Origin of the sequence: Desertivibrio insolitus (assembly GCF_017355965.1) — a bacterium.
Taxonomy (GTDB): Bacteria; Actinomycetota; Actinomycetes; order Actinomycetales; family Microbacteriaceae; genus JAFIQW01.
This window is the reverse complement of the sequence record NZ_JAFIQW010000003.1, coordinates 339,073-394,100: the sequence shown is the minus strand read 5'-3', so window position 1 is coordinate 394,100 and position 55,028 is coordinate 339,073. Positions and strand designations below refer to the sequence as shown.

Sequence of the window (55,028 nt, the reverse complement as noted above, 5' to 3'; positions counted from 1 at the left end):
GTCTCGATCACGTCCGCAGGCTATCGAGCGCTGCTGGTGGGCAGTCTGACGATCACCTGCACCGGCTCGTGGTCCGACGGCGCGATGCCGCCCGGTCGCACGGCAACGATCGCGGCGCGCTCCACCTCGACGTCCGGGGTCGCGAGGATCCAATCGATGCGCGATCCCTCGCGCGGCGCGCGGTAGTGCGAGAACGTCGACCACTCCGGCGTCGAGGCGTCCCACGTGTCGACCAGCCCGGCGGTCAGCAGCCGGTAGGCGCGAGAGCGGGGCGACGCGTTCATGTCGCCCATCACCAGGGTGGGCAGTGGCGAGGCGAACGGATGCCGCGTGCCGAGCGCCACCGCGCGCAGCAGCCGGGCGGACCGGGCCCGCGACCACGGCGACAGCGGGTCGAGATGCGTGTTGACCACTCGGAAGCGCGCACCTGTGACGAGGTCCGCGAACTCGGCGACGACGAAGACGCGGGGCCAGGGCGCACCCCAGGACCGCGACCCGGGGGCATCCGGCGTGCGGCTGAGGGCGAACTGCTGCCAGCGCTCGAGCCGCAGGCGAGCGGGGTCGTGGAACACCGCGCAGTGCTCTCCCCCGCCGTCGGCGTCCCGGCCTCGCCCGACCCACTCGTGGCCGAGGCTTCCGGCGACCCAGTCGACCTGCTGCGGCAGCGCCTCCTGCACGCCGAGCACGTGCGGCCGCGCCTGCTGCAGCACCTCGCGCAGCGGTCCGCGGCGGCGCTCCCAGGAGTCGGGGCTGCCCGGCGGCGTGACGGGCAGCAGCCGCCGCACGTTCCACGTCATCACCGACAGCCCGGGCGCATCGACGGGCCCGAGCAGCGCGGCATCCGTCATAGTGCCGAGCCTAGGAACGAGAGCCGCGCCACTCCTGAGCGCCGAGGCGGTACAGCAGGTGCCGGCGCAGCGGATGACTCGGCGCGACGAGCGGGTGGTCGAAGTCGTCGGCGGGGTCGCGGTGCATGCCGATGCGCTGCATCACCCGCTGCGAGCGCTCGTTGAGCAGGGCCGTCATCGACACGATCTCGTCGAGCCCGAACCGTTCGAAGCCGGCGGCGAGAGCGGCGGTGGCCGCCTCGCTTGCGTACCCCTGCCCCCACGCCGCGCGGGCGAGGCGCCAGCCCACCTCGGGCGCCGGGGTGAAGTGCGCCTCGAAGAGGGCGAGCTTGAGCCCCACGAAGCCCAGGAACTCGCCGCTGCCGCGGTGCTCGAGGGCCCAGAGCCCGTACCCGTGCTCGTCGAAGTGCTGCTCGATGCGGTCGACGAACGCGTCGCTCTGCTGCCGATCGAGCGTCGCCGGGAAGTACCGCATGACCTCGGGGTCGGCGTTGAGCGCGGCGAACGGCGCGCGGTCGGCGTCGCGCCAACGGCGCAGGATCAGGCGCGGGGTCTCGAGCACCCCGTCATCCTGCCGCCGCGTCGTCAGGCGTTCCAGCCGAGGTTGCGCGCCATCCGCTCGAGCGTGCCGACGACCCGGTTGTACTCCGTGGGCTCGATGCCCTCGGCGGCGCGGTCGCGCAACTCGGCCACGCGCTCGCCGAGCCGGCCGAACGCGACGGCGCCGGTCTCGGTGAGCACGAAGCCCGAGGGCTGGGCACGCACCCAGTCGCTCTCGATCAGTTCGCGCAGCTCGTCCTCGGTGGTCGTCTCCGAGTCCTCGAGGAAGGGCGAGAGCCGCTTGTCGAGCTCCTCCGGCGGGGTGGGGCTGTCGCCGAGCAGCGACAGGAGCTGCCACTGCCGGCGGGTCACGCCGTGCTCCTCGATCGTCGCGGCGAACTCCTCGTCGATCAGACGGTCGACGAGCTTGAGCCAGAACCCGATGGGGCGTCGGTCGTCGGTGGCCATGAGGCCGAGACTACGCCGGATGCCGCGGGTCGCCCAGAGCCGGCGACTGCACGAGCGCGGCTGGCGCTCGCGCTGAGCCTCAGTCGCCGATCCAGGTCGACCGGTGGGGCCGCAGCGCGTCGAGCTCCTGCCACAGCTCGTTCGGGATCTCGACGTCGAGCAGGCGCACGGTCTGGTCGAGCTGCTGCGGGCTGACCATCCCGCAGATCGTCGAGTGGATGCGCTCGTCGCGCACCGAGACCTGCAGCGCGGCCGCGATCAGGGGCACTCCGTACCGTTCGCACGCGGCGCCCATGGCATCCACCGCCGCGAGCAGCTCTGGCGACGCCGTGCCGTAGGCGTAGCGGTCGCTCATGCGGGGCCACGTCGAGAGCAGCCCGCCGCCGTAGACCGCGGCGTTGTACACGCCGAGGCCCGCCGCGGATGCCGCCGACAGCAGCTCGTCGGCCGTGCGGTCCACGAGGGTGAAGCGGTTGTGCGTGATGAGGGCGTCGAAGAGCCCGGTGTCGACGAAGCGGCGCAGTAGTGAAGCGGGACCCCCGGCGATACCGACGTGGGACACGACGCCCTCGTCGCGCATGCCGAGCAGCGCCTGGACGGGCCCGCCCTCGGCCATCGCCTCGTCGAAGGTGATGTGCTCCGGGTCGTGCAGGAAGAGCAGCGGCAACCGGTCGAGCCCGAGTCGGTCGAGGCTCTCCTCCAGCGAGCGCCGCATCCGGTCGGCGGAGAAGGAGCCCGTCTCCGGGTCGCGGTCGAGCTTGGTCTGCACGACGAAGCCCTCCGGCGGCGTCCGTTCCGCGAGGGCCAGCCCGATCCGGCGCTCGCTCTCGCCGCGCCCGTAGTTGTTCGAGGTGTCGAGCACGGTGAGCGGCCCCTCGAACGCGGCGAGCGCCGTCTCGACCGCGTCGTCCTCCGACACCGACAGCCCGTGGTCGGGAGAGGTGACGCCCCAGGCGGCGGTGCCGACGGTCACGGGCGAGACCTGCAGCCCGGTCCGCCCGAGCGTGACTCGCCTCGTCGCTGCACCCGACGTCATCGTTCCTCCAGCCCGGGCGCGGACGGCCCGTCGCTCCACGCTATCCGGAGCCGGTCGCGCTACTCCGCGGGCGTCTCGCCGAGGGACTCGAGGGCCGCGGCGACGACGGTCGGGGGCACGACGTGGCCGTCGTCGAACTCCCGGTAGTCCACGTCGTAGCCCTCGGCCCGCAGGCGCGGCACGATCTCCCGGCTGCAGCGGTCGATCGGCAGGATCGGATCGGACGTGCCGTGCGAGACGAAGACCGGCGGCCGGCCCTCACGGGGGCCTGGCACGACGAATCCGGGTGAGAACGCGAGGATGCGGCGGAAGAGGTCGCCGTTGCGCAGCCCGAGCGTCAGGGCGTACGAGGCGCCGTCGGAGAAGCCCGAGAGCAGTACCCGCTCGGGATCGACGGGGAAGCGGTCGAACACCTCGGCGAGCACGTCGTCGAGTGCCGCGACGTCGGGTCCGAAGCCGCCGACGATGACGTCCCAGGTGTAGGAGGACGACTTCGGCACGAGCAGCACGAATCCGAGACGCGCGGCCTCGGCCTCGAGGAACGCGAGCGAGCGAGCCGGCTCGCCGCCGGAGCCGTGCAGGAACACGACGAGCGGCACCGGGATGTCCGGGCTCTCCGCCGGCACGAGCAGCAGGTGGTCGCCCGAGCGCCCCCGGATCGAGTGCAGGCCCGGCTCGAGCGGCGGGCGCGTCGGCACTGCGGGGCGCGCGGTCAGGCGCCCCTCCCGGTGCTCCGTCGTGTGCGTCATCCGGCACCTCCTCCTCCGACAGTAGGCGCGCGTTCGCCCAGCTCGAAGGGGCCGGATGCCGCTGGCGCGCGTGATAGCGCAGACGGTGTTCCGGATGCCAGCGGTTGCCCTTGCCGATTGCCTGGCAGTGACCTGACCGGCGCTCGGCAGGTTGCTGAGGATGCATCAGCAGGGGGTGCCATGACCCACCGGTCAGAGCAATGTGGAGATGGAGCCCACACCCGTGCGAAGGCACGGCGACTGTCGTGTGGAACTCATGAAGGAAGGGACGCAATGAGCACCTATTCACAGGACGGATCCATTCCGGACCCAACCACCCCCCTGTACGGCGAGACCGCCTACGACACGACGACCACCGTCGGTGACACGTCCTCGACGAGTGGTGGCGGCAAGACCGACGCCGCGAAGCAGGAGGCCGCGGGCGTCGCCCAGGAGGCCGCCGGTGCGAGCAAGCGCGTCGCGGGAACGGCCAAGGAGCAGGCGAAGAACGTCACCTCCGAAGCCGCGTCGCAGGCCCGTGGTCTGCTGAGCCAGGCCGGGTCGGAACTCAAGCAGCAGGCGAGCACGCAGCAGGACCGCGTCGCGAAGGGCATCCGCTCCGTCGGCGACGAGCTCAAGACCATGGCGTCCAGCTCGGAGAACGGCGGAACCGCCTCGCAGCTGGTCAACAGCGTCGCCGACCGCGCCGACTCCGTCGCGAGCTGGCTCGAGGGACGCGACCCGGGCTCGCTGCTCGGTGAGGTGAAGAGCTTCGCCGCCCGCCGCCCCGGCACGTTCATCGCGATCGCCGCCCTCGCGGGTGTGGTCGCCGGCCGCCTGACCTCCTCGCTCGTCAGCGAGGCGAAGAGCGACGCCGCGAACGACACGGCCGCCCCGGCCACCGGCTACGGCACCGAGTACGTGCCGCCGGCCCCGGCCCCCGAGGACGCCGTCTACGTTCCCCCGGCCGTTCCGCCGGCCACGGGCGCCTACGGCACCGGCACGACGGGCACGACCGGCACCTACGGTACCGGCACCGCCGGTGGCACCGAGCCCTACTCGACCGGCGGCTACGCCCCGGGCACCGGCTACGAGGCCCCCGAGGGTGACCGGCTATGACCGAATCAGGCAGCCGTCCGTACCCTGACCCCGCAGAGGAGAAGGCGAGCCGCACGTCGCTCGGCGCGCTCCTCGGCGAGGTCACGAAGGACATCTCCACGCTGTTCCGGCAGGAGGTCGCTCTCGCCAAGGCCGAGGTGACCGAGTCGGGCAAGAAGGCAGGGAAGGGCGCCGGGCTCTTCGCCGGCGCGGGGGTCGCGGGGCACTTCACCCTGCTCTTCCTGTCGATCGCCCTCTGGTGGGCGCTCGGCTACCTCGTCGGCAATGCCTGGTCGGCCCTCATCGTGGCCGTCATCTGGGGCATCGTGGCGCTCGTCCTCGCCCTGCAGGGCCGCAAGGAGTTCCAGAAGATCAAGGGCGCTCCGCAGACGGCCGAGACCATCAGAGAAATCCCCGAAACGTTCAAGTGAATCGAGACCGCACATGACCAATCTCAACGATTCAGGCGCCTACGGCTCGGGTGAGCCTCAGTACCGCGCCGACGTCGCCGCCGCCTACGAAGAGGGCGACGCCGTCGTCAGCGACCCCAACGACCCCGACGCGATCCGCCGCGACATCGAGCGCACGCGGGCCGAGCTCGGGAACGACGTCGACGCTCTCGCGGACAAGGTGAACCCCACCAAGATCGCGCAGCGCCAGACCGACAAGGTGAAGGACAAGATCGGATCGGTGAAGGACAAGGTGATGGGTGCCGCACACGACGCCAAGGACTCCGTGACCGGAGCGGCTCACGACGTGAAGGACGCCGGCTCGCACGCCGGCTCCTCGGTCGGCGGCCGCGTCTCGTCGGCGGCCGGCACGGTCGGCAACGCCGCCCGTAACGCCCCCGGCCGCGCGGTCGAGACCGCGAAGGGCAACCCGCTCGCCGTGGGCCTGATCGCCTTCGGTGTCGGCTGGCTCGCCGCGTCGCTCATCCCCGCCAGCGGCAAGGAGCGCGAGCTCGCGACCCAGGCGAAGGATGCAGCGCAGCCGCTCGCCCAGGAGGCCGCTCAGGTCGCCAAGGAGGCCGCGCAGAACCTCAAGGAGCCCGCCAAGGAGGCCGCCGAGTCCGTCAAGGGCACCGCGACCGAGGCTGTCGACGCCGTCAAGAGCGAGGGCCAGTCCGAGGCGCAGGGCGTCAAGGAGCGCGCTCAGGACGCGAAGGACAACGTCCAGAACTCCTGACACACCGCAACGAACGGGCGGTCGGCGCGAGCCGGCCGCCCGTCGTCGTTCGCACCCGAGGCATCCGTCGTGTGGCCCGAACTGGGGCGGGAGGGCGCTCCGGCCTTCGGGACAGAATCGAGGCGACCGCCTCGAAAGGAACTATGCGCTCGATCGCCTATCTCAGCACCGCGACGTCGGCCTTCTCCGACGAGGAGCTCGCCGCCCTGCTGCGCACCAGCCGCGAGAACAACTCGCGCGAGGGCCTGAGCGGTCTGCTGCTCCACCGCGACGGGCGCTTCCTGCAGGTGCTCGAGGGCCCGGATGCCGCGGTGCACGAGCGTCTCGCCATGATCGAGCGCGACCCGCGGCACACCGACCTCAAGGTGCTCGCCGACGAGACGATCGACTCCGCGCGCTTCGGCCAGTGGTCGATGGGCTTCCAGCCGGAGAGCGACGAGGTCGCCGCCAGCCTGACCGGTTTCAACGCCTACCTCACCGAGCGTTCCGCGGTCGACCTGCCGGTGCGCGGCTCGCTCGTCGCCGCACTGCTGCACTGGTTCCGCAACCACCCGCTCGCGGCGCCCGCGCTCTGAGCCGAGCCCGCACCCCCGGCACCACCCTGAACAGCACGCCGCCCGCTGCTCCGCCCCGGTACAACTGGATCGACTGGCTCCGGAACCTCGCGATCCTCTTCCTCTTCCCGTTCCACACGGCGCGCGTCTTCGACGCCGCCGAGCCCTACTACGTCGAGGGCGCCCCGCACCCGGTCACGACGGCGCTGATCCAGGCCTCCTACTGGTTCATGCCGCTGCTGTTCCTCCTCGCCGGCATGGCAAGTCTGTTCGGGCTGCGCAGGCGGAGCGGAAGGAAGTACGCCGGAGAGCGCGTCCGGCGCCTGCTCGTGCCGCTCGTCTTCGGCGTCGTCGTGCTGGTGCCCCCGCAGGCGTACCTGGGACTGCTCTTCCACCGCGGAGTCGCCCCCGACTACACGGCGTTCCTCGGCTCGTACTTCGCCGACTGGTCGGACCTCAGCGGGTACTTCGGCACGTTCACGCCCGGGCAGCTGTGGTTCATCCTGTTCCTCCTCGTCATCTCGCTGGGGATCCTGCCCCTGATGCTGCGGCTCGGTCGCCGCGGGTACCGCGCCCGCTGGCTCGCGCATCCGGCGCTGGCCCTCACGCCGGCCCTCGCACTCGCGGCACTCAGCGCGCTGCCCGATCTCAGCGGCAAGAACGTGTTCGTCTACGCCGGCTACTTCTTCGCCGGTTTCCTGCTCGCGACCGACGGCGGCATCGTCGACGCGCTCGCCCGACGGCGCTGGATCCTGCTGGCCGCAGCACTGCTCGGAATGGCCGCGGTGCTCGCCGAGCACGCGACGATCGGCTGGCAGACGGGCGCCGCCTTCGCGCTCGCCCACCAGCTCGTGACGTGGGTCACGCTGCTCGCGATGCTCGCGTTCGCGCGGCAGCACCTGAACCGTCGCTCACGGGTGATGACGTACCTGAACGCGGCCGCGTTCCCGGTGTTCGTGCTGCACCAGACCTTCGTCGTGGCCGCCGGCTACGCGGTGCTGCAACTCCCGGCGACGGCGCCGCTGCAGTACGCGCTGATCATGGCGCTGTCAGCCGCGGCGAGCTTCGGCACCTACGAGCTGGCGCGGCGGGTGCCCGTCCTCCGCTTCCTGCTCGGGATGAAGGCGCCCAGGACGCACGAGGCACGCACGCCCGCCGCCGCAGCCGCCTAGCCGAAGCGCCGGCCGAGAGCCGCCTCCCGGCGCACGTCGGCCTCGCGCCGCAGGTGCACGACGGGGAAGGGCCGCCCCTCGCCGTCGACCGGCGAGCGCCCGACCTCGACGAAACCACGCCGCCGGTAGAACTCGCGGGCGCCCGGGTTCTGCTCGTTGACGTCGAGGTCGACCACCGGATGACTCCGCGCCGCGTCGTCGAGCAGCGCTGTGCCGACACCGCGGCCGTGCTCGGCGGGGTCGACGAACAGCATCTCGATCCGGTGCCCGGCCATGCCACGGAAGCCCACGACGACGCCGTCCCGCTCGGCGACGACGAGGTCGACCGCCGGCAGGAACTCCGGGAGCATGCGGGCGGCATACCCCTCGATGTCGGCGGGGGTGAGGAACGCATGCGTGGCCTCGACCGCCGCGCGCCAGACCGCGAGGAGTCGCGGGTGGTCGGCGGCGGCGGCCGGGCGCAGCGTGAGTTCAGCCGACGGGGACATCCGCGACGCTCGGGATCTCGTCGAGCGAGTGGTAGACGGGGATGCCGCGCTCCCGTGCGATGGCGACGTCGAGGTCGGCCCCGCGCGAGTCGCCGGGCAGCCGCAGCACGGCGTCGCAGTGCTGCAGCAGTCGGTGCGCGGTCGGGTACATGACCTGCTCGGCGAGCGGATCGGCGATGCCCTCGGCGCCGGCGCTCGAGAGCACCGGAAGGGCGACCCACTCGCCGATCATGGGCACGTGACCCTTGGCGAAGATCGGCCAGGCGGCCTCCTCCAGGCGGCGGAGGTTCCGGTCGAGAAGCACGGGGTCGTCGCCCGTGCCGGAGCGGTATGGACCTGCGATGAGGATCAGAAGAGGTTTCACGATAGAGGACGATAGTATGGATAAACACGGAAAAACAAGGAGGAGCACGTGCTGACTGCGCAGCGCCGCGATTTCCTGCTCGAGCGCCTCGGTCGCGACGGCCGGTTGGTGGCCCGCGACATCGCCGCCGAGCTCGGAGTGACCGAGGACATGATCCGCCGCGACCTCCGCGAGCTCGCCGCGGCAGGCAAGGTGCAGCGGGTCTACGGCGGCGCCCTCCCCGTCTCCCCCGCCGTCGCCGACTACGCCACCCGCACGTCGGTCGCACCCGGCAGCAAGCGCCGGGTGGCGCAGGCCGCGGCACAGCTGGTCGCCCCCGGCTCGGTCGTCCTGCTCGACGGCGGCACCACGGCACTCGCCGTCGTCGAGGCCTTGCCACGCGACCTCGCCGCCACGATCGTCACGCACAGCCCGACGATCGCCGTCGCCCTCGTCGACCATCCCCGCGTCGACGTCGAGCTCATCGGCGGCCGACTGTTCCGGCACTCGATGGTCGCGTGCGGCGCCGCGGCGGTCGAGGCGGCATCGCAGGTTCGCGCCGACCTCTTCCTGCTCGGCGTCACGGGCGTGCACGCGGAGGCGGGACTGACCACGGGCGACCGCGACGAGGCCGCGATGAAGCGCGCCCTCGCCGTCCGCGCCGGGGACACCTACGTGCTCGCGAGCGCCGAGAAGATCGGGGCGGCCTCCGCGTTCGAGGTCGTTCCGCTCGACTCGGTCAGCGGCGTGATCACGGACGCCGAGGACGGGCCCGCCCTGTCCTCGCTCGAGCAGGCCGGCGTGAAGCTGGTGCGGACGTGACCGCCCCGTGGCGCCCGCTCGTGCCGGTCGCGCACGCGGACGCCTGGCAGGAGCAGGGGCAGCTCCGCGAGCCCTTCGGCGGCGGGGTGCTCGAGCTGCCCGGCATCCGGCTTATGGCGAGCGGACTGCCGCATCCGCAGTGGAACAACGCGGATGTCACCGACGCAGACCTCGTCGACATCGACGCCGTCCGCGCCTGGTACTCGGCACGGCAGACGCCGTGGGGCGTGCGGGTGCCGCGGGGCATCCGGTGGCCCCACGGCGAGCCACTCTTCGGGCAGCGGCTGATGGGCCTGCCGCGGAACGGGTTCTCACCTGCTCCCGCGGTGCCCGGCCTGCGCCTGCGCCTCGCCGGGCCGGCCGATCTCGACACGGTCGTCGGCGTGGACGCCGCCGCCTTCGGCGGCGACGGGGGAACGGAGCGGCCGTGGATCGCCCCGATGCTCGAGGCTCGGCGGATCGCGGTCGCCCTCGCCGAGCTCGATGGCGCCGCCGTCGGCACCGGCTACGTCGTGCGCTCCGACGGGCGGGCCGGACCGGCCGCGTTCCTCGCCGGGGTCGGAGTGGCGCCCGGCGCGAGACGTCGCGGGATCGGCGCCGCGGTGTCCTCCTGGCTGCTCGAGCATGCGTTCGTGGCCGGCGCGGTGTTGGCGCACCTGAATCCGGACACCGACGAAGCCGCTCGCGTCTACGCCCGGCTCGGCTTCGAGGAGGTCGACGGACTCGTCGTGCATGCCGCACCGGCGTGGCAGTAATCGAACGGAGAGCGGCGTGACTGCCACTCGAACATGGTGGCCCGGGCTCGTAGCGTCCCTGCCATGGACGTATTCGTGATCCTCATGACGGTCGCGACGATCGCCGGCATCGGCGCGACCCTGGTCGAACTGCGCGACGCACCCCCTGCTCCGCAGCCCGTCCGCGACCTGCCGCCGGGCGAGGTGCTGGGCGACGGGGGCATCCGCTGGCGACTGCTCTGACAGGGCCGGAGACGCTTCGCCTCAGCGGCGGCGCAGGTACTCCACGACCTCCATGACGTCGGAGAGCTCGTGGCCGTCGAACTCCTCGACGAGTTCGGGGAGCGTCGTCGCCGCCGGACCGCCACGCAGGCTGCTGCCGTCGCTCCAGCGGTGCTCGAAGCGTCGATCCCGCTGCGGCGACTCCCGCCGGTCCCGCACCCACTGCTCGAGGTTGCGCCGGTCGTCGGGCTCGAGGTCGGAGAGCAGCGCGAACAGCTCCACGGCCCGCAGCGAGTCGGTCAGCATGACCTCCTGCAGGCCGTGCCTGCTCTCGAGGGTCACCCAGTACCGGCCGTCGTCGGTCAGCCGCACCTCGTAGTCCGACTGCCCCGGACCGGCGAAGACGAGCCGGCCGACGTCCTCGAAGTAGCGACGGCCGTCGCCGAAGCGCTCGTCGGGCACGAGCATGTCGAGCACACGCGCGTCGACGCGCCGCAGCAGCAGCTCGAAACCGTCGACCGTGTCGAGGGGTTCCGCGTCCGGGATCCGGACGTCGGTCGCGGCGGGCGGCAGCGCGCGCACGAAGGCGACGACCTCGTCGATCGTCGAGCCCTGGAAGGCGTGCACCATGCGGGTGAGCAGGGCGCCGTGACCCCGCCGGCGCCCGTGCGGCAGCACGTGCAGCCAGTCGTGGTCGCCCCACAGCATCCAGTCCTCGCCGGCGACCCGGACGACTCCGTCCGGGCGGGTGAGGGCGAGGTGAGCGCGGAGCGCCGCCTGCCGCTCGGCGGTGAGCACCCATTCGTAGGTGAGGTGCAGACCGAGCGCCCAGCTGCTGGAGGTCTCGAGCAGGGCGTCGCCGCCGTGCTCGTCGTCGCGGCGCAGCAGCCACCGGCTCGGCGCCGCGTAGGTCATCGAGTCCTGCAGCTCGCCCCGCCCGATGTCGATCGCGTCGCGGGTGGTGCGGTACCAGCGGCCGTCACCGGCGGTGCTGAGCTGCTCGACGAGCAGTTCATCGAGCAGACCCTCGACGGTCCAGTCGACCGGCAGCAGACGTCTCACGGTGAGTCCTCCGTTCGGGAGCGGGGGGAGGGCGGAACGGCGGGAGGCGCGCGCGCTGAGCGCCGCCCCCGCTCGGGTCAGCTCGAGGCGGGATGGCATCCGCAGGACTGCCTTCGGATCAGGGTGGTGGGGAAGTCCACGTAGGCCGCACCACGGCTCGTGTCGAGCAGGGCGTCGATCGCGGCGTCGGCCATCTCGTCGACCGGCTGCCGCACCGTCGTCAGGGGCGGGCACAGGTAGCGCGACTCGCTCGACCCGTCGAACGAGGCCACGGCGACGTCGGCGGGGATCGTCAGCCCGGCCTCGTGCAGCGCCGCCATGAGTCCGAACGAGAGCTGGTCGGATGCCACGAACACGGCGTCGAGCTGGTCGCGCTGCGCGGCGAGCTTCTGCCCGGCGGCGTACCCGGCCTCGACGCTGAACGAGCCGCGCACCCGCGGACCCGGCGGCAGGCCCGCCTCGCCGAGCGCGTCGATCCAGCCGCGCTCGCGCTCGTCGACGCCGGGGTCACCGCCCACGAAGGCGACGCGTTCGCGACCGTGTTCGATGAGGTGGGCAACCGCCTCCTTCGCGCCGTTGTAGAAGTCGACGCCGATGGAGACCACCCGGGAGTCCGGCCGGAACTGGTTGACGAGCACGACGTTCACGCCGAGCGACATGACGAGCGCGCGCTCCTCCTCCGTCAGGGTGTCGGCGACGACGAGTCCGTCGAGCTGGTGCGAGGCGAGAGCGCTGATGTGGCTCGACCCGTCCTCGCGCCGGCTGTCGGAGTTGATGACGAGCACGGTGAGCCCGCGACGGCTCGCGGCACGGTCGATGGCGTGCACGAAGCCCGCGAAGAACGGGTTGCGGCTGTCGGGCACGATCATGCCGATCATGTCCGCGACGCCTCGCTTGAGCGCTCGCGCCGTCGCGTTCGGGCGGTAGTGCAGGGCGGCGACGGCGTCGAGCACCCGGGCCTTGGTCGCGGGCGCGACCGGCTTCGGCCCGTTGTTGAGCACGTAGCTGACGACCGCGCTGCTCACCCCCGCGTAGCGCGCCACGTCGGTGCGGGTCGCCGCCTTGCGTCCGGAATCCCTCGGGTCGGACAGCGGGGATGCCGTCGTCACGAGGAGGCTCCGACGCCGCCGGCCGGTACGGAGGCCGCAGAGGGAGCGTCGCCGAGATCCGGGACCGCGAACCGCTCGCCGCCGGCGTTCGCGGACTCGTGCGCGATGACACCGGGCAGGGTGAACCGGGCGGCGACCCACGCGTTGACCGTCGGCAGCGTGTTCGCCTGGACGGCGCGCACGAAGTCGTCGACCAGGAAGTGGTGGCTGCCCTCGTGCCCGTTGTGCAGCCCGCGCAGCTGCTCGGGGATGCGCGAGGCGTCGTGCACCGCCGCGTAGCCGGAGACGAACGCGGCGCGCAGGGCCGGGTCGACGTGCGCGAGCGAGGGGTCATCCGGCGACAGCGACGGGCGCGAGTCGATGAGCTCGCTCACGTCGTGCACACCGTCCTTCGTCTGCCACATCGAGACCGTCGCGAGCTGTTCGAAGCTGCCCTCGGTGCCGAAGAACCGGAAGCGCGATTCGCGCAGGTGCGACGGATAGCCGACGCGGCGGAACTCGTTGATGCGCATGGAGCCGCCGTCGGCGAGCTCGAACAGCGCGGTCGCGTTGGAGAAGTCGTTGCCGAACTGGCTGGTGGAGCGGTCGAAGACGCCGTCGCCGCGGGTGTCGCGCACGCCGATCGCGCTCACCGAGACCGCGTGCGAGGGCCACGCGCCCAGCACGCCGCCGATCGAGTGAGTCGGGTAGAGCAGGGGTGGATAGCTCGCGGTCGCCCGCCAGTTCTCGCCGCCGGAGTAGCGGTAGGCCTCGTAGAAGCCGAGGTCCATGTCGTGGACGTAGTCGCCCTCGGCATAGAACAGCCGCCCGAAGGCGCCCTCGGCCCGCTTCTGGCGGGCGAACACCGTCGCCGGGTTGTAGTAGCTCGTCTCGCCCATCATGTAGACGAGGCCGGTGGCGGCGACGGCCTCGACGATGTCGCGGATCTCGCACTCGCTGATGGCCATCGGCACGGCGGAGTAGACGTGCTTGCCGGCCTCGAGGGCCTGCAGCACGAGCGGGCCGTGGGTCCACCGCTGGGTGAAGATCGCGACGGCGTCGATCTCGGGCGAGGCGAGCATCTGCTCGTACGAGGAGAAGGTGCCCGCGAGCCGCTCGTCGTCGGCGAGCTGTCGCGCGCGTTCCGGCAGCAAGTCGGTGACGTGCACGGTCTCGACGCCCGGGTGGGCGTGGAAGAGCGCCGCGAACTGGCCCGCGAACTGACCGGCTCCGACGACGCCGAGTCTGAGTGACATCGCGACTCCTCCCGTGCACCGCCGTGATGTGCGGAGCGAGTCTGGCACGGGGGTCTACACGCGTCAACCGAGGTTCGGTGTAAGGCGAGTCTTACGGACTGTGGCCGTTCTACCCGTGTAGATTCGCGCCGGGCAGCGCGGGCGACGATGATGTCTCCGCCGGCATCGATTCACCACAGGAGCACGACATGACGACGACGTTGCTGACGCGCGCTACCGCCGTCGTCGCGGTGGCGCTCGTGCTCACGGGATGCAGCGGCACGGACGGAGGCACGACGCTCGAGTTCCAGACCGGGCTAGGTGCCAACGACCCGATCCTCGACGAGCTCACCCGCATCACCGACGAGTTCGAGAGCGACTCGGACGTCACGATCGACCTCGTCCCGATGACCAACAGCTACGAGGCCGATCTCACGGTGCGCCTCTCGAGCAACGACGTGCCCGACATCTTCGCCACGCACGGCTGGTCGCTCAGCCGCTATAGGGACTTCCTCGAGCCCCTCACCGACCAACCTTGGGCCGCCGAGCTCAACCCGGCGCTCGAACCCGTGATGGTCGACGACGAGGGCGACCTGTACGCGTTCCCGGCGGTCACGGATGTCGCGGGCATCGTCTACAACCAGACCGTGCTGCAGGACCTGGGCATCGACCCCGCCACCCTCACGACGTGGGAACGCTTCGACGCCGCGCTCGAGACCGTCGCGGCATCCGGCATCACACCGCTCGCCGCCTCCGGCCGCGACGACTGGTTCGCCGGCAACCTGACCGACTTCATGGCATCCGGAGCCTTCGACGAGGGCGGCCTCGCCGATCTCGAGAGCGGCACGTTCGTACCCGACGGGTTCGCGACCGTGCTCGAGAAGATCTCGGAGTGGTCGGATGCCGGCTACTTCAACCCCGACTACAGCTCGGCGAGCCAGGACGATCTCGCCCGGGCGATCGGCCAGGGCGACGCCGCGTTCGTGTTCGTGCAGAACTACCTCGTCGCCAGCGCCCTCAGCTTCGACCCGGAGGCCAGGCTCGGGTTCCTGCCCATCCCGGCCTTCGAGGGCGAGCCCTACCTCGTGGGCGGCGAGGGCCACGCCTACGGGGTCTCGGCGACGTCGGAGCACAAGGACGTCGCCCTCGACTTCGTGGCGTTCCTCGCCGAGCCGGAGAACGCTTCGGCGCTCGCCTCCGCGATCGGTGGGGCACCGGGCCTCACCACGGCGGACACCGACCTCGGCGTGCTCGAGGAGAGCTACGAGCGCTTCGTCGAGCCCGGCGAGGTGCCGCTGCTCCCGTACTTCGACCGGGTGCACCTTCCGGACGGCATGTGGGACACGCTCGTCTCGGCGACCGATGCCGTCATCGTCCAGCAGTCCGGGGTCGACGACGCCGTCGACCAGATCGAGTCCCAGTTCGCGACGCTCTCGGCCGGATGAGCGGGGTCGACGAGGCGGTCCGGCCGCGCGCGGCTGCTGAGACGGCCCCGCGGCGGACCCTACGGGGGCGGACGGGAGGCAACCCGCTCGCGACCCGGCGCGTCAATCTGCTGTACCTGCCGGCTCTCGCGCTCTTCGCCGTCTTCACCGTCTATCCCCTGGTGCAGGGCGTGCTGCTCTCGCTCACCGACTGGAACGGCTTCAGCCGCGACTCCGACTTCGTCGGGCTCGCCAACTACGCGCGACTGATCACCGACGCCGCGTTCCACACCTCGCTCGGCAACACGCTCGTCTACGGCGTCGGCAGCACTCTTCTGCAGCAGGTGGCCGGGCTCGCACTCGCGCTGGCCCTCGACCGGCCGCTGCGCGGTCGCGCACTCGCGCGCGCGATCATCTACCTGCCGGTGCTCGTCTCCCCCGTCGTCATGGGCGCGATGTACTACCTGCTCTTCTCCTACAACTACGGCGGGCTCAACGACGTCGTGGTCGCGCTCGGCGGAGAGCGCGTCGCCTGGTTGAGCGACAGCGGCGCCGCGGTCGCGATCATCGTCGCCGTGAACTCGGCGCAGTTCGTCGGCATCTCGATGGTCATCTACCTCGCGGGTCTGCAGACCATCCCGGCCGAGTTCCACGAGGCCGCGATGCTCGACGGCGCCGGCTACTGGCGCCGCTTCGCCGACATCTCGCTGCCCCTGCTCCAGCCGGCTTTCGCCGCGAGTGTCGTGCTCAACCTGATCGGCGGGCTGAAGCTGTTCGACGTCATCGACGTGCTCACCGGCGGCGGACCGGGCTACTCCACGTCATCCGTCTCGACCCTGATCAGCACGGCGTACTTCGACAACCGCAGCGCCGGCTACGCCTCCGCGATCGGCATCGTGCTGTTCCTGCTCATCGCGGTGGCGACCCTCGTGGTCGACGCCCTCCTGCGCCGACGACGACTGGGGGCGCCGTGAACAGGGCACGCCTCGGGCACGTCGCCATCGCCCTCGGGCTCGTCGTGGCCGTCGTGGTGCAGCTCGCGCCGTTCTACATCGCGCTCACCACGTCGCTCAAGGCGCCCACCGAGCTCACCTCGCAGTGGCTGCTCCCTCAGCAGGGCGTGTACTGGCAGAACTTCCGGATCGCGATCGAGGACGGCGGCATCCTGCGGGCCATCGGCAACAGCGCGATCGTCACCGTCGTCAGCACGGTCGCGGTGTGCCTGCTCGGCGCACTCGCGGCGTACCCGCTCGCCCGGCGGCGCTCCACGCTCAACCGGCTGGTGCTCGGCGGCATCGTCGCGCTCATCATGATCCCGCCGCTGAGCATCCTCGTGCCGCTGTACTCGCTGCTGACCGACCTGGGCGGCACCAACACCTACTGGGGGGCCGTCGTCGCGATGGTCGTCACGCAACTGCCACTCAGTGTCTTCCTCTACACCGCGTTCATGCGCGAGCTGCCGGTCGCGATCGAGGAGGCCGCGGCCGTGGACGGGGCGAATCTGTTGCAGATGCTGTTCCGCATCGTCTTCCCCATGCTCAAGCCCGTCACCGCGACCGTCGCCATCCTCACCAGCGTCGCGGTGTGGAACGAGTACGCGCTGAGCGTCTTCCTCCTCCGCGACCCCGAGGTGCGCACGATCGCGCCGACGATCAGCACCTTCCTCGCGAGCCAGGGCAACTCCCTCGGCGCGGCCGCGGCCGCCGCGCTCATCTCGGTCGCCCCGGTGCTGCTCGCCTACCTGGTGCTGCAGCGGTACTTCATCAAGGGAATGGTCGCGGGAGCGGAGCGCTGAACATGGACGACGGCAGCGGCGACCGCGACGGGGCGATCCTCGTCGTCGTGACGATCATCGCGACGGTGGCGTGCGTGGCCGCGCTCGCGACCGTGCTGCTCACCAGCATGTGACGCCGACGGGTCAGGCGGATGCCACGAGCGTCGCCGCCACGCGCCGCGACCGCGCCCGGTAGCGCTCGAGGTCCCAGCCCTCGTGGTCGACGAAGTGCAGGTAGGCCGCCGGCGACAGCGCGAAGCGGAGCTCCTCGAACACGTCGTCGCGGCGCGGACCCGACACCTCGAGTGCGGCGAGCGCGTCGGCGAGCGGTGCGTCGGTCTTCTCCAGCAGCTCCCGGTACTCGGCCTGCACGAGAGGCTCGGAGCGGGACGCTTCGTCGAGGGCGCGCCAGAGGTGCGCCGTCCTGGCGCCGAGCGCGACGGCGAAGTCGACGACGCGGTCGAGCAACTGCTCCCGCGAGGCGTCGAGCACCTCGGGGGGCAGCGCGACGGACTCGACCTGACTGCGGAACGCGGCGATGAGCAGCACGGGCTTGGGGCCGGCGAGGTGGACCGACTGCACCGAGACATCCGCCCGCTCGGCGATCTGCTTGAGCGTCGTGGGCGCGTAGCCGCCCTCCGCGAAGCTCGCGGCCGCGGCCTCGAGGATGCGTTCCCTCGTGCTGGCGGCCGCGGCGGTGCGGATCGGCGAATGATACTTACGCCTCGGCTCGGCCGAACGTCTGTCATTCATACGTCGCGCTCCACGTGCGGTGATGTTGTCAGGGCCGGTCCCGTGAGGTCGCTCGGGTGGCAACCTCGTCTATGCGTTCACTGGTGCACTCATCGACGAGCCGGTGGAACTGGCGCCGCTGCCGCGGATCGTCACCGTCGTGAGGCTGGGATTTCGCTGGGCGCCGCTCCGACGATAGCGCGGAATCCGCTGTCCGACGAAGCCCCGTCGGGGCGAGCCGGGAATTCACGCCTCCGAAACGGGGGTATCGGCTGCCGCGACAGCGGCCGGGAAAAGAAGAAGAGGGCCCTTTCGGACCCTCTTCTCGTTGGTGAGGGCTTCAGCTTTTGCCTTGACCCCAGTGTTCGAGCGGGTCGTCAGGGCGTTTGAAGATCACGATTCCATCGAGTTCGCTCAAAAGTTCCACCTCGGGCGCGTCTCCACCTCACCCCAGCCTCGTCGTCGCTCCTTCAAAGGAGGGGATCGATTGACGAGTGGCGAAGTGATCTCGAGCTCAACTCAGCAATTGTCGGCTCGGCACGCCGATGCCGCGGACATCCGACGTTGAGGAGGGGCTACAAGTCCTTGCGACCTGATGGGACGATGTGGCGAAGACTCAAACGCAAGGACGCTGGAGGGACGATGAGTCAGAACGCGCCGTCGCCGCAGGTGCCGCAACCCGGAGGTGAGGAGGTAACGCCGACACCTCCGGAAGCTCCGCCCGGCGGAGAGGCCCCTGACGGAACTCAGCAGGAGCAGACCTCGCCCACCCCTGCCTCAACATCTGACCCGTCACTTCTCGAGATTCGAGACGGGCTCTGGGACTGGCGGTTCGCCGCTATCACTGGCTTGGTGCTGCTGGTCGTACTCGTGCTCCTATTCGCTCGCGGAGCAGACTTGCTTGCCGTCATCAATCTTCGAGCGGCCGCTCAAACGACTGGCGAGGATTCGCCGTTGAACGGCACCTTCGGAGAACGGTTCATAGCTTCCATTGCCGTGTTGGGCCTTCTAGTTGGCGCCTGCCTTCTTCTGATTGGGTCATGGATGGCCGCCGTGGAGTTGCGTGCGCGGTTGCGTAAGGAGGCGGAGCCCACCGTGGTCGAAGTTGTGCCGAACGCAGACGGCAGCGTTATCGACCTCGGGTCGCTCAATCTCTTCAACAACTCGAGCTTCCTCGGTGACGCAGCCAAAGTCACCGGGGAGAGTTCTAAGGCACGAGGCACTGCGCTCGTCCTGGTCGGCGGGCTAATCATCATCGTCGCGTCGCTAGCCGCCGGCGCAGCTGTCGCCGCTGCCGATCCCGAATCCTCGCCGCAAGCGCCGGCGATCGGGACAGTCACGCCCAGTCCGAGCGTCAATTCGGGTGATTCCGACTAGGGCATCGGCGTTAAAAGAACAGAGCGTTCAAGTTGGCGATGATCCTCGTCACGTATCCAAGGTTCTCGTCAATCCACCCCAAAGCCGAGGTCACTCCGTCGGGTTGCGTGCTTATCGCGGCAGCGGAGTTACTCGAGCCGCCGAGCACAGCACGAAGTTGCAGCATCTCCGAGAAGACGTTGGCGCAGACGTTGTCGAGACTCCGGATGGACAGACGGGCGTGAGCATCGAGCGCCAGGACCGCTGGTTCCAGGTCACTCCAGGTCACTGTAAGCGCGTCGCTGATGCTATGACGTTGAAGGCCAGCTACACCCAGAGCGTCCTGACTGCCGCTTGTCAGCAACCCTGTCAAAGTTGGCAGCACGGCGGCTGCGTCCGGCCCCAACTGAACTATGACGGGAACGAGTGCGGCCAGTTCGGCTTCGACATCACTTGTGAGCGCCGCATACGCATAGGTAATCCCGGTCGTCTCGTCCTGCGATAGATAGGACGTGAACCAGTCGTTGCCGCTGAGAGGGATCTCTACTTCGACTGCATCGCCGTAGGGCGACAGGCGGGCCCGCCAACCACCCCAGTCGTAACTTGGGACCGCACTGCCCGGATAGTGGACGAGAGGATGTAGGCGAGTCGCAAGTTCGACCTGATACGACAGTGACGCTCCCACTGAAGCGGCACTCGGCAGTATCGAGTGCGCCTCCAACACAACGGCCCGCTGCAACAAGCCCCGCTCATCAACGACGAGTATTTGGCCGCCGGCGATGACGAGCTGAATTGCTGCGAGTGTGAGCGCTCGCGGTAGGTCAGAGGCGGACAGCCGCAGTTGAGCGGACTCGACGCTCCACGCGGTGTAGCCAGCGCTAGCGGCCGGGTGCTCAGCAAGTTCGGGTGGTGTGGGACGCACCCAGATTGTGGTCTCGCCGCGTTTGACGCCGGCACGAGGCACAAGCCCTAAGCCGCACGACGCGCAGAGATTACTCACTGCCTCCTCAACGGCAGATCCGGGACTCTCAAGCAGCAGCAGGCTGTTTAACGCCGCCATAACTAATCTTCGACGCCGCTAGCGGCAGCTCGCAAGGGGTTGGTTCTACCCGTTACGGGCGCCAGCAGAATCGCCTGAAAGGCCGCTGCCGGATTGTTAGCGACGTCGCCGCTCATGCTTGCCGCATCAGGCAGCTTCAGCCGCTGGCACCCACCGAGTGAGGGCCTCGAGCGACGCGACCCCCGCGTACTTCATCAGCCCGATCGCTGGCGCTCCCTCCCGAAGGTGCGTCACGATCCAGGTTCCCCGCATCCGCTGCGAGTGCGGGCGGAGCCCCTTGTCGCTGCTTCGCGCCAGCCAGTTGGTGATGAGGTTCTTGCCAGCGCCGGTGCGACCGGGCACGAAGAGAAACTGGTCACCCTCGCGATGTTTCCGAGCCTCTGACAGCCTCTCCGTCCACTCCTCGCGAACCGGCACCCGCCGCGGTCGACCGCCGCGAACTTCGATTAGAACGCTGCCCCCGTCATCGTGAATGTCCTCCGCCCTGGCGGCCGTGATCTCGCTGGCCGACAGCCCCGCTCCAAGCCCAAGTGCGAGAAGCACGTTCGCATCCGACTTCTCGTGCCCCTTCGTCCGCGCCCATAGCCGGAGCTGCTTCAACTCTTCGTGCGTATAGGGGCTGCTGGGCGATGACGCGGGCAGGGCGACGAGCCGAGTGCGCGCTTGCTCGCCGAGGAGCACTTCGCTCATACGAAGCAGCATGGAACGACGGTTCCCTCTGGACGCCGGCGCGTACTGCGTGAGACCCTCCGCGACGAACCGCTCGATGGTCACAGCGTCGAATAGAACCGCGTGCTCAAGGGCCAGGTCATGCTTCTTTGCCCAAGCAGCTAGGCGCGAAGCCGCCTTGAACAGCTCGCCATCGCTGTACTTCGTGTTACCGCCGCAGGCCCCAACGGCGGCCTCAACGTAGGCGCTGATTTGGTTCCACTGACGCTTCGGCATCTCGGGCTGGTAGGTGGACATCCACTGCACTCCATCTGATCGAGGGAGTGACTTGTTCAACTCCCGTCGTCCTATGTGTGCGGCGACCTCAGGCTCGGCTGCCAGCTTCGCCGTTCCTCTCCGCAAGTGGCCAAGGCGATGGCAGTTCGAAGTCGAGACCGGACTTGTTCGGAACCGTTGCAACATCGCTACCGAGATCGGCGCAGGTGGTCAACTCTGTTGAAGCGCGCGACAGATGACTGTGCGCGCGGTTCAGTTCGCGCCGCCTGGCTGCCGCTCGTTCGATTACGCGGCGAGTCCCTCCAGCCGTTCTCGCCATCGAGCGGCGCGGTCGTCGCGGCCGAGGTCGCGCGCGACGCGCAGAGCAAGGGTGGCCAGTTCGTGCACCGGGTCCCGATCTGCTGCCAGCCGCCACTCGGCGCCGGTCAGGACCCAGAGGTAACCCCGGGCAGCGTGCGCCACCCGCTCCCGCTGCCAGTACGCCTCAGCCTTGTCGAGGGCCTCCGCTCCCCTGTTCAGCCGCTCGAGGCAGCAGCACTGGTTAAACGTGTTGATGGTCACCTCGGGGTAACCGTACTTCGTAGCCTTCTCGAGCCAGTGCAACGCTTTGCTCGGACTCACTGCCATCAAGCAGAAGCCCATGTTGTTCATCGCTCGAGCGTCGTTCGGGTAACGCTTGTGGTGAAACTCGAAGAGCGCCACCGCCTCCGCGAACTTGTTATGCGTCAGGTACTCAACAGCGGTGTCTTGCAGTGCCCAGAAGGTCGAGTCCATCTCCGAGGTGTCCCCCGGCTCAACGGCTCGCTGCGCGATAACGCCGTTGAGCAGCTCGGGGGATGGGCCGTCTCCGGCCAAAGCTGCTTCGCTGAACAGACCAACCTGTTGAAGGTTCTGCCACCGGTACTCCAGGTGCAGGGACGCCGTCGTCCACCGATCCAATTCGTTCACCGCGTTCCGCTGCCACAGCCAGGTGTAAGCGTCTGTGACATCGACCGCAGGCGCCTGCTCGAGAGCCATGCGCTCCCAGTCATCAACAGCCGGGGGCGTCCACTGGATGAGGTCCGAGAACGGAGCATTCGCTGCCCACTTGTTGAGACGAGCCGGGACGTAGAAGAGCGGAGCGGGTCCGGTTTCGCCTGCCGAGCTCTCCTCGCCCTCGCCCTCGCCCTCGTCGGTGAGCAAGGTCCCGGGCAGATCGTCGCTGGTCACACCAAGCCCCAAAAGCGACCGCCAACCGTCGAAGTTCATTCGAGTCAGCAGAGCCTTTCGCTGAGGCGTGATGGCCGCCACGTAGATCGCCAGGGTGGCCCGCTGAGGCATCCCGTACCTAACAAGGCTTTCGCCATCGATACCCAGCGCAGCTAGCAGGCGTACGCAACGCTGGATCGCCGCTACCCGCTTCTGTGCGTCAACGATCGTCTGCGGGATAGAGATGAGCAGCTTGTCTAGCGATAGCACTAGCCGACGCACGGAAGGAGAGGTGTCCTGCTGCACCAAGTTCAGCGGATCCACGGCTTCCCCACTAGACTCAGATCAAGTTCGTGCATACGATCGTAGCAAAGTTTAGCCAGTGGAGAGAGTCAATCAAATGGAGCGCGTGATCTTCCAGGCAAGCGACCTCGCTAAGGAACGGACACGAGTCCTAGACGCCGCCAGAGCGGGCAGAGCTTTAGTGCGAGACAAAGACGGAACGGGACTTGTCATGCTGCCCGAAGCGCAACTTGCCGTCCTCGAAGGTTACGCCGAGTGGTCCCAAACGCTGCAGAGGCTCAATTTCCTCATTCGCGCCGAGCGAGAGGTGTCGATCAGCGAACTGGGCAATCTCGCATGGCTGCGAGTGTTCGACAAAGAGGACCAACAAGCTTTCGCTGATGAATTACACGACGCACTAATCGCTGGTCTCGCAGACAACGATCTGGAAGAGGTCGACGCAACGGTTGCAGCTTGGCGGGTCACCGCTAAGCAACTTGAGGATCCTCTTCGGCGATCGGTATTGCTTGGCGCCACAACACCAGATGATTTCGTCGAGGTATTGGAGCCAAGCGAGTGAACCAGGGGGCCTACCAGCCCTTTGTGCCAGCGCGACGGCCCGGCGGGAAGCCCGACGAAAAGCCCCTCTATCGCGTGCTTGTTCATCGTAAGTTCCGGAATCACTGGAACGAGATGATTGAACGCGTCGGGCTTCAACAGGCCAAGCAGTTTTGGGATCACGTGTCTGCGACGCCGGGGCAACCTTCCCCTCTCGCGTCGATCACGATTTTGAAGGGGAAGGCTGGCCTTCCGATGGCGGACGGATGGTCGCGAACGCATCATTATGAGGTTTCGGGCGCTGGTCGCGTGGATTATCAGTACAACAACGCCTACTCGAATGCCACGGGGAGCGACAGCCACCACGTAGTCGCGATTCTGACTATCAATTACAGCAGCCACTGAGCCAGTCCCGCGATCAACTTCCCGGGCGAGCCAGGGCTCGTTGTTTGCTCATGGCGGCGGCGGCTAACGCCGGCGCAGGCCCGGTCCTCTCAGAGCAAGCGGGTATTCACGCTGCGTTCGTTGTCGGGGCGTTCATGAGTCTCGCAGTCGTCGCGCTCTCGTTCTTCGTTCCTCGGTCCGCCGCCCCCTCACGGAACGAGCTCCCGCTTCACTGACCACCTCCAGCAACGGTCCTGGCGGATGCCTTCTTGCACTTGCTGCCGGCCAGAGATAAGGACCAGAGGACAGGCGGGTTGCTGCCGACATACGCGACGCCGCCAGCGGCAACACTCGAGGCGTGTCACACCAGATAACCGTTCATGCAGTGGTGCTGGCCGCGCTTCGTAGAGTGAGGGGACCAAGCGGTACGGTAAGCGGACTTGTTAGAGCTGAAGGGCGTTCAGCCGAGGTGTGTCCGCGAAAACCCGCGCCGCCATCGCAGGATCGAACAGTGCGTGATAGCCGCCGGTGTGCCAGAAGAGCACGGGACCCTCGAGTTCAGCGCGTCTCGCCATGTCAATCACTGCAGCGGCGGCCTTCGCCGTATAGACCGGGTCGACAACAATACCTTCAAGCCTTGCGAACAGGTCGATTGCTTCGTTCACCCCAGGTGCGGGCAACCCGTATCCTTCGCCGAGGTAACGATCCGTTATCTCCATGTCCTCGAGTCGGACTTTGATGTGGGCAGCGATATGTTCTGCAGCGGCGTTCGCGAGACGCAAGTAGTTGCCCGGGACATCCTCATAGACCTCCGGGGCGACAACAACGCCGATGATTCGAGTGTCCTGGCCGCGGAGCATTCGCCCAAGCGTGAGGCCAGCGTGGGTACTTCCCGCCGAACTCGCGTGCACGATACTGCGGAAAGTCGCTCCCTGGGACGCCATCTGCCGTTCTGCCTCTGCGTAGGCTCGCGCGAAACTCGCGGCGCCCCTCCCGGTAGCTGAGCCGATGGGCAACCGATAGACGCGCTCCCCGGCCGCTTCGAGTTCCTCAGCTACCTTCCGGGTGAGCTCGGCAAGTTCGATCCAGGAGACGTCGCCAACGAGCCGGAGGTCGGCGCCGAAGAGAGCATCGAGGAGCAGATTTCCCACCGGCTCCTGCGGCTCGTCGTGACAGAGAACCAGCGTGCATCTCAGGCCGGCCGCTGCAGCGGCCGCCGCGGCTGCACGAGTGGCGTTCGAGTGGCGCGACCCCTCGGTCACGATGTGTGTCGCCCCGAGCGACAACGCGTGCGCGAGTTCGGTTTCCAGCTTCCGCACCTTATTACCAGCGAGCCCGACGGAGCCTACGTCGTCCCGCTTCGCCCAGACTTCCAGCCCGATCTCCTCGCTCAGGCGGGGCAGCAGCTGAACTGGGGACACGAATCCCCGCAGATCGATAGTGGGCAAGGGGAACGCGATATCGGGAGCGGCCATGCATAGAAGTTAGATGCGGACCTACATCGGCACAATCGATGCGTATATCGACGTGCAGATGCACACAGAGGGCTATCGGTAGCGACTATCTTCGTGCGCATGCTCAACTTGGACGGCCTCGATGCTCGCATCCTGCTCGCGCGCGATCTCGCCCCAGACGCCACGATCCTGGACATCGCGAGTCGTCTCGGCGTGTCACGCAATACAGTCCACGCCAGAGTGCGTCGGATGCAGGAGGGCGGCGCCCTCGGGCCCACGAGCGGCCGTATCGCGCCCGCGGCGTTGGGTCGTCCCCTTCTAGCGTTTGTGACTCTTTCGGTGTCACAACGTGATGTCGATGCGGTTTACTTGGCCGTCCGCGACATTCCGGAGGTCCTCGAAGCCCACACCATTACGGGCAACGCCGATCTGATCCTCCGCGTTGTCGCTCGCGACACCGCAGACCTTCATCGCGTGACCCAACTCATTCAGCGCAACGAGGGCGTCCAGCGGAGCAACACATCTCTTGCAACCACTGAGGTGATCTCTTACAGGCTTAACCTGATGCTGCGACAGTTGGAGTAGACAGAGTGGCGGAGCTTGCCGGCGGCATGTTCGTCGGCGGGCGAGGCTTCACCGATTCGCTGCCAGCCAGCGGAAGGGAACCCGCCTGCAGCCGCACCACAGCCACCGCTTCGCGTCCGGCTGCCGGCGAGAGGCCGGGGCGGTGGAGGCAGGTGCTTCGCCGCCCCGGTTCGTCTCGGGTTGAGCGGTATTAGGTGACCCCGTTGCTCCGCGCCACCGAGCCAAGCCACGCCAAGCTCGGTTTCGGCTGTCGTACGAACGTCTCACGGTCTACGGCAATCAACCCGAAGGTCGGCCCCCAGTCTCCCCACTCGAAATTGTCGAGGGCGGACCAGTGAAGGTAGCCCCGTACGTCAATCCCGTCCTCAACGGCTGCGGTTAGGTGCCTCAGTGCCGCGCTCGTGTAGGCGATTCGACGTTCGTCGTCGGCGGTCGCTATCCCGTTCTCGGTCACGAGGAGGGGGACCCCCTCCGTGACCTCGTGAGCATGACGCAACGCGATGCCTAGTGCGTCAGGGCGGTAGGCCCATCCGTTCAGGGTGTTGTCAGGACTGTCGGGATGGGGCACCACGCCATTGGAGTCGATTGTCTGGCTCGTGTAGGACTGAGTACCCACGAAGTCGTCGCCTCGCGACGCCTGAAGGTAGAGGTCCTCCCAGAGCCACGAGATGCGAGGGAAGGTCTCCTCGCTGCCGGGCCCTGCAACGAATGCTTGCTGCGCGATCGTCCAGCCGACCCTCGCCGACGTGTTCGCTCGGAGAATCTCTACCGCACGTCGATGCGCTTCGACCAGCACTAGTCCCGTCTCCTCATCCGGGATTGGCATTTGAGCAGCGGTTAATCCAGACGCTACAGCTCCGGAGGAGCTCGCCTGCCGCATCATCTCCATGAGGGAGAGGATGTTGGGCTCGTTGATCGTCGCAACCCAATCCACTCCGTCGAGGATCGACGACACAGTCTCGACGTACATGGCGAAATGGTCCACCCCGCCTGGGGCGGTCCATCCGCTCTCGGCGGCGAACCACGCCGGATTCGAGAAGTGGTGCAGAGTTACGACTGGCTCGAGACCCGCCTCGCGAGCGGTGTCAATCATCCTTCGGTAGTGCTGGAGTTGGGCGCGCGAGTACTCGCCCTTCTCCGGCTCAATCCGAGCCCACTCGATGCTGAACCGGTACGCGTTGAGGCCCGCATCTGCCAGCAGCTGCATGTCCTCGGGGTAGCGGTGATAGTGGTCCACCGCGTCGCCGCTTGGTTCCAGCGGGGCGCCGGAGGTGCGTTCGATCCGCCACCAGTCACTCGTCCAATTCCCGCCCTCTACCTGATGGGCTGAAGTGGCGGCCCCCCACAGGAAGTCCTTCGGGAGGGGCATTATGCGGGAACCGGCCCGGCTTGCTGTACCTCTGACAGGAGGGATTCGATGATCTCATCGACGTCAACAGTTTCCGGAGCCGCCTGTGCTGCGAAGGTCAGCATCGTCCGCAGAGGCATAGAACCGACCATCTGCAACGTTTCCTCCCCCACCATGGCTTCCGCCGCGGGGCCGAACTGGCCGAGCACCTCGCGGAGTGCCTTCATGCCGGAAGGGTGATCAGCCCACTCTGCAACCGTCGAATCCCTGTCCGGAACGATCACAGGCGTGGGCACCTCCAGTTCGATCACTTCGCACAGCGGGAGACTCCTCGAGTGAGACCCGACCTCGATCGTGAAGGCTCCGGGTTCGACCACCCAGGATCCCTGACGCCAGAACGCAAAGGCGCGGTCATCGAGGTCGATGGTCACCGTGCGTCGTTCTCCAGGCTCCAGGTGCACCTTGACGAAGCCTTTAAGCTCGCGAGCGGGGCGATCGACACTGGATTCAACGTCTCCGACATACACCTGAACAACGTCGGAGCCGGCGCGGGAACCAGTGTTCTCGATTGTCACCTGCACCGTCGCCTGTGCGACCGTACGGTCGGCCACCCTGACGGCGAGGTCGGAGTACTCGAAGCGGGTGTAGCTGAGTCCGTACCCGAACGGGAACGCCACTTCACGGTCGGTCGCGTCGTACCAGCGGTAGCCGATGTATACCCCCTCGCCGTATCGAACGATCCCGTCCGACCCCGGCCAATTGATATGCGCGGGGTTGTGTGACAGAGCAAGCGGGATGGTTTCCGCGAGACGCCCGCCTGGCTCTGCAGCACCAAACAGGATCTCAGCCGCTGCTGAACCGGAAGCTTGGCCTCCGAGCCACATCTCGAGGACTGCCGGAACGACGCCGGCGATCCCGTCAAGGGTGACCACGCCGCCATTGCTCAGCACGACGATGACGTTCGGGTTCGCCGCGACCACGTCCGCGACGAGCAGGCGTTGCGTCTCCGGCAGCAACAGATTCTTGCGGTCGAAACCCTCGGATTCTTCGGCGTCGGACAGACCGAGGAACAAGACCACGACTTCAGAGCGGGAGGCTAGCTCCACGGCTTCCGCGCGAAGCGTCGAGTCGTCAGCTCCGTCGAAGCTGAACCCCGCTGCGAAGCCGATCTCGCGGTCGCTCATTGCCGTGATAGCGCTCAATGCGTCGTCCAGGCGAGTGGGCTTGATGTGTGAACTTCCCGCGCCCTGATATCGCGGAGTCCGTGCGAACTCTCCGATGACCGCGATGTTTCCGCCTTGACCTGCTTCCAGGGGGAGGATGCTGCCTTCGTTGGTCAGCAGCACCGAACTCTCGGTTGCGATTCGCCGAGCCAAGGCGTGGTTCGCCGCGTGATCGGGGGTGACCGCAGGGCGATCGGCGAGGAGACGATCATGCACGGTGAGTATGTTCGACACCGCAGTGTCGACGCTGACCTCATCGAGGTCTCCGGAACGCACCGCTTCCACGATGGATTCTGGGACACTCTCTCCCGCGCCGGGCATCGCCAAATCCAGCCCGGCCGCCACTGCCGCGACCGGATCCACAACGGCCCCCCAGTCCGAGACGACGTAGCCCTCGAAGCCCCAGTCCCCGCGCAGCGTGTCGCTCAAAAGCCAACGGTTCTGTGACGCGTAGACGCCGTTCACCTTGTTGTAAGAGCACATGATCGTCGCCGGCTGTGTCTCACGAACAATTCGTTCGAAAGCGGGAAGGTAGATCTCCCGCAAGGTCCGCTCATCGACCTCAGCGCTTACCCGCATGCGGTCGGTCTCCTGGTTGTTTGCCGCGTAGTGCTTGACCGAGGCACCGACTCCCTGGGACTGGATGCCCCTTACCCACGCGGAGCCGAGCACGCCGGCCAGTAGCGGATCCTCGCCGAAGTACTCGAAGTTCCGTCCGCACAGGGGTGAGCGCTTCATGTTGACGCCCGGCCCGAGAAGGATGTCGACACCGATGGCCCTGCTTTCAGCGCCAAGAGCTCGGCCCATCTCCTCGACAAGTTCGGGATCCCATGAAGATCCCGTTGCCGAAGCCGTCGGGAAGCTGGTGGCGGGTTCGCTGTCGAACAGGCCGAGATGGTCGCTGTCCTCCCGCTGATAGCGCACGCCGTGCGGTCCATCGGTCAGCACCATGGAGGGGATGCCCAGTCGGTCTATGGCGCGGGTCTTCCAGAAGGAGCCGCCGGACAGTAGTCCTGCCTTCTCTTCGAGTGTGAGTTGTGAGACGTGGGGATGCATGGAAGAGGCCTTCCTAATCGTGGTCGGAGGTCAGCGAACCTTTTTGATCGGAACGACGGTCAGCGCACCCAATACGGCGACGATCGCTGCACCGATGAAGAGGGCGGTGTAGTTTCCGCCGCCGCCTCCGATAGAGAGCAAGAGCGGCGCGAGGGCCGGCGCCAACGACTGAGGAAGGGCGTTCGCGATGTTGAAGATCCCCATGTCCTTCGCAGCCGCCGTCTCCTTGTTCGGCAGGACGTCGGTCACGAGAGCAAGGTCGACGGCGAAGTACGTTCCCGTCGCGATTGCGGTGACGGCAGCCGCGATCAGGTACACCGGCAGCTCGAAGGAGAAGGCCGTGATCAGGCTTCCCAGAGCAACAAGTCCCGACGCGATGAAGACAAACACCTTCCGACGCTTCAGACGGTCGGAAATCGCTCCGGAGACGCTCGCACTGATTGTGAGCAGTACTGCCGACAGAACGGCGAGACCCAACTGGTAGAGCGCCGCCTGCTCGAGCGGGATGCCCAGGCGTTCGTTCAGGAAGTACACCTGGTAAGTGCTGTTCGCCGCGAACGCGAGAACGATGAGGAAACGCCCGAGCCACGCCCAAGCGAAGTCGGGATTGCGGCGAGGGTTGAACGCGAAGGCTTTGAAAACAGTCGAGACCCTGAAGGACTGCCGGAGGTTGGGGGACAGAACGCGGTCCCTAGTCGTCAGAACGTAGAGGACGATGAGCGCGAGACCGAGGGCCGAGGGCACGATGAACATGCCGGTCAGTCCACCGCCGAAACCGAACGCGACGTTGGCGACAAGCAGGCCGATGAAAGGCGCTAGCTGCTGCGCGACCCCGGTGAACGCCGACACTTTGCCGCGCTGCTGCTCCGGGACTCGGTCCGGCAGGAAAGCTGCCAGACCCGAGAGGACAGCGTTCATTGCCAGCTGAACAATCGTCCAAGCGAGTCCGACAACCAGCACGTTGGGTGCGGAGGCAAGGACGAGCACCGCCGCGAAACCAACGATTGCGCCGCCGAGAACCCACGGGCGCCGCATGCCGAACCTCGAAGTGGTCCGGTCACTGAGTGCCCCGAAAATGGGATTCGCCACGAGCGCAGCAAAAGCGCCTATCGCCGAGATGACTCCAAGCGACGCTTCGCGGGAGTCCGGTGCGACCTCAGCGACCTTCAACGCGAGAGTCGAAGCGATGGGAACGATGAGAACCAGGAACGCGCCGACGTAGGCGCCGAGGAATGCGCCGACTGTTCTCTTGCTTACGGGCGACTCGGACCTGCTCGGCTCGACGAGAGTTTCGGCGGAGTTCGCCGGTTCGATTGGTGTTGTCATTGCCACTCCTTCGGGGCTACTTAAGCGCATAAGTAGGAACGGGGAGTCAAGCTAGCACACGACGAAGCGGGGCGGGAGCCTGTGTCACCATGTGCACGTGAAGGAAACGGCGAAACGGGCGACTGCCGCAGATGTGGCGCGTCGGAGCGGGGTGTCCAGCGCTACCGTGAGCTACGTCCTCAACGCCACACCGGGGCAGAGCATCCCGGAGGCCACCCGTGACAAGGTCACGCGAGTCGCCCGCGAGCTCGGCTATGTGCCGAACGCCCACGCTCGCGCCCTCGCTGTGGGGAAATCCACGATCGCTGTCATCGACTTGAGCGAGATTCCCTATGGCGACCTGGTTGCGAGATCAGCGCGGGAGACCGCCGAGGCACTGACCGGCCTCGGCTATCTACCGGTCGTCGACTTCCCTGGTCTCAGCAGCGATCCAGCGCGCACTCGGCTTCGCTCGCTTGCGACCGTGCTCGCCCCACAAGTGGTGGTTACGGTGACCCCGTTGAGCCCTGAGCTGAAGGAGGAACTGCGATCGGTCGGTGTGGAGAGAGTCCTCTCGATGTTCCCTGATTCAGCAGCGTTGGCGCGCGAGGTCGGTGCTGCCGCCCGCGCTCAGGCGCGGTATCTGCACTCTCGCGGCCACGCGGTCATCGGATACTGCGGAACAGATGACGATCAGCTCTCCAATTTCGACGAGGTGCGGCTCGCCTCGCTTCTTGACGAAGCGACCATCCTCGAGATGGAGGCGGTCCACGTCTGCTCGAGTCGTGATGTCGCCACGATTGCAGAGGCCCTCGTGTCAGCTCGACGTCGATCGCCAGGTTTACGATCGATCGCTGCCTACAACGATGAAATCGCGTTCTGCGTTCTGTCGGCAGCCTCACGTCTCGGCTTGAACGTGCCGCAAGAGCTTGCTGTCATCGGCGTCGATGACTCACCCCTTGCGGCGGCGGCGATCCCTGCCCTCACCAGCGTAAGTTTGATCGACCACGACCACGACCGGGTCAGGGTGGCTGAGATAGCGCAACTAGTCGATCGTGAACAGTCAGACGACGTGCCGACACCTCAGCTTCGAGTGATCACCAGAGAATCTGCCTAACACCGCGCCTCCTATGCCAGCGCGTGGAGTGCGTCGATTGCAGCAAAAGGTGACGAGGGTGTCGGCTGGAGTACGACTTCCGTCACGCCTGCGTTGCGCAGCGCGGTGAGTCGGTTGCGAACTCGTTGTGCTGTTCCGGCGAGGGCGAGTTCAGCGACCCACGCATCGGGGAGTTGACGAGCGAAATCCTCGGGACCGTCTGCGGCGGCTCGTAACGCCCGGAACTCATCGGCGAAGATCAGGTCAGCGACGTGTACGTCCCAGTCCGGTTCGCCAATCCAAGCAAGAGCTGGGCGGGCTGCTGCGAACGCTTTCCTCTCGTCGTCATCGACACTGGCAACGTTGTAGGCGACTAGGCGGTGCGGCCCTCGGGCTTTGATCTGAGCCAGCGACGCGGTTGCGTACTCCGGCGTCACAGGTTCAGCGAGAACGGTGCCGTCAGCGAGGCGACCTGCGACGGCGAGGGATCGAGGGCCTCGAACGCCCGCGAGCAGCGGGGGTGGTGTCGTCGGAACGGCGGCCGGATCAAGACGTGCTCCGCCCGCTTCGTCTCCTGCGAGCAACCGCCGGACGGTGATGAGAGTCTGCTCGAGAAGGGCCAGAGGACGCCAGGGCCAGGCGTCGATCTGTCGAAGCCAGCCGGGCATGCCGTGACCGATGCCGGCGTCGATTCTTCCGGGGAATAGTTGGGCCAGCGTTGCCAGTTCCATCGCCAGGTAGACGGGGTTACGGACGGCGGCAGGCAATATGCCGATGCCGACTCGTAGTGAGGTAGTCGCCGCGAGCACAGCTCCAGCTTGCGCAATGCCACCGCGGAAGCCGAGGTCCTCAACTACCCAGAGCTCGGCAGCTCCAGCCGCTTCAGCGCTCCGAGCGAAGTGGAGAACATCGCTTGCGGTGAGGTCGCGTGGCAGCATGACGCCGATAGGCAGAGGCGAGAACATGATCACTCCTTGGTGTCGGGGTCGGGAGAGACGAAGGTGTTGGTCAGTGCGGTGCCGTCGCCCGGAATCAGGGAAAGCTGGACTTCAGACGTCGCTGCTGACGCGCGGCTCGGTACCTGCGGGGACGGCGTTCTGCCTTGCGCGGGTTGCGGGAGCAGCGAAGATCGCGGCACCGACCGCTACGAGTACGACGATCATCGCGTTCCGCAAGCCAACCTCTTCGCCCAGGGCCCCGAGGAGGGGAGGGCCGACCAGGAATGCCATGTACCCAACGATCGAGGCGAAACTGACGCGAGCCGCGGAGTTCTCGCCCGAGGCGCCAGCCGCGGAGAGCGCTAGAGGGAATCCGAGGGAAGCCCCCAGCCCCCAGAGGACGATCGCGCCCAGGAGGACCCCGGGGTTACCGTCGACGAAGATCACGAGTGCAAGTCCGATCGCTCCCAGCATTGCGCTTGCGGCGAGCAACACTGATCGCGCAATCTTGGCGCTGAGCCATCCGCCGGTGAAGCGCCCCACCGTCATCGCGACAGCGAAGAGCGCGTACATGGCCGATCCCGAGGCGGGGTCGAAGCCGTGACCGTCGACCATGACTAGCGGCAGCCAATCGTTCGCCGTTCCCTCGGCGAAGGCCATCGCTAGCACCACGGCGCCGATGACGAGCAGCTTCGGATCCCGGAGCACGCTCTGCGGTCGAGGCCCAGTCGGCATCCCTCGGGTCTGCCGACCGATGTTGGCGACCACTCCGGGGGCGGCAGCGAGGAGCATCACGGCTGCGACAGTGGCGGCGACGCCCAGGTGCAGTGACACGGGCACTTGCAGTGCCGTGCAGGCGATGCCGGCGCCGGCGCCTACCGTCGTGCCGAGGCTGAAGCACCCGTGCAGGGTGGGTAGGAAATCCTTGCCTCGCTGGCGCTCGATTTCAGCGCCTGCGACGTTGAGCCCTACTTCCCCGCCCCCCATCCCAAGCCCGAAGAAGAAGAGCCCGGCCGCCACGACGAAACTCTGAGCGAAGGCTCCTCCCAGCCCGATTATCGCCACCCCTCCGACGATCGACGCCGTGGCAGTGAGGATTACCGGGCGAGTGCCCAGTCGCGCCACCAACGGTCCCGAACTCAGGATGCCGATCATCGAGCCGAGCGACAGTCCCAACAAGATGAGGCCGATCTCGACGGTCGAAGCGCCGAGAGTGTCTCGAAGGTCAGGGGACCGCGTCACCCAAGACGAGATCCCGAGGCCCGGAATGAAGATCAGCAGGGCAAGCGTCAGGGCAGGGTGATTTTTCACGACGGTCCAGGGGGTAGAGGCGAGCGGAGTGGTTTCAGCGAGAGGGCGCGGGAATGAGGCTGTAGACGGCTCGACGGATACGTTCCGCGTCGAACGGCTCGGCCGAGATGTGACTATGAAGAACGAGCCCCTCCTGAAGCGCGTCGATTGTGGCGGCGAGGTCTGCGGGGAAGTGCCGCTCGATCGAGCGCCGCGACTTGTGCATCCACGCCTGGATCAACTCTCGATACCGAGCGTCGCGGACTGCCAAGGCATAGAGCTCTGCCGACAGCACCATGTCTCGCCCGTATCCCGCTCCGAGAGTGACGATGAGTTCGACGATCCGGTCACGGGGATCCTCCCCCTCGTGAAGGTCGGCAAGGATCGCGTCGAACCGCCGGTGCTGCTCGTCGGCGAGAAGCTGGAAGGCGCTGAGGAGCATCTCGTCGCGGGTGGGAAAGTGGTAAGTCATCGAGCCGAGGGGCACGTCAGCGGCTTCGGCTACTGATCGGTAGGTGGCTCCGGGGGATCCGTGCTGGGCGATGACATCCAGAGTCGCCTCCAGGATGCGCGTCCTGCGATCAGGATCGCTGCGCCGCGGTCGATTCAAGGAGCACCTTCTTCAAGCCAGTCACATGTCCGTGGCGAAACTATCAGAACGTCCGTATATCTAGCGACCTTCGCGATTGCCAACGGCAGCCCCGCACCGCCTCGAGCGCGTCTCTCGGCGGAGAGGTTCACATCGCGGATTGGAGGCGAGGGAGGAAAGGGGGCGCCTGCGATCTTGCGCGGCGCCCCCGTCGTTTGCTTAGAAGACGCCGTTGCTGTGAGGAAGGTCGGCCGGCACGGGGATGACAACGTCCCAGTGCTCGACGATCTTGCCGTCCTGAACGCGCCAGAGGTCGTTGTAGATGGACGGGACGCCGAAGTCGCCTTCGGAGCGAGTGAAGACGAAGTTGCCCTGGGCGATGACCTGATGCACCTGCTTGTAAGCCAGGTTCTTGCCGTCTGCGGCCCACTTCTCCACGGCGGCACCGAAGCCGGCGAGTCCGTCTGCGGCTTCCGGGTTGTGCTGGTCGTACTGCTCCGTCGAGATGTAGTCGGTCAGCAGGCTGTAGTCAGCCCCAACCAGCACCTTCTCGGCGAACGCGGTGACGAGCTCCTTGTTCTGCGTGGTCTTGTCGAGGTCGGTGACCTCGGTCGGCCCGTCGGTCTGGGAACGGCCGCTGACGGTCTCGGTAACGACCGGCGTGAGTGAGTCCCAGTGCTCTACGATCTTGCCGTCTTCCACGCGCCAGACGTCGTAGCCGGTGAGGGGGTCTGGCCCGAAGCCGAAGTACGTGCCCTGCGTCATCACGAGGTCGCCGTCGGCGATGAGGCGGGCGGGCTCATAGCGGAAGTCGTCGCCGAGCGAGCCGGCGAGGGCGCGCAGGCCCTCGACACCGTCGGTGGCGAGCGTCGAGTGCTGCGTGTAGGTGGGGCCGAAATAGTCGTCGATCGCCGACAGGTCGCGGTCGCCGAAGACGGCGGTGGTCGCCGCCGTAACAATCTCGGCGGGTGTCTGGTCGTCGCTCATGGTCGTCTCCTCAGGGGTTGTAGGGGCGGGCGGAAAGGCAGTGGGCGCGCAGCCGACCAGGGCGGTTGCGCCGATGACGAGGCCGCTCAGGGCGGCGAGGCGTCTGGAGGTGCGGGTCATGACGGTGCTTTCTCATTTCGGGGCTGCTCCAACGAGCGTCCTTGGGGTACGTCGCGCCGAACGGCAGGGTTCCATCCGCCGAACGCATGAGTTACCGTAAGAGAGTTACAAGCTGGACGGAAGTAGGCACCGAAAAGTGCCTTGCTGGTTTCTCAGTAACTGGAGGCCTAGGTGGAGTGGAACCCGTACGACCGCAACTGCCCGACGCGCAAGCTCCTCGATCGGATCGGGGATCGGTGGACCGTGCTCGTGATCGGAGCCCTCTCCGATGGTCCGATGCGCTTCTCTGAGCTCGCGGCGCGCATCGACGGGGTATCGCAGAAGATGCTGACGCAAACGCTTCGTGCCCTGGAGGAGGACGGCTTGGTCATCCGCACCGTCACCGCCGCCGTACCGGTGCGCGTTGACTACGAGTTGAGCGATGCCGGGCGCACACTCCAGGTTCCGCTCAAGGCCCTCGAGGACTGGGCTAAGGAGCACATGGAACCGATCCTGCAAGCGCGCCGACGTTTCGCTGCGGCGTGATGAACCAACAGCTCGACGGTCTTATCGACTACTTCGCAGGCGACGTTCTGACTTCCGATCAGGCGCAGTACGTTCGCAGCGAGCGAGACAGGGGGCGGCAGCGAAAGCTGTTGGCGGCCATGCTGACGATGCGGCCACCACGACCCATCCCTGCCAAGGTGCTCCACGAGCTTGACTTGCTGCTATCTCGGGAGCGTGACGAGCGCGGCGTCATCGAAGCGATGAAGGTACCCACGCTGGCAGACGAAGAAGTGGGTGCCACAGGTCTCCCCCTCGACCGCATTGCCCTCTGGCGTGGAGATCTCACCCGGCTACGCGCCGGCGCGATCGTCAACGCCGCCAATGCGCAGATGCTGGGCTGCTTCCAGCCCGAGCACGCCTGCATCGACAACGTCATCCACGCCGCTGCTGGGCCGGAGCTACGCGCCGAGTGCGCCCGCCACATGAGCGAGCAAGGACATCCCGAACCCACGGGCACGGCCACGGTCACAGGGGGCTACCACCTGCCTGCCAAGCACGTCATCCACACCGTCGGCCCCATCGTTCACGGCGAGCTTCGCGCCGCGCACGAGGAGGCGCTCGCCAACAGCTACCGCAGCATCCTCGCCGCAGCTGAAGCGGCAGGGCTCGACTCGGTCGGGCTCTGCAGCGTCTCCACGGGCGTGTTCGGCTTCCCCAAGGCCCCGGCCGCCACAATCTGCCTCACCGTCCTCGCCGCGTGGTTCGCTGAAAATCCCTCAAGCCGCCTTCGCGTCATCATCAGCCTCTTCACCGCCGCCGATGAAGCGGTCTACCGCGCGGCCCTACAGAAACTCCGCGCCGCATGAGACACCATCAGCAGTCCCTCCCCCAACTCGCCGCCGGCGAGCTCGACCAGGACCAGGCGCTCGACGCCATTCACACCGCAGACCGCGTCCTCATCGGTGCTGGAGCCGGACTTTCCGCCGCCGCTGGCTACGACTACACCGACCGGGAACGGTTCCGTGAGCTCTTCCCCGCACTCAGCGCGGCCGGATTCACTGCGCGCTACCAACTCATCGGCTACCCCCTCCCGCCACGACACATGTGGGGGTACTGGGCCACCCACGTCAACGACATCCGCCTCGGCGACCGACCGAACGCGCTCTACCAGGCACTGCGGTCCGCCGTCGGCGACCGCGAGCACTTCGTCATGTCCTCCAACGTCGACGCCCTCTTCACCCGAAACGGATTCGCTTCCGAGTCCGTCTACACCCCACAGGGCGACTACGCGCTTTACCAATGCCTCGAGCCATGCACGCGCAGCGTCTGGGATGCCCGCGGCATCGTCGCCCACGTCCTCGAGAATTACGACCCCCTAACCGGTCAAACCTCTGAGGATGCGGTGCCGTCGTGCCCGAACTGTGGTGGAGAGGTGTTCCTCAACGTCTTCGCCGGCTCCTGGTACATCAACGACCACTTCCAACCACAACTGGACTCCCTCAACGACTGGCTGACCGACACACGTGACAGCGGCGAATCGCTGGCGATTGTCGAGATCGGCAGCGGCTTCAACACCCCGAGCGTCATCCGATGGCCAATCGAACACATCGCGACCCTCATTCCCAGAGCGACCCTCATACGAGTCAATCGCGACCACCCAGGGGTACCTGCATCGCTCACCGGCCGCGCCGCCTCGCTCGGCGGCGACGCCGGGGACATCATCAACCGCCTCATCACCGCCGTAGAAAGGCCAAGCGCATGACCACCACCCCGATCGCCGTCACCGGCGCCACCGGCGTCCTCGGAGGCTTCGTCGCCCGTGACCTCGCCGACCGTGGGATCCGTCAGCGGCTCCTCGTCCGCACGCCTGCGAAGGCCCCAGAGCTGCCCGCCACTACCGTGCACCAATTCAGCTACACCGACCAGGCCGCCGCCACCGACGCGCTCCATGGGGTCGGAACACTGTTCATGGTGTCCGCCTCCGAAAGCGCGGACCGGCTGGACCAACATCGAGCCTTCATCGACGCCGCCGCGGCCGCTGGAGTGCAGCACATCGTCTACACCTCGTTCATCGCCGCCGCTCCCGACAGCACCTTCACCCTCGCCCGCGATCACTACGTCACCGAGGAGTACATCAAGGCCTCCGGCATGAACTGGACCTTCCTCCGCGACAGCTTCTATATCGACTTCATGGAAGCTCTCGTGGGCGAGGACGGCGTCATCCGCGGCCCCGCCGGAGCTGGACGATGCGCCATCGTCGCCCGAATCGACGTCGCCCGCACCGCCGCCGAGATTCTCACCGCCCCCGACAAGCACGCCGGCCAGACCTACGACCTCACCGGCCGCGAAGCCCTCTCCCTCGCTGAAGTCGCCGCTACGATCAGCGCGGCCCGCGGAACCGGAGTCAGCTACTACGACGAGAGCATCGAGGAAGCCTACGCATCCCGAGCGAAGTACGGCGCACCCGCCTGGCAGCTCGACGCCTGGGTCAGTACCTACACCGCCATCGCCAGCAACGTCATGGCACCCGTCAGTCACGCCATCGAGAACATCACCGGGGCTGCCCCGCGCACCCTCAGCGAGTACCTCGAGACAAAGTACTCGTAGCCTCGTGCCCGTCGTCCTCGGCGCGTTTACTGAGTCTCACCGGGGCCGTCAGACTTTTGAGTACCGATGAACACTTGATCGGTCACCCAAACTTGGGCACCTTCTCGCCGAGGTCCCACTTTTGGCCGCTGCAAGCGATCGGCCCTCGAGCACTCAGTAGGACACCGGCTCAATCAGGAGAACGAGCTTCTCAGTCCGCGCAGTCCGCGACAGACCTGGGACCGGCTTGCATGATGATCGTGGGCACTTCGAGCAACGCGATGGAATCGAAGTGTTACTGCTCGGTCAGTGTTCGGCGGTTAGCCTGCCGACGGCGTCTTGGATCGCGACGGCCGCTGCCCCGCGCGCCCAAGCTCGGAACCCGCTTGAGTCGACGTGGATGGAGACCGTCTGCGCACGGCTGCTCCGTTCGCTCGCAATTCGCTGAGCGACCCTGTCCGCGACTAGGCGGTAGACAGCAATGCCATCGCCTGCGAGCACTACGGACGATTGCAGCGTGAGGTTAGCCGTCAGAGCGATCAGTCGCCCGAGCGCATCGCCTGCCGCTTCGACAATGGCTCGAGCTGCTGGCTCACCCTCCTCGGCGAGCTTGAGCGCATCATCGAACGACACTGTGCGCTGAAGGGCGGCAGATGCTTGAGCGGCGATCGCCCCGATGGTGAGCATCGCTTGGGAGCAACCCTTGTGTCCCTCGACGCAGTACGGCCCGAGCGGATCCAGGGGAATGTGGCCGCCAGTTCCGACACCAGCATCTGGGGAGCGAACGACTTCCCCGTTGATCACCAGGGCATAGCCCACTCCCGCGCCGATCGTAATGACAGCGAAGCCGGGCAGGCCCCGGCCCAGGCCGAACCATCGCTCCGCCTCGGCGAGCGCGACCAGGTCGTTCTCGAGGACGACGGGCACCGCTAGACGCTCCGCGAGCGGTTGAGCCAGATGCACATCTCGCCAGCCGAGGAAGGGCGCCTCAAGCACGTCGCCCTTCCGGGCCAGCCCACCGAGCGATATTCCGACGCCACGCAGATTGGTCGGCTCTAGATCGGCGATCACATCCGCAATTCGCCTTGTTACCGCGCTCGGATCCGTCTGCGACAACTCGACATCGAGATTCCGAATTGGATTCGCCCGTACGTCGGTAACCACGGCAAAAAGGTGGTCCCCCGTCAACTTGATGCCAACGAAGGTGCCGACGGTCGGCGAGACGTCCAGCGGGCGTGAGGGACGCCCGATGGAGCCGTCGGCGAGCTCGTCCAGTTCGACCAGCACGCCGCGATCGAGGAGGGGCTTCACCAGGCGAGTCAAGCTCGCAGGAGAAAGAGCGAGGTGAGTCGTCAAGGCACTTCGCGACAGTGGCCCGTGAACGAGGACTGCCCGCGTCAACGCGGCCTCGGTGTCTCCCACGGCTCGATCATATTCGGGAGGACGTTTCGTTCAATGCGAAACGTTCTGAGTAGCTCCTGCCGCTCCCACCAGGCCCAATAGCCGCTGTTGCCAGGGCGTTTTTTCCGTGATAGAACTAACTCGTGCAAGCCAGTACTGACGACGAGGTCATGGGGTCTTCCTATCGAGACAGAGCCGCGGGCGAGGTGGTACACCTCCGAAACGGTGGCACGAGCGTTGTGATCGACTGCTCAGACCAAGGGCCGATGATTCTTCATTGGGGCGCCGATCTAGGGCAGCCGAATGCCGATGCCCTCTCGTCGTTAGCCATCTCGGCGCGACCGCAAAGGGTTTCCGGGGGGCTGGACGCGACAGCGCGCCTTCGCATTCTCAACACTCGCGCCGACGGCTGGCTCAACACCCCAGCCTTCGAGGGCGCTCGCGACGGACGAGAGTTCAGCGCGCAGTTCACCCTCCTCAGCTGGGAAGTGAGGGACGACGAGCTCACGCTGGAGCTCGTCGACCGAGAGGCCCGGCTGTCCGCTCGCGCGGAACTAAGCGTCGGTGCATCCGGTCTGTTCCGTCAGCGGCTGAGCGTGAGCAACAACGACGCATCCCCGGTCACGGTCACACGACTGCAGCCGTCGTTCCCGGTGCCGTGGGACGCAACCGAGCTGCTCGACACGACCGGGCGACATCTGCGGGAGCGGTCACCGCAACGCCGCAACTTCACCTTCGGCACGCATCTGAGAGAGAGCCGACGCGGGCGCTCCGGCGCCGACGCCACGTTGCTGCTCGCCGCCGGACGCCCCGGGTTCGGATTCGGAAGCGGCGTCGTGCACGGGATCCACGCAGCCTGGAGCGGCAACCATCAGGTGTTCGCCGAGCGGACGACGAATGGGGAAGCGTTCCTCGGGGGCGGCGAGCTGCTCTCGTTCGGCGAGGTCGTGCTCCAGCAGGGTGAGCAGTACGCCTCGCCGTGGCTGCTGGCTTCGTGGGGCGTGGGCCTCGATGAGTTGGCCTCACGCTTCCACGAGGAGTGGAGGGCGCGCCCCCAGCATCCGACACGGCCGCGCCCCGTGACGCTCAACACGTGGGAAGCGGTGTACTTCGATCACTCGCTCGCCAAACTCTCCGCGCTGGCCGAGGCCGCCAGCGACATCGGCGTCGAGCGCTTCGTGCTCGACGACGGTTGGTTCCGCGGGCGACGCGATGACACCGCTGGTCTCGGCGATTGGGAAGTCGACCTCTCCGTCTGGCCGGAAGGACTTCACCCCCTGGTCGACCGCGTTACTTCACTGGGCATGGAGTTCGGTCTCTGGGTCGAGCCCGAGATGGTGAACCCCGACAGCGACCTGGCGCGACAGCATCCCGACTGGATCCTCCGCGGACGTCAGGATCTTCCTCCGTCGGGGCGGCAGCAGCAGGTGCTCGATCTCTCCCGCCCGGACGCCTACGATCACATCGCCGGCAGGTTGCACGCCCTGCTCGACGAGTACCCGATCGCCTACCTCAAGTGGGACCACAACCGGGATCTCGTCGACGCCGGCAGCGGTCCTGGCGGGGCGCCGCGGGTGCACGCGAACACGGCCGCTCTTTACCGACTGCTCGATGAGCTCAAGGAGCGGCACCCCGGGCTCGAGATCGAGAGCTGCGCGTCCGGCGGCGCCCGGGTCGACCTCGGCATCCTGGATCGGACCGACCGCATCTGGACAAGCGACAGCCTCGATCCCGTGGAGCGCCTCGCTAATCAGCGGTACACCGCCCTCGTCGTTCCGCCGGAGATGATGGGCGCCCACCTCACCACTCCGCACGTGCACTCCACCGGCCGCACAGTCTCCCTCGGATTCAGCGGAGCGGTTGCGCTCTTCGGACACTTCGGCATCGAGTGGGACCTCACCACCCTGACCGCAGAGGAGCGCGCCGCGGTGGCCGAATGGGTCGCACTCGCCCGGCGCGTACGTCCCCTCGTCGCGACCGGGCGATCGGTCAACGCGGATCTCGCCGACGACGCCCTCGACGTCCGTGGCGTCGTCGCGGCCGACCGTCGCCAGGCGTTTTTCACCTTCACGCAGAGCGGCACCCTTCCGGCATCGCCCAGCGGCCGCGTCACGCTTCCCGGCCTCGACCCCGACGCGTCCTACCGGCTGCGGGTCGTGACGCCCGGCGGCATCGTGCAGCACCCGGCCCAATCTCCACTCGAGTGGGCGCACCACCAAACCGTGCTCACCGGCCGGCAACTCGCCGTCGCCGGCATTCGACCCCCCGTTCAGAATCCGCAGCAGGCTACGGTCATCGAACTGACCGCGTAACAGCTGCTCTCACCACACGCGCAAGGAGGCGCATATGAGAACCGGAACCAAGCGCGCGGCACTCGCCGCAGGCATCCTGAGCCTGGCTCTCGGAGTCAGCGGATGCGCCACGAGCCCGTCGGAGCAGGTGACCACGCTGAGCTTCTTCCAGTACAAAGGAGAAGCGCTCGAGGACTTCGAGGCGATCATCGACCAGTTCGAAGCGGAGAACCCCGACATCCGGGTCGTGCAGAACCAGGTGGCGGACTCGGAGTCAGCCATCCGGACGCTGCTGGTCAAGGACCGCACACCGGATGTCATCACACTGAACGCCAACGGGAACTTCGGCGCCCTCTCCCGAGCCGGGGTCTTCTATGACTTCAGCGATGAGCCGGTGCTGGACACCATTCGCCCCGCCGTTCAGGAGATCCTCGCCGAGCTGGGCAGCGCGGAAGGCGAGGTCAATGGCCTCGGCTACGTCAATAACGCCAACGGCATCATCTACAACCGGGCGATCTTCGAGGAGCAGGGCCTCGACGTGCCTGAGACCTGGGGCGAACTCCTCGCAGTCTGCGAGCAGCTCGAAGCCGCCGGGATCACCCCCTTCGCAGGTACTCTCGCCGACAGCTGGACGGTGATGCCGGCGTGGAACGCGATCGGCGCTTATTACACCCAGGACGGCTTCTTCGACAGGTTGCGTGCGGAAGGGGCGGATGTGGGAGCGGACTCGTCCGCGTCGTTCCAGCAGGCTCTGCCCGAGGCGATGGAGCGCCAGCTCGAGCTCTTCGAGTACACCCAGGACGGCGCACGAGGCGCCAACTACGACGACGGCAGCGCCCTCTTCGCCAACGGCGAGGCCGCCATGCTGATGCAGGGCATCTGGGCGCTCAGCCCCGTCAAGGCCATCAACCCGGACATCGACGCCGCGATCTTCCCCTACCCGGTGCCGGAGAACCCGGACGATCGGGTGCTCGTCTCCGGTGTCGACCTCGTCGTGACGATGGCGAAGAACTCGCCTCGGCACGAGGAGGCGATGCGCTTCGTGGAGTTCCTGTTCCGCCCGGACATCGTCGAGCAATACGCGGCGTCGCAGACCATGATTCCGGCCGTCGAGGGCGCAGAGCTGAGCGATGACCCGGCACTGCAATCCGTCGCCCCCTATTTCGACGCCGGCCGGATCACGGGGTTCATCGACCATCAGGTGCCGCCGGCCATCCCGCTGACGAACGTGGTTCAGCAGGCGGTCTTCGACGGCGACGTCGACCAGGCGCTCGGCACCCTCGACAGCGAATGGCGGAAGGTCGCCGCCCGCACGATCCCCGTTACGGAGGACTGACATGGCAACGACAACGCAGGCCGTACGAGCCTCAGCCGTCAAGCACAGGCGCATGGAGCAGTCGTCCCGGGCTCGTTCCCCACGCGACCGTGCGCTCCCCGCCTACTACTGGATCGTCTGGCCGGCCGTGATCGCATTCGCGGCTTTCCACACCCTCCCGGTCATCGTCGGCATCTTCTTCAGCTTCACGAACTACGCCGGCTACGGCGGCTGGGACCTGGTGGGCTTTGCCAACTACGTCAACCTCTTCCGCGACGACCGAATCCTCCAGGCCTACGGCTTCTCGTTCGTATTCGCCATCGCAGCCACGGTGCTCACGAATGTCATCTCCCTGGCCATCGCGCTCGGCCTCAACTCGAAGATCGTGGGCAGGAACTTCTTCCGCGGGGTCTACTTCGTTCCCTACGTGCTCGCAGCCCTCGTCATCGGATACGTCTTCCAGTTCATCTTCTCGAACTCGCTGCCACGGATCCTGTCCGGAATACCGCTCATCGCGGACAACATCCTCACCAATCCGGACTGGGCGTGGACCGCGATCGTGGCTCTTGCGGTCTGGCAGGCGTGCGCCTTCTCGATCATCATCTATCTAGCCGGTCTCCAGACGATCCCCGCGGAGTTGTACGAGGCCGCCTCGTTGGATGGCGCTTCCACACGACGGCAGTTCCGCTCGATCACCTTCCCGCTGATCAGCGCATTTTTCACGATCAACGTCGTGCTGAGCCTCAAGGGCTTTCTTCAGGTCTTCGATCCGATCGTCGCCCTAACCAACGGCGGGCCGGGCACGGCGACGGAGTCCGTGTCCCTCCTCATCTTCCGCGGCGGGTTCACGGGCGGAGAGTTCGCCTACCAAACCGCCAACGCGGTGATCTTCTTCATCGTCATCACCGTCGTCTCCCTCCTCCAATTCCGGGTCCTTCAGCGCAGAGAGGCCGACTTCTGATGACCACCGCAACCACCGTCCCCCTCGAGGCCGAGAGCACGGAAGTGACCGCGCGCCCGTCACGACGTCGTCGCGGCACGCCCGACGAAGACACCAGACGCACCAACTGGTGGGCCACCGCGCTCATCGCCGTGTGCTCGCTGACCGTTCTGATTCCGCTGTACCTCGCCGTCGCGGTCGCCCTGAAGACGCCCGAGCAGCTCGCGTCCGGCACCGGATTCGAGCTGCCGTGGCCCATCCGGTGGGAGAACTTTGGTCAGGCCTGGGAGCGGGCGAGCTTCTCCACAGCGCTCCTAAACACCGCGCTGATCACCGTCGGCTCGGTGATCTTCACCCTGCTGACCAGCTCCCTGGTCTCCTACGCGATCGCCCGGAACATGCATCGCCCATTCTTCAAGGGCGTGTTCTTCTACCTGCTGGCCGCGCTCTTCATCCCGTTCCCGATCATCATGCTGCCGCTGGTCAAGCAGACCTCGCTGCTCGGACTCGACAACCAGGCCGGGATGATCGTGCTCTACACGATCTACGGGCTGAGCCTGAACATCTTCATCTACACCGCCTTCATCCGCTCGATCCCCATCGAGCTCGAGGAAGCCGCGCGGGTTGACGGCGCGTCGACGTGGCGCGTGTTCTGGCAGGTCGTGTTCCCCCTACTCGCACCCATGAACGCGACCGTCGGTATCCTCACCTGCGTCTGGGCCTGGAACGACTTCATCATGCCCCTGGTGGTGCTGACCGACCCCGGATCACGCACCCTGTCACTCGCGCAGTACGTCTTCCAGGGGCAATACAACACCGACTACACCGTCGCGTTCGCGTCCTACCTGATGGCGATGGCACCGCTGCTGCTCATCTACATCTTCTCCCAGCGCTGGGTCATCTCCGGCGTCACACGAGGTTCCATCAAGTAGGCAGAGCGGCAGGCACCTTCCCCTTTCTCTCCGCTGAAGGGAGGTGCTTGTCTGCGTTTCACCGGGGTCGTCTCGTGGAGATAGTCGAGCGCCCCTAACTTGAGAGCGTGAACCAAAAGCCAGGGCGTCCCTACCACCTTGGTCCGCAGCCGCTTGTTACCGCGGCCGACGCCAGCAGCGACCTCGACGCTGCTTGGATCTCAACGGTGGCTGATCTCGAGGATGGAGACAACCGGCGTCGTTCGACGCACTGTGAACATAATCCTCGGATCGTCGCTGACTCCGGCCAGCAGGAGCACTAAGTGCTCGCCCACGCGGCACCGCTCGAACCGCAGCAGAGGAAGCACCTCGCCGTCATGCCGGAGCCCGTCGCTTGGCATCTCGAGTCGCTCGCCGTCCCAACGCAGGCGCCTCGCGGTCTGAGCACGGAGGTCCAACTCGTAGGTAGCGCCCGAGGCGGTTCTCACTCTGAACGACGCTTGACTACCCGATGGGATCTCGTCAAGGAATCTCGCGGGCTCGGCGTCTTCGCCCATCACTCCGCCTCCTCCACATGGGATCGCGTTCGGCGAGCTCAAGGATCCAGGCGGGTGTCGCGACCTTGGCACGATTATCCGCCTCTGCGCGAACCTGTGCGGCGAGGGTGCGGACGCGCTCGGACGGCACCCGCATCGGCCTACCGGTCCGCTCGGCTTGTTCGGCTTGGATGCGCCCGGAGCGAACCGCCAGACCGGCGATCAGGCCGACGAAGACGCCGGTCACGGTACCGATGCACAGGTGTCTGTCATGCACCCTCGTCCTCCCTATCCGCGTCCTGGTCAGACCTGTCGAGCGCGATCTCCTCGTCGGTTGGCCAGAGGCGCCTGTTCAGGACACGTTCGAGCTTGGCGACGACAGTTAGGTCGATCTTCGGGCTAAGCGCCCACACGCCAAGTACCGTGCCGAGCGGCAGCTGCGCCTCCCGCTCCAACTCGTACCAAGTCCGCCCTTCCATCGCCTGCCGAAGGTTGCGCGCAAGCTTCAGCGCCTTGCGTTCCGCCATCCACTCAGGGGTGTCCTCGCCCCAAGGCGGATGAACAATGCGGAACTCCCAGCTCAGCGGCATGCGGGTGCTGAGGTTCTCCCGCTCAAGCTGCGCGATTCGGTCAGCGGGTCGGATCCCTGTCCGAGGGTCGACTCGATTCAGCCAGAGCGCTAGCTCGAGGGGCGGCGCGCCATCCATGCCCGCCTCGGCACGCACGAGGGGGTAGTACTCGCTCGGCCACGTTCGGTCGTCGAACTGCGCGGCTGGCATCACCCACCGTCGCTCGTGTTGAAAGGCGAGAAGCTTGCCGCGTTGGATTCGCCGGCGGATGGTCGAAGGCTGCACCTCCTGCCGGATCGCGACTTGTTCAATCGTGTACACAAGGCCCGCCGGTGGGTCGTCGATGCGCTCAGGCCAGGCGGCTTGGACGTACTCGGCGAGCGCTTCCACGCTGCCGAAGCGATAGAGCAACCACTCGAGGTCGGAGTCCAACACCTCCTCGACTCGGCGGAGGAACGCGACTAGGACGCGCGCGCGTGACGTTAAGTCGAGGTCCGTCCAAAGTACGGAGCGCGGGTCACGCTTGAGCATGCGGTAATTATAGTTACCGGCAAGGGCGAAGCGCTAGGAGGAGCTACGGAGTACCGGGCCACAACGGTCCGAGCACCTTCTCAAGGCGCGCGACGGTGACAAGGTCGGGCCAGGAACGACCGCCGATCACCTTGAGTAGCGTGACGTGACTCAGGCCCGCTTCGGCCGCGACCGATCGGACGCTCCGATCGCCGATAGCGGCGGTCATGTTAAGCACCAGCCGGCGGGCGACCTCAGCTACGGGGTCCGGGCTCGGTGTGTCTGGCCAGCCCGGCGCAACCTGGAAGGGCAACTCTCGAGCCCGGTTCGCCATGCCCCAAGGGTACGGTCGCCGCGAGTGGCGCATCTCCTCCTTCTCTTTTGCGGGGAGGAGGAGCAAGATTCGGTAATGGTAATAACCGACGCGGCGAGGAAGGGCTTCGACTACATCGTTGAGACGACGTCGCGGCCCGGTGACTGGCGCTGTGCCCGGCTGGTCCTTCGCCGGCCGGTGTTCGGTCGCCTCAACCTCGCAATGACGTTCAGGCCCGCACGGCGCTGCGTGTACCGACCTAGCTCCGCACTCCTCCTCGAGCGCTGACGACGGCGGCAACGGCTGGTGCGATGGCAGGGAATGTGGCCATCCAATGCATCAGGTCGGTCAACTGCATCATCGTCTCTCCGCGCTGTATTCGCACCAGCCGCGAGTAGTTGAGGCCCCGCACGGGTTCTGGCTCCAGCGCGATATACGAGGCCAGCGTGTGCCCCGTCTCCGCCAATTGCTCGCGCACGAGGTTGACGACTCGGTGCTGCAGCATCGCCGCCGCGTAGCGAGGATCCCCCTCGGGGTCCGAGACGGCGGGGCTCGGCGGCAACAGGCGAGAGGTCTTCCCGAAGGCGAGAGGGTTCGCGACGAGCTTGCGGGGCTCGAACGCGAAGCCCCCCGGCAACGGCTGCGTAGGCATCGGACGACCTCTCCTCAAGCGAGGCGAAAAGCGGGATATACGCCTTCACTGACATTTGGTGTCAATGAAGAGCAGGCGAGTGTGCGAGGAAGACAGTACACGTCACTTCTGCGCCAGCCGACTGCGAACCGGCCGCACACGGGGTTCGTATGGACATCTCAACCCCCTCCGCGCTCCGTCGTGCACTGCACGTCGCGCCGCCAACTCAAACTCAGCACCGGGCCCCCACGCGTGTACAGATCGCACTACTGGCGTCCCCTGCCTCAGCGTCGCGCCGCCGAGCGAAGCTCGCCCCCCGCGCCACCCGGATGGTCTATGGCGACTCTCACGCAGCGGTCGCCCGTCGCTCCGAGATCGCCTTGGAGCTCGGACAGCTCCGCAAAAAGACCCGACGTCTCCTCGCGGCCGGATGCTCGCTTGAAGCGGCGGCTGCAGTGACTCACTTCACTCCACGCATCCCTGCTGACCGGTGGGAGCCCATCGCAGAGTTCGTTCGAGACTGCGTGACGATTGCCGCTCCGCAGACGGCTTACACCTCTCAGCGAGTCGCGATGATCGTGACCCTCTACGTCGACTACTCGTTCAACGTCGCGGGTCGTCCTCTTCTGGCAAAGCTTCTTTTTCAGCGCCCGCTCATCCAGAGCTACCTCACTGCCAACCCGGGCGAATTGGCGCAAGGCACCCTTCGCAACTATCGCGCCGTCCTCCTCCGTGTCGCGGAGATCCTCCTGCCGGAGCACAACGTCAAAGCGATGAAGCCGCTCAACGGACGATCAAGCGTCGCCCCGTACAGCGTCGACGAACTGAGCGAGCTCAAGCTCTGGGCTCGAGGCCAAAGCACCGATCTCCGCGAGCGGCGGGCCATGTTGATGCTCGCCCTGTGCGCAGGTGCGGGGCTGAGAGCGATCGAGGTCGCTGAACTCAGGGGCGGCGACGTCACCTTCGACGAAGCCGGATGTCTAATCACCGTTCGGGAAGGAAACACTCGTGTCGTCCCACTCCTTGCCGAATGGGAGCCCTGGGCACGTCATGCCCTGAAGGACGTCGCCGACGATGAGCTGGTCTTCGGCCGAGAGGCGCGAAGCAGTCACCGGAACATGTTCTCGACCTTCGTCGCCAAATCTGACGGCGTCCTCAAGCCGCGAAGCGACAGCCTCCGCGCGACCTGGATCGTCACGCACCTCGCGGCTGGCACCCCGATGAAAGCGCTGATGCAGGCCGCCGGCGTCGAGAAGTTCGAGAATCTCGCCCGCTACCTCGCCTACGTCCCCGAGCTGAACTCCCGCGAGTACCGCGCCCTCCTGCGACTCGAGGCAACGCGATGACCGCCAGCAAGTGGGCCGCGGAAGAGGACTGGGCGAACTCAATCTTCGCTCCCTACCGCAATGCCTTTGGCTCGATGCCCGGCCGTCCCTTCGACAACACTCTGGTCAGGCAAGCAGCAGAGACTATTCGCCTCTCCGGCGCTGCCGCCCTGCTCGAGCAGTGGCGAGTCGAGGACGGCGGACAGTCGAGAGGGCGCAAGCCCGCCATCGCGCCCGCCACCGCGCTCACCCTCATGCTCATGCACGTCAGAAGCGGTGACGGCATTCTCTACACCGTGATGTCCGACACCATCGCGCATCGGCTCACCGACGAGCAGTGCCGACTCATCGGACTGAACCGGGGCGACGGGCAGCAGACCGACTGGTACCACCGACTCCACCGAGCGGTGAACCGCCTCATGAGACTCGTCGACGCGTTCCCCGGGCCGCGTTACAACATCCTCAAGGACGAAGGTGCCTACGAGAAGGTGCTTGCTGCGCGCGACGTCGAAGACTGCGCGAAGAAAGCCGTCCGCGCCGACCTGCTGATGAATGCCATCGTCCAGGGGTCGGTTGAGACGCTGCCGAAAGCCCTGCGCGCGCGTTTCGTCGGAAACACGGCCATCGACGCGAGCTTCATCGCTATGCACGGCCGAGAAGGCAACCCCAGCTCCTCAGAAACATCGAAGCCGCGAAAGTCGGTCAACTACGACGCCGGCTGGTATCGCCGCGAAGGCAACCACGACGGCGACGGCGAGAAACGCCGCGAGAAGCTGAAGTGGGGACTCGAGCTAGAGACCATGACCATGGTGCGCAATACCCCCGACGCCGACGCCGAGTTCCCGCTGCTCACGCTCGCCATCGGGTGCCACAAGCCGGGCATGATCCGTGGTGCAGCGAAGCGCATGATTGATTCTTACCTCGCCCGTGGCTACAACCCCGGACACATCCTGGGCGACCGCGCATACCTTCCCGGCGCCAAGGCCGAGGAGCTACAGCTCCCGCTCAACCACGCAGGTTTCACTACGGTCTTCGACTACGGGAAAGATCAACTCGGTCGCAAGGAGCAGTTCAAGGACGTCATCCTCGTCGAGGGGCAGTGGTACCTCGCAACAATGCCGAAGACACTCGTCAATGCCCGCAAGGTCTTCGAGAACACTCGATTCTCCTCACCCGCCGCGACCGCCGCAGCCGAGAAGCTGCTCGTGAACCAGCTCCGCGAACGAGAGCAGTACCGGCTCCTCAGAAAGGGCCGCGTTCGACCCAACGGTAGCCAGCAGTTCAGCTACCCAGATCCCAACAGCGTCATCGCCTACGACGAGATCACCGGCGAAATCAAAGCGAACGCCTCCGCACGAACGATCGTGATTCCGAGTGAAGTCGGTGCCAAGTACAGCCAGAAGTACGTCCACAAGAGCGACAAGTGGCAGCGCTGGTACGGCCTCCGCAACACCGTGGAGAGCAGCTACTCGCATATGAAGGACAGCACCAAGGAGGACCTCGAGAACTCCGCGAAGCGGCGTAGTCGGGGCAACACCTTCGCCTACCTTGCCGCAGCACTTATCGTCGCGGCCGCGAACATCCGGAAGATCATCGCCTTCCGCACCATGCGCAGCGCGCAGGCTGTTGGCGACAAGGTCACGCCGATGAACCGCGCTCACCACGAGCTGGGCTTGGGGACCAAGAACCGGGTCAACCTCAAGCTGGCAACCAACGCGCCGCCACCGCCCGCCTGACGCGCGGAACACGTCACGCAGCTGACGAGCTAAATATCCATCCCAGATCAACGAACACAGTCCGATTGCCCCTGCCCAGAAGCAGGGGCGATTGCTGTTTAACCCCGAGCGCCGGGTCCCCAGAGTCTGCACCGCGAGCGCCAAGATCGCCGCGACCGGGAACGAAGAAGGCCCGGACCGTCATTTCGACCGTCCGGGCCTTTTGCTGAGTCAAAAGCTCAACAGTGCCAGCTCAATTACTGAACTGCTCTTGGTGCGCGAGGGGGGAGTTGAACCCCCACGCCCTTCCGGGCACACGGACCTGAACCGTGCGCGTCTGCCTATTCCGCCACTCGCGCCAACCTCCGAGAGGGTAGCACGATCGCGCCGCGCCGAAGTGACGCCCGCTCGCCTCATGCCGGTTCCCCCAGGGCTGGTCCTCTAGCATTCCTTCAGACCGCCGGGCCGAGAGGAACGAACAGTTGGGGCTGCTGGACAACTTCGAGCGAGGGCTTGAGCGCGCCGTCAACGGCGCTTTCGCCAAGACCTTCCGCAGCGGAGTGCAGCCCCTCGAGATCACGGCGGCGCTCAAGCGCGAGGTCGACACGAAGGCGACGATGGTCAGCCGCGACCGCATCCTCGCCCCCAACACGTTCCGCGTCTTCCTCGCTCCGAACGACTTCGACCGGATGTCGCAGGTCGGCGGGCTCACCGACGAACTGACGCAGCTCGTGCAGCAGCACGCCACGACGCAGCATTACTCCTTCGCCGGCCCGGTGCGCATCGGCCTCGAGCGTGACGACAGCCTGAGCGACGGCATCCTGCAGATCGAGTCGGAGAGCGTCAAGGGCCACGTATCGTGGACGCCGGTGCTCGACATCAACGGCAAGCGTTACCCCATCACGCACTCCCGCACGGTCATCGGCCGCGGGAGCGAGGCGGACATCACAGTCGACGACTCCGGCATCTCGCGCAAGCACGTCGAGATCCGCTGGGACGGCCGTCGCGCCGAGGTGCACGACCTGGGGTCGACGAACGGGTCGAAGCTCAACGGGCGTCCGGTCAAGGCGTCACCGCTCGAGCCCGACTCCGTCATCGACATCGGCCGCACACGGGTGGTCTTCCGCGTGCTGCCCAAGGCGACGGATGCCGGGAGGGCCGCGCGTTGACGAGCGAACTGACTCTGCTGGTGCTGCAGCTGGCCTTCCTCGCCGTGCTGTGGCTGTTCGTGTTCGGCGTGGTCTACGCCCTGCGCACCGACCTGTTCGGGCAGCGGGTGCGTCGCCTGCCCGCCGAGCAGCAGCAGGTCGCGGCATCCGCCCCGTTCCCCGCTCCGGCGGCCGCTCCCCCGATGCCGCCGCCGCAGTCGGCCCCGACCGAGATCGTCGGACGGCAGACGCCGCCGCCGAGCCAGCCGGGCTCGCAGCGCGCCACGCGCCTCGTCATAACCTCGGGCGCCCGGGAGGGCGTCGAGATCCCCCTCGGCAACGAGCCGCTGACGATCGGCCGCTCGAGCGAGAGCGACCTCGTCATCCGTGACGACTACACCTCGACGCACCACGCCCGGCTCATGCTGTGGAAGAACGAGTGGGCCATCCAGGACCTCGACTCCACGAACGGCACCTTCCTCGACGGTCGCCGGGTGACGCTGCCCACGCCGGTCCCGCTCAACACCCCGGTCAAGATCGGCACGACGACCTTCGAGTTGCGGAGGTAGCGCGTGGCGAACGCCAAGAGCGCTGCCGTCTCGAACGTCGGCAAGATCCGCGCGAACAACCAGGACTCCGGCTACGCCGGGCGTCACCTGTTCGTCGTGGCTGACGGCATGGGCGGGCACGCCGGTGGCGACGTCGCCAGTGCGATCGCGGTGCAGCGCATCGCCGAGACCGACCGCGAGTACCCCTCGGCGCAGGACGCGGAGTTCGCGCTGCAGTCGGCGATCATCGCGGCCAACCAGCTCCTCGCCGAGACCGTCTTCGAGCACCAGGAGCTCGGCGGCATGGGCACCACGGTCAGCGCACTGCTGCGCGTGGGACGCGAGGTGGCGATCGCGCACATCGGCGACTCGCGCATCTACCTCTTCCGCGAGGGCGAGCTCAGCCAGATCACCAACGACCACACCTTCGTGCAGCGCCTCGTCGACTCCGGCCGCATCACGGCCGAGGAGGCCGCGGTGCACCCGCGCCGCAGCGTGCTCATGCGCGTGCTCGGCGATGTCGACGCCGCCCCCGAGATCGACACCGACATCTTCGGCACGGTGCCCGGCGACCGCTGGCTCATCTGCTCCGACGGCCTCTCGAGCTACGTGAGCGACGATCGCATTGCCCGCGTGCTCGAGTCGACCCCGGATGCCGCCGAGGCGAGCGACCTGCTCGTCAAGGAGAGCCTCGACAACGGCGCTCCCGACAACGTCACGGTCGTCGTCGTCAACGTCGACGAGTCGGATGACTCCGCGACCGACCCTCCCGTCACCGTCGGCTCCGCCGCGACGCCGCTCACCTTCGAGGGCGACCACGGGCGGCGCCCGCTGCGGCTGCCGACGCTGCTGCTGCATCCGCTCAAGGCCGCGCAGCCCGACTCGCACTTCGAACCCGAGTCGGACGAGTACCTCGACGAGCTCATCGCCGAGGACCGTCGCCGCGCGCTGCGCCGCCGCATCACGTGGCTCGTCGGCATCGCGCTGGTGCTCGCGGGCGTCGCGCTCGCGGTGACGTTCTTCATCCAGTGGACGCAGACCCGCTTCTACGTCGGCGAGCACGACGGCCACGTGGCGATCTTCCAGGGCGTGCAGCAGGGCATCGGCCCGATCCCGCTGTCGAGCGTCTACGAGGAGACCGAGATCGACGTCGACGACCTGTCGACGTTCAGCCGCGAGCGCATCGAGGCCACCATCAACGCCGACGACCTCGCGGATGCGCGGGCGATCGTGGAGAGGTTGGCGGATGTCGCAGGCTAGCCAGACGGCGGTGAACGAGCCGCCCACGACGACGACCTTCACCGAGACGATCAAGCTGCGGCTGCGCACCCCGGCGCGCTTCCGCAACCTCGAGCTCGCGCTGCTCGTGCTCGCCTGCGGCATCGTCGCGGGTGCCGTCGCGCTCGTGCAGCTCGGCGCGCTCGACGCGCTCGACCCGCAGGTGCTGAGCCTCGCCGGCGGCCTCGGGCTGCTCGTGCTGATCTTCCACATCGTGCTGCGCATCACGGCGCCGAACGCGGACCCGTTCCTGCTGCCCATCGCGACGGTGCTCAACGGGCTCGGCATCGCGATGATCTACCGGCTCGACCTCGCCCGGAACGACCAGGGCTGGGGGGCGGCCTCGGTGCGCCAGATGGTGTGGACGGCGCTCGCGATCACGGTCGCCGTGCTCGTCGTCGCGTTCCTGCGCAACCACCGCGTGCTCGCCCGGTACCGCTTCATCGCGATGTTCGTCGCGATCGCGCTGCTCCTGCTCCCCATGCTCCCGGGCATCGGCCGCGAGGTGAACGGCGCCCGCGTCTGGATCGGCCTCGGCCCGTTCAGCTTCCAGCCCGGGGAGATCGCGAAGATCGCCCTCGCGGTCTTCTTCGCCGGTTACCTGGTGAGCGCGAGGGACTCGCTCGCGCTCGTCGGCAAGAAGTTCCTGTTCCTGCAGTTCCCGCGGGTGCGCGACCTCGGCCCCATCATCGTCATCTGGCTCGTCGCCATGGTCGTGCTCGTCTTCCAGCGCGACCTCGGAACCTCGCTGCTGTATTTCGGCCTGTTCCTCTGCATGATCTACGTCGCGACCGGTCGTGAGAGCTGGGTCATCCTCGGCGTCGGCCTGTTCGTTGTCGGCGGTCTCGTCGCGAGCCAGACCCTCAGCTACGTCGAGGGTCGCTTCAACGCGTGGCTCGACCCGTTCCGCCCTGAGTTCTACGAGCAGCAGGGCGGCAGCTACCAGCTCGTGCAGGGCCTCTTCGGCATGGCCCACGGCGGCCTCATCGGCACCGGCCTCGGCGAGGGCCGCCCGAACCTCGTGCCGCTCGCCGAGAGCGACTACATCGTCGCGTCGCTCGGCGAGGAGCTCGGGCTCGCGGGATTGTTCGCGATCCTCGCCCTGTACCTGCTCTTCGTCAGCCGCGGTTTCCGCATCGGTTTCGCCGGTGGCGACGACTTCGGCAAGCTGCTCGGCGTCGGTCTCGCGTTCGTCGTCGCGTTCCAGA

Annotated in this window: 57 protein-coding genes and 1 tRNA gene (2 of these 58 only partly in view); 30 read left to right on the top strand and 28 right to left on the bottom strand. The window is 67.0% G+C overall.

Going from position 1 to position 55,028, the window contains the following annotated elements:
* The 6 genes from JUB10_RS08635 to JUB10_RS08610 form a co-directional block, all read right to left on the bottom strand.
* Nucleotides 1-11, bottom strand: the start of a protein-coding gene (locus tag JUB10_RS08635) for a hypothetical protein (protein ID WP_207455547.1). It extends 592 nt beyond the left edge of the window; the window shows 11 of its 603 coding nt (coding positions 1-11); it begins with the start codon at nt 9-11; its stop codon lies off the left edge, out of view.
* A 9-nt stretch (nt 12-20) separates the two neighbouring features.
* Nucleotides 21-848 (bottom strand): endonuclease/exonuclease/phosphatase family protein, encoded by an 828-nt coding sequence (locus JUB10_RS08630; protein ID WP_207455545.1) that lies wholly within the window; start codon nt 846-848, stop codon nt 21-23.
* A 10-nt stretch (nt 849-858) separates the two neighbouring features.
* Complete coding sequence (locus JUB10_RS08625; protein WP_207455544.1) at nt 859-1,410, bottom strand: GNAT family N-acetyltransferase; 552 nt, start codon at nt 1,408-1,410, stop codon at nt 859-861.
* Nucleotides 1,411-1,433: 23 nt separating this feature from the next.
* A complete protein-coding gene (locus JUB10_RS08620) occupies nt 1,434-1,856 on the bottom strand; it encodes a MarR family transcriptional regulator (RefSeq protein ID WP_207455543.1) in 423 nt (140 codons plus the stop codon).
* Nucleotides 1,857-1,935: 79 nt separating this feature from the next.
* On the bottom strand, nt 1,936-2,892 hold the full coding sequence (locus JUB10_RS08615; protein WP_207455542.1) for an aldo/keto reductase: 957 nt from the start codon (nt 2,890-2,892) through the stop codon (nt 1,936-1,938).
* A gap of 59 nt (nt 2,893-2,951) precedes the next feature.
* A complete protein-coding gene (locus JUB10_RS08610) occupies nt 2,952-3,641 on the bottom strand; it encodes an alpha/beta hydrolase (protein ID WP_207455541.1) in 690 nt (229 codons plus the stop codon).
* A gap of 273 nt (nt 3,642-3,914) precedes the next feature.
* Between JUB10_RS08610 and JUB10_RS08605 the strand changes: the two genes are divergently transcribed.
* The 5 genes from JUB10_RS08605 (at nt 3,915) to JUB10_RS08585 (ending at nt 7,629) form a co-directional block, all read left to right on the top strand.
* On the top strand, nt 3,915-4,739 hold the full coding sequence (locus JUB10_RS08605) for a methyl-accepting chemotaxis protein (RefSeq protein WP_207455540.1): 825 nt from the start codon (nt 3,915-3,917) through the stop codon (nt 4,737-4,739).
* Nucleotides 4,736-5,149, top strand: a complete 414-nt coding sequence (locus tag JUB10_RS08600; protein WP_207455539.1) for a phage holin family protein — start codon at nt 4,736-4,738, stop codon at nt 5,147-5,149. Before JUB10_RS08605 ends, JUB10_RS08600 begins: the two co-directional genes overlap by 4 nt.
* Nucleotides 5,150-5,162: 13 nt before the next feature.
* Complete coding sequence (locus JUB10_RS08595) at nt 5,163-5,903, top strand: DUF3618 domain-containing protein (RefSeq protein ID WP_207455538.1); 741 nt, start codon at nt 5,163-5,165, stop codon at nt 5,901-5,903.
* A gap of 143 nt (nt 5,904-6,046) precedes the next feature.
* Nucleotides 6,047-6,478, top strand: a complete 432-nt coding sequence (locus JUB10_RS08590) for a BLUF domain-containing protein (RefSeq protein ID WP_207455537.1) — start codon at nt 6,047-6,049, stop codon at nt 6,476-6,478.
* A complete protein-coding gene (locus tag JUB10_RS08585) occupies nt 6,439-7,629 on the top strand; it encodes an acyltransferase family protein (RefSeq protein ID WP_242682406.1) in 1,191 nt (396 codons plus the stop codon). The genes JUB10_RS08590 and JUB10_RS08585 overlap by 40 nt, the downstream gene beginning before the upstream one ends.
* Here JUB10_RS08585 and JUB10_RS08580 read toward each other — a convergent pair.
* Nucleotides 7,626-8,117: a GNAT family N-acetyltransferase gene (locus JUB10_RS08580; RefSeq protein ID WP_207455536.1), complete on the bottom strand. Its 492-nt coding sequence runs from the start codon at nt 8,115-8,117 to the stop codon at nt 7,626-7,628. The two genes, JUB10_RS08585 and JUB10_RS08580, sit on opposite strands and share 4 nt — an antisense overlap.
* Nucleotides 8,101-8,481: a DUF4406 domain-containing protein gene (locus tag JUB10_RS08575; RefSeq protein WP_307859159.1), complete on the bottom strand. Its 381-nt coding sequence runs from the start codon at nt 8,479-8,481 to the stop codon at nt 8,101-8,103. The genes JUB10_RS08580 and JUB10_RS08575 overlap by 17 nt, the downstream gene beginning before the upstream one ends.
* A gap of 48 nt (nt 8,482-8,529) precedes the next feature.
* On the opposite strand from JUB10_RS08575, the gene JUB10_RS08570 reads away from it, so the two are divergent.
* From JUB10_RS08570 to JUB10_RS08560, 3 genes are all read left to right on the top strand, one after another.
* Entirely contained in the window at nt 8,530-9,282 is a 753-nt protein-coding gene (locus JUB10_RS08570) for a DeoR/GlpR family DNA-binding transcription regulator (protein WP_207455535.1), read from the top strand.
* Nucleotides 9,279-10,037: a GNAT family N-acetyltransferase gene (locus tag JUB10_RS15050; protein WP_207455533.1), complete on the top strand. Its 759-nt coding sequence runs from the start codon at nt 9,279-9,281 to the stop codon at nt 10,035-10,037. The genes JUB10_RS08570 and JUB10_RS15050 overlap by 4 nt, the downstream gene beginning before the upstream one ends.
* Nucleotides 10,038-10,100: 63 nt before the next feature.
* Entirely contained in the window at nt 10,101-10,259 is a 159-nt protein-coding gene (locus JUB10_RS08560; protein ID WP_207455531.1) for a hypothetical protein, read from the top strand.
* A gap of 21 nt (nt 10,260-10,280) precedes the next feature.
* Here the strand turns inward: JUB10_RS08560 and JUB10_RS08555 are convergent, their stop codons facing one another.
* The 3 genes from JUB10_RS08555 to JUB10_RS08545 all read right to left on the bottom strand — a co-directional run bounded on the left by JUB10_RS08555 (nt 10,281) and on the right by JUB10_RS08545 (nt 13,644).
* Nucleotides 10,281-11,300, bottom strand: a complete 1,020-nt coding sequence (locus JUB10_RS08555) for a hypothetical protein (protein ID WP_207455529.1) — start codon at nt 11,298-11,300, stop codon at nt 10,281-10,283.
* 77 nt (nt 11,301-11,377) lie between these two features.
* Nucleotides 11,378-12,409 carry a LacI family DNA-binding transcriptional regulator gene (locus JUB10_RS08550; RefSeq protein WP_307859158.1) on the bottom strand — a complete coding sequence of 344 codons (1,032 nt, stop codon included), beginning with the start codon at nt 12,407-12,409 and terminating at the stop codon, nt 11,378-11,380.
* The gene (locus tag JUB10_RS08545) at nt 12,406-13,644 is read right to left on the bottom strand and encodes a Gfo/Idh/MocA family protein (protein WP_207455527.1); all 1,239 of its coding nucleotides are present in this window, start codon (nt 13,642-13,644) and stop codon (nt 12,406-12,408) included. The genes JUB10_RS08550 and JUB10_RS08545 overlap by 4 nt, the downstream gene beginning before the upstream one ends.
* A 188-nt stretch (nt 13,645-13,832) precedes the next feature.
* On the opposite strand from JUB10_RS08545, the gene JUB10_RS08540 reads away from it, so the two are divergent.
* From JUB10_RS08540 to JUB10_RS14630, 3 genes are read left to right on the top strand one after another with little or no spacing between them, the layout of a single operon-like run.
* A complete protein-coding gene (locus JUB10_RS08540) occupies nt 13,833-15,068 on the top strand; it encodes an ABC transporter substrate-binding protein (RefSeq protein ID WP_207455526.1) in 1,236 nt (411 codons plus the stop codon).
* Nucleotides 15,065-16,021, top strand: coding sequence for a carbohydrate ABC transporter permease (locus JUB10_RS08535; protein ID WP_207455525.1), 957 nt, complete (start codon nt 15,065-15,067; stop codon nt 16,019-16,021). The genes JUB10_RS08540 and JUB10_RS08535 overlap by 4 nt, the downstream gene beginning before the upstream one ends.
* Nucleotides 16,018-16,842 (top strand): carbohydrate ABC transporter permease, encoded by an 825-nt coding sequence (locus JUB10_RS14630; RefSeq protein ID WP_207455523.1) that lies wholly within the window; start codon nt 16,018-16,020, stop codon nt 16,840-16,842. Before JUB10_RS08535 ends, JUB10_RS14630 begins: the two co-directional genes overlap by 4 nt.
* 123 nt (nt 16,843-16,965) lie before the next feature.
* Here the strand turns inward: JUB10_RS14630 and JUB10_RS08525 are convergent, their stop codons facing one another.
* Nucleotides 16,966-17,574, bottom strand: a complete 609-nt coding sequence (locus tag JUB10_RS08525; RefSeq protein ID WP_207455522.1) for a TetR/AcrR family transcriptional regulator — start codon at nt 17,572-17,574, stop codon at nt 16,966-16,968.
* A gap of 876 nt (nt 17,575-18,450) precedes the next feature.
* Between JUB10_RS08525 and JUB10_RS08520 the strand changes: the two genes are divergently transcribed.
* Complete coding sequence (locus tag JUB10_RS08520) at nt 18,451-18,930, top strand: hypothetical protein (RefSeq protein WP_207455521.1); 480 nt, start codon at nt 18,451-18,453, stop codon at nt 18,928-18,930.
* 10 nt (nt 18,931-18,940) lie between these two features.
* Here JUB10_RS08520 and JUB10_RS08515 read toward each other — a convergent pair whose 3' ends face one another.
* From JUB10_RS08515 to JUB10_RS08505, 3 genes are all read right to left on the bottom strand, one after another.
* Nucleotides 18,941-19,969 (bottom strand): hypothetical protein, encoded by a 1,029-nt coding sequence (locus JUB10_RS08515; RefSeq protein WP_207455519.1) that lies wholly within the window; start codon nt 19,967-19,969, stop codon nt 18,941-18,943.
* Nucleotides 19,970-20,095: 126 nt separating this feature from the next.
* Nucleotides 20,096-20,935, bottom strand: a complete 840-nt coding sequence (locus JUB10_RS08510; RefSeq protein ID WP_207455518.1) for a tyrosine-type recombinase/integrase — start codon at nt 20,933-20,935, stop codon at nt 20,096-20,098.
* A 264-nt stretch (nt 20,936-21,199) separates the two neighbouring features.
* Nucleotides 21,200-22,426 carry a tetratricopeptide repeat protein gene (locus JUB10_RS08505; protein ID WP_207455516.1) on the bottom strand — a complete coding sequence of 409 codons (1,227 nt, stop codon included), beginning with the start codon at nt 22,424-22,426 and terminating at the stop codon, nt 21,200-21,202.
* 76 nt (nt 22,427-22,502) lie between these two features.
* On the opposite strand from JUB10_RS08505, the gene JUB10_RS08500 reads away from it, so the two are divergent.
* Together JUB10_RS08500 and JUB10_RS08495 are read left to right on the top strand one after the other, a co-directional pair.
* Nucleotides 22,503-22,964 carry a hypothetical protein gene (locus tag JUB10_RS08500; RefSeq protein ID WP_207455515.1) on the top strand — a complete coding sequence of 154 codons (462 nt, stop codon included), beginning with the start codon at nt 22,503-22,505 and terminating at the stop codon, nt 22,962-22,964.
* Nucleotides 22,961-23,347 carry a hypothetical protein gene (locus JUB10_RS08495; protein WP_207455513.1) on the top strand — a complete coding sequence of 129 codons (387 nt, stop codon included), beginning with the start codon at nt 22,961-22,963 and terminating at the stop codon, nt 23,345-23,347. The genes JUB10_RS08500 and JUB10_RS08495 overlap by 4 nt, the downstream gene beginning before the upstream one ends.
* Before the next feature lie 422 nt (nt 23,348-23,769).
* On the opposite strand, the gene JUB10_RS08490 is transcribed toward JUB10_RS08495, so the two are convergent.
* Nucleotides 23,770-24,801 (bottom strand): 1-aminocyclopropane-1-carboxylate deaminase/D-cysteine desulfhydrase, encoded by a 1,032-nt coding sequence (locus JUB10_RS08490; RefSeq protein ID WP_207455511.1) that lies wholly within the window; start codon nt 24,799-24,801, stop codon nt 23,770-23,772.
* A gap of 99 nt (nt 24,802-24,900) precedes the next feature.
* Between JUB10_RS08490 and JUB10_RS08485 the strand changes: the two genes are divergently transcribed.
* Nucleotides 24,901-25,365 carry an Lrp/AsnC family transcriptional regulator gene (locus tag JUB10_RS08485; RefSeq protein WP_207455509.1) on the top strand — a complete coding sequence of 155 codons (465 nt, stop codon included), beginning with the start codon at nt 24,901-24,903 and terminating at the stop codon, nt 25,363-25,365.
* Between the two features lie 190 nt (nt 25,366-25,555).
* On the opposite strand, the gene JUB10_RS08480 is transcribed toward JUB10_RS08485, so the two are convergent.
* Genes JUB10_RS08480 through JUB10_RS08470 form a run of 3 tightly spaced genes read right to left on the bottom strand, consistent with a single transcriptional unit; the run spans nt 25,556 to nt 30,318 of the window.
* Nucleotides 25,556-26,734 carry a glycoside hydrolase family 1 protein gene (locus JUB10_RS08480; protein WP_207455507.1) on the bottom strand — a complete coding sequence of 393 codons (1,179 nt, stop codon included), beginning with the start codon at nt 26,732-26,734 and terminating at the stop codon, nt 25,556-25,558.
* Nucleotides 26,734-28,992 carry a glycoside hydrolase family 3 C-terminal domain-containing protein gene (locus JUB10_RS08475; protein ID WP_207455504.1) on the bottom strand — a complete coding sequence of 753 codons (2,259 nt, stop codon included), beginning with the start codon at nt 28,990-28,992 and terminating at the stop codon, nt 26,734-26,736. The genes JUB10_RS08480 and JUB10_RS08475 overlap by 1 nt, the downstream gene beginning before the upstream one ends.
* 30 nt (nt 28,993-29,022) lie before the next feature.
* Nucleotides 29,023-30,318 (bottom strand): MFS transporter, encoded by a 1,296-nt coding sequence (locus tag JUB10_RS08470; RefSeq protein ID WP_207455503.1) that lies wholly within the window; start codon nt 30,316-30,318, stop codon nt 29,023-29,025.
* 91 nt (nt 30,319-30,409) lie between these two features.
* Between JUB10_RS08470 and JUB10_RS08465 the strand changes: the two genes are divergently transcribed.
* Nucleotides 30,410-31,414, top strand: coding sequence for a LacI family DNA-binding transcriptional regulator (locus tag JUB10_RS08465; RefSeq protein ID WP_307859157.1), 1,005 nt, complete (start codon nt 30,410-30,412; stop codon nt 31,412-31,414).
* 11 nt (nt 31,415-31,425) lie between these two features.
* Here JUB10_RS08465 and JUB10_RS08460 read toward each other — a convergent pair whose 3' ends face one another.
* The 4 genes from JUB10_RS08460 to JUB10_RS08445 form a co-directional block, all read right to left on the bottom strand.
* Nucleotides 31,426-32,358: an LLM class flavin-dependent oxidoreductase gene (locus JUB10_RS08460; RefSeq protein WP_207455499.1), complete on the bottom strand. Its 933-nt coding sequence runs from the start codon at nt 32,356-32,358 to the stop codon at nt 31,426-31,428.
* Between the two features lie 84 nt (nt 32,359-32,442).
* Nucleotides 32,443-33,759 carry an MFS transporter gene (locus tag JUB10_RS08455; RefSeq protein ID WP_374191697.1) on the bottom strand — a complete coding sequence of 439 codons (1,317 nt, stop codon included), beginning with the start codon at nt 33,757-33,759 and terminating at the stop codon, nt 32,443-32,445.
* Nucleotides 33,677-34,231: a TetR/AcrR family transcriptional regulator gene (locus JUB10_RS08450; protein ID WP_207455495.1), complete on the bottom strand. Its 555-nt coding sequence runs from the start codon at nt 34,229-34,231 to the stop codon at nt 33,677-33,679. Before JUB10_RS08450 ends, JUB10_RS08455 begins: the two co-directional genes overlap by 83 nt.
* A 198-nt stretch (nt 34,232-34,429) precedes the next feature.
* The gene (locus JUB10_RS08445; protein ID WP_207455494.1) at nt 34,430-35,317 is read right to left on the bottom strand and encodes a nuclear transport factor 2 family protein; all 888 of its coding nucleotides are present in this window, start codon (nt 35,315-35,317) and stop codon (nt 34,430-34,432) included.
* A gap of 171 nt (nt 35,318-35,488) precedes the next feature.
* Between JUB10_RS08445 and JUB10_RS08440 the strand changes: the two genes are divergently transcribed.
* Genes JUB10_RS08440 through JUB10_RS08425 form a run of 4 tightly spaced genes read left to right on the top strand, consistent with a single transcriptional unit; the run spans nt 35,489 to nt 38,410 of the window.
* Nucleotides 35,489-35,842, top strand: coding sequence for a winged helix-turn-helix transcriptional regulator (locus tag JUB10_RS08440; protein ID WP_207455492.1), 354 nt, complete (start codon nt 35,489-35,491; stop codon nt 35,840-35,842).
* Nucleotides 35,842-36,669: a macro domain-containing protein gene (locus tag JUB10_RS08435; RefSeq protein ID WP_207455491.1), complete on the top strand. Its 828-nt coding sequence runs from the start codon at nt 35,842-35,844 to the stop codon at nt 36,667-36,669. Before JUB10_RS08440 ends, JUB10_RS08435 begins: the two co-directional genes overlap by 1 nt.
* Nucleotides 36,666-37,565, top strand: a complete 900-nt coding sequence (locus tag JUB10_RS08430) for an SIR2 family NAD-dependent protein deacylase (RefSeq protein ID WP_207455483.1) — start codon at nt 36,666-36,668, stop codon at nt 37,563-37,565. The genes JUB10_RS08435 and JUB10_RS08430 overlap by 4 nt, the downstream gene beginning before the upstream one ends.
* Nucleotides 37,562-38,410 carry an SDR family oxidoreductase gene (locus tag JUB10_RS08425; RefSeq protein ID WP_207455481.1) on the top strand — a complete coding sequence of 283 codons (849 nt, stop codon included), beginning with the start codon at nt 37,562-37,564 and terminating at the stop codon, nt 38,408-38,410. Before JUB10_RS08430 ends, JUB10_RS08425 begins: the two co-directional genes overlap by 4 nt.
* Before the next feature lie 285 nt (nt 38,411-38,695).
* Here JUB10_RS08425 and JUB10_RS08420 read toward each other — a convergent pair whose 3' ends face one another.
* A complete protein-coding gene (locus tag JUB10_RS08420) occupies nt 38,696-39,700 on the bottom strand; it encodes an ROK family protein (protein WP_307859156.1) in 1,005 nt (334 codons plus the stop codon).
* 260 nt (nt 39,701-39,960) lie between these two features.
* Here JUB10_RS08420 and JUB10_RS08415 point away from each other — a divergent pair, with 260 nt between their 5' ends.
* Genes JUB10_RS08415 through JUB10_RS08400 form a run of 4 tightly spaced genes read left to right on the top strand, consistent with a single transcriptional unit; the run spans nt 39,961 to nt 45,268 of the window.
* Nucleotides 39,961-42,102 carry an alpha-galactosidase gene (locus JUB10_RS08415; protein ID WP_207456048.1) on the top strand — a complete coding sequence of 714 codons (2,142 nt, stop codon included), beginning with the start codon at nt 39,961-39,963 and terminating at the stop codon, nt 42,100-42,102.
* 34 nt (nt 42,103-42,136) lie between these two features.
* Nucleotides 42,137-43,417 (top strand): ABC transporter substrate-binding protein, encoded by a 1,281-nt coding sequence (locus JUB10_RS08410; protein WP_207455471.1) that lies wholly within the window; start codon nt 42,137-42,139, stop codon nt 43,415-43,417.
* 52 nt (nt 43,418-43,469) lie between these two features.
* On the top strand, nt 43,470-44,357 hold the full coding sequence (locus JUB10_RS08405; protein WP_242682334.1) for a carbohydrate ABC transporter permease: 888 nt from the start codon (nt 43,470-43,472) through the stop codon (nt 44,355-44,357).
* A complete protein-coding gene (locus tag JUB10_RS08400; RefSeq protein ID WP_207455467.1) occupies nt 44,357-45,268 on the top strand; it encodes a carbohydrate ABC transporter permease in 912 nt (303 codons plus the stop codon). Before JUB10_RS08405 ends, JUB10_RS08400 begins: the two co-directional genes overlap by 1 nt.
* 200 nt (nt 45,269-45,468) lie before the next feature.
* On the opposite strand, the gene JUB10_RS08395 is transcribed toward JUB10_RS08400, so the two are convergent.
* From JUB10_RS08395 to JUB10_RS08385, 3 genes are all read right to left on the bottom strand, one after another.
* Nucleotides 45,469-45,804, bottom strand: coding sequence for a hypothetical protein (locus tag JUB10_RS08395; protein WP_207455465.1), 336 nt, complete (start codon nt 45,802-45,804; stop codon nt 45,469-45,471).
* A gap of 248 nt (nt 45,805-46,052) precedes the next feature.
* On the bottom strand, nt 46,053-46,883 hold the full coding sequence (locus JUB10_RS08390) for a hypothetical protein (protein ID WP_207455463.1): 831 nt from the start codon (nt 46,881-46,883) through the stop codon (nt 46,053-46,055).
* A gap of 551 nt (nt 46,884-47,434) precedes the next feature.
* Nucleotides 47,435-47,827 carry a hypothetical protein gene (locus JUB10_RS08385; protein WP_207455461.1) on the bottom strand — a complete coding sequence of 131 codons (393 nt, stop codon included), beginning with the start codon at nt 47,825-47,827 and terminating at the stop codon, nt 47,435-47,437.
* Between the two features lie 551 nt (nt 47,828-48,378).
* Here JUB10_RS08385 and JUB10_RS08380 point away from each other — a divergent pair.
* On the top strand, nt 48,379-49,152 hold the full coding sequence (locus tag JUB10_RS08380) for a tyrosine-type recombinase/integrase (RefSeq protein WP_207455459.1): 774 nt from the start codon (nt 48,379-48,381) through the stop codon (nt 49,150-49,152).
* Nucleotides 49,149-50,867: a hypothetical protein gene (locus JUB10_RS08375; protein WP_207455453.1), complete on the top strand. Its 1,719-nt coding sequence runs from the start codon at nt 49,149-49,151 to the stop codon at nt 50,865-50,867. The genes JUB10_RS08380 and JUB10_RS08375 overlap by 4 nt, the downstream gene beginning before the upstream one ends.
* Before the next feature lie 251 nt (nt 50,868-51,118).
* Here the strand turns inward: JUB10_RS08375 and JUB10_RS08370 are convergent.
* A tRNA-Leu gene (locus tag JUB10_RS08370) sits at nt 51,119-51,205 on the bottom strand.
* A 123-nt stretch (nt 51,206-51,328) separates the two neighbouring features.
* Between JUB10_RS08370 and JUB10_RS08365 the strand changes: the two genes are divergently transcribed.
* The 4 genes in view from JUB10_RS08365 to JUB10_RS08350 are tightly spaced (at most 3 nt apart) and all read left to right on the top strand, a layout consistent with a single transcriptional unit that may run on beyond the window.
* Entirely contained in the window at nt 51,329-52,015 is a 687-nt protein-coding gene (locus JUB10_RS08365) for an FhaA domain-containing protein (RefSeq protein ID WP_207455451.1), read from the top strand.
* Nucleotides 52,012-52,563 carry an FHA domain-containing protein FhaB/FipA gene (locus tag JUB10_RS08360; RefSeq protein ID WP_207455450.1) on the top strand — a complete coding sequence of 184 codons (552 nt, stop codon included), beginning with the start codon at nt 52,012-52,014 and terminating at the stop codon, nt 52,561-52,563. Before JUB10_RS08365 ends, JUB10_RS08360 begins: the two co-directional genes overlap by 4 nt.
* Nucleotides 52,564-52,566: 3 nt before the next feature.
* On the top strand, nt 52,567-53,802 hold the full coding sequence (locus JUB10_RS08355) for a Stp1/IreP family PP2C-type Ser/Thr phosphatase (RefSeq protein WP_207455448.1): 1,236 nt from the start codon (nt 52,567-52,569) through the stop codon (nt 53,800-53,802).
* A protein-coding gene (locus JUB10_RS08350; protein ID WP_207455446.1) for an FtsW/RodA/SpoVE family cell cycle protein crosses the window boundary here: on the top strand, nt 53,789-55,028 show its 5' portion. The gene runs 170 nt beyond the window's last position; 1,240 of the gene's 1,410 nt are visible here — the first part of the coding sequence; its start codon is at nt 53,789-53,791; the stop codon falls past the right edge of the window. Before JUB10_RS08355 ends, JUB10_RS08350 begins: the two co-directional genes overlap by 14 nt.

What these genes read in the sequence shown, in the direction of transcription:
- JUB10_RS08630 (WP_207455545.1), bottom strand. Translation starts at nt 848, where the DNA reads ATGACGGATGCCGCGCTGCTCGGGCCCGTCGATGCGCCCGGGCTGTCG.
- JUB10_RS08620 (WP_207455543.1), bottom strand. Translation starts at nt 1,856, where the DNA reads ATGGCCACCGACGACCGACGCCCCATCGGGTTCTGGCTCAAGCTCGTC.
- JUB10_RS08615 (WP_207455542.1), bottom strand. Translation starts at nt 2,892, where the DNA reads ATGACGTCGGGTGCAGCGACGAGGCGAGTCACGCTCGGGCGGACCGGG.
- JUB10_RS08610 (WP_207455541.1), bottom strand. Translation starts at nt 3,641, where the DNA reads ATGACGCACACGACGGAGCACCGGGAGGGGCGCCTGACCGCGCGCCCC.
- JUB10_RS08605 (WP_207455540.1), top strand. Translation starts at nt 3,915, where the DNA reads ATGAGCACCTATTCACAGGACGGATCCATTCCGGACCCAACCACCCCC.
- JUB10_RS08600 (WP_207455539.1), top strand. Translation starts at nt 4,736, where the DNA reads ATGACCGAATCAGGCAGCCGTCCGTACCCTGACCCCGCAGAGGAGAAG.
- JUB10_RS08595 (WP_207455538.1), top strand. Translation starts at nt 5,163, where the DNA reads ATGACCAATCTCAACGATTCAGGCGCCTACGGCTCGGGTGAGCCTCAG.
- JUB10_RS08590 (WP_207455537.1), top strand. Translation starts at nt 6,047, where the DNA reads ATGCGCTCGATCGCCTATCTCAGCACCGCGACGTCGGCCTTCTCCGAC.
- JUB10_RS08580 (WP_207455536.1), bottom strand. Translation starts at nt 8,117, where the DNA reads ATGTCCCCGTCGGCTGAACTCACGCTGCGCCCGGCCGCCGCCGCCGAC.
- JUB10_RS08560 (WP_207455531.1), top strand. Translation starts at nt 10,101, where the DNA reads ATGGACGTATTCGTGATCCTCATGACGGTCGCGACGATCGCCGGCATC.
- JUB10_RS08545 (WP_207455527.1), bottom strand. Translation starts at nt 13,644, where the DNA reads ATGTCACTCAGACTCGGCGTCGTCGGAGCCGGTCAGTTCGCGGGCCAG.
- JUB10_RS08540 (WP_207455526.1), top strand. Translation starts at nt 13,833, where the DNA reads ATGACGACGACGTTGCTGACGCGCGCTACCGCCGTCGTCGCGGTGGCG.
- JUB10_RS08535 (WP_207455525.1), top strand. Translation starts at nt 15,065, where the DNA reads ATGAGCGGGGTCGACGAGGCGGTCCGGCCGCGCGCGGCTGCTGAGACG.
- JUB10_RS08525 (WP_207455522.1), bottom strand. Translation starts at nt 17,574, where the DNA reads ATGAATGACAGACGTTCGGCCGAGCCGAGGCGTAAGTATCATTCGCCG.
- JUB10_RS08515 (WP_207455519.1), bottom strand. Translation starts at nt 19,969, where the DNA reads ATGGCGGCGTTAAACAGCCTGCTGCTGCTTGAGAGTCCCGGATCTGCC.
- JUB10_RS08510 (WP_207455518.1), bottom strand. Translation starts at nt 20,935, where the DNA reads ATGTCCACCTACCAGCCCGAGATGCCGAAGCGTCAGTGGAACCAAATC.
- JUB10_RS08500 (WP_207455515.1), top strand. Translation starts at nt 22,503, where the DNA reads ATGGAGCGCGTGATCTTCCAGGCAAGCGACCTCGCTAAGGAACGGACA.
- JUB10_RS08490 (WP_207455511.1), bottom strand. Translation starts at nt 24,801, where the DNA reads ATGGCCGCTCCCGATATCGCGTTCCCCTTGCCCACTATCGATCTGCGG.
- JUB10_RS08485 (WP_207455509.1), top strand. Translation starts at nt 24,901, where the DNA reads ATGCTCAACTTGGACGGCCTCGATGCTCGCATCCTGCTCGCGCGCGAT.
- JUB10_RS08480 (WP_207455507.1), bottom strand. Translation starts at nt 26,734, where the DNA reads ATGCCCCTCCCGAAGGACTTCCTGTGGGGGGCCGCCACTTCAGCCCAT.
- JUB10_RS08475 (WP_207455504.1), bottom strand. Translation starts at nt 28,992, where the DNA reads ATGCATCCCCACGTCTCACAACTCACACTCGAAGAGAAGGCAGGACTA.
- JUB10_RS08470 (WP_207455503.1), bottom strand. Translation starts at nt 30,318, where the DNA reads ATGACAACACCAATCGAACCGGCGAACTCCGCCGAAACTCTCGTCGAG.
- JUB10_RS08460 (WP_207455499.1), bottom strand. Translation starts at nt 32,358, where the DNA reads ATGTTCTCGCCTCTGCCTATCGGCGTCATGCTGCCACGCGACCTCACC.
- JUB10_RS08445 (WP_207455494.1), bottom strand. Translation starts at nt 35,317, where the DNA reads ATGACCCGCACCTCCAGACGCCTCGCCGCCCTGAGCGGCCTCGTCATC.
- JUB10_RS08435 (WP_207455491.1), top strand. Translation starts at nt 35,842, where the DNA reads ATGAACCAACAGCTCGACGGTCTTATCGACTACTTCGCAGGCGACGTT.
- JUB10_RS08430 (WP_207455483.1), top strand. Translation starts at nt 36,666, where the DNA reads ATGAGACACCATCAGCAGTCCCTCCCCCAACTCGCCGCCGGCGAGCTC.
- JUB10_RS08425 (WP_207455481.1), top strand. Translation starts at nt 37,562, where the DNA reads ATGACCACCACCCCGATCGCCGTCACCGGCGCCACCGGCGTCCTCGGA.
- JUB10_RS08415 (WP_207456048.1), top strand. Translation starts at nt 39,961, where the DNA reads ATGGGGTCTTCCTATCGAGACAGAGCCGCGGGCGAGGTGGTACACCTC.
- JUB10_RS08410 (WP_207455471.1), top strand. Translation starts at nt 42,137, where the DNA reads ATGAGAACCGGAACCAAGCGCGCGGCACTCGCCGCAGGCATCCTGAGC.
- JUB10_RS08405 (WP_242682334.1), top strand. Translation starts at nt 43,470, where the DNA reads ATGGAGCAGTCGTCCCGGGCTCGTTCCCCACGCGACCGTGCGCTCCCC.
- JUB10_RS08400 (WP_207455467.1), top strand. Translation starts at nt 44,357, where the DNA reads ATGACCACCGCAACCACCGTCCCCCTCGAGGCCGAGAGCACGGAAGTG.
- JUB10_RS08395 (WP_207455465.1), bottom strand. Translation starts at nt 45,804, where the DNA reads ATGGGCGAAGACGCCGAGCCCGCGAGATTCCTTGACGAGATCCCATCG.
- JUB10_RS08390 (WP_207455463.1), bottom strand. Translation starts at nt 46,883, where the DNA reads ATGCTCAAGCGTGACCCGCGCTCCGTACTTTGGACGGACCTCGACTTA.
- JUB10_RS08385 (WP_207455461.1), bottom strand. Translation starts at nt 47,827, where the DNA reads ATGCCTACGCAGCCGTTGCCGGGGGGCTTCGCGTTCGAGCCCCGCAAG.
- JUB10_RS08380 (WP_207455459.1), top strand. Translation starts at nt 48,379, where the DNA reads ATGATCGTGACCCTCTACGTCGACTACTCGTTCAACGTCGCGGGTCGT.
- JUB10_RS08375 (WP_207455453.1), top strand. Translation starts at nt 49,149, where the DNA reads ATGACCGCCAGCAAGTGGGCCGCGGAAGAGGACTGGGCGAACTCAATC.